Source organism: Pollutimonas subterranea (genome assembly GCF_002849655.1).
Taxonomy (GTDB): domain Bacteria; phylum Pseudomonadota; class Gammaproteobacteria; order Burkholderiales; family Burkholderiaceae_B; genus Pollutimonas; species Pollutimonas subterranea.
The window spans coordinates 2,501-60,171 of sequence record NZ_PDNW01000013.1; the positions used below are offsets into that span (position 1 = coordinate 2,501).

Below are 57,671 nucleotides of genomic sequence, written 5' to 3' on the forward strand. Positions count from 1 at the left end.
GCTTAGCGCTTAATGGTTTTATCTTGTTCTTTAACAATCTGGAAGAAGCACAACAAAGAGTATTTATGGTGTGCGCCATCCCCGCAGCGACTACGGTCGGTGATGGTGTGGTGCACCAACGATAAGTACGGGTTGTGATTGCATTATAAATTTGTTCAACAAGTTCTCAAAAGACGTATCACTACCTTCGGGTACTGATGCGAGCCTATGAAAACTGATGAGCGGCACACAAGCGCGAAAACTCAAGTGTTCTTATAACCTATAACGTTATAGGATCAAGCGACTAAGTGCACATGGTGGATGCCTTGGCGATTACAGGCGATGAAGGACGTGGTAGCCTGCGTAAAGCTGCGGGGAGCTGGCAAACAAGCTTTGATCCGCAGATGTCCGAATGGGGCAACCCACACCAGCAATGGTGTATCCCACACTGAATACATAGGTGTGTGGAAGCGAACCGGGTGAACTGAAACATCTCAGTAACTCGAGGAAAAGAAATCAACCGAGATTCCGAAAGTAGCGGCGAGCGAAATCGGAACAGCCTTGACGTTTTAGCTTTATCGATAGTCGAACGCGATGGAAAGCGCGGCCGTAGCAGGTGATAGCCCTGTAGGCGAAATCGATTTAGTGGAACTAGGCGTCAGACAAGTAGGGCGGGACACGTGAAATCCTGTCTGAAGATGGGGGGACCATCCTCCAAGGCTAAATACTCGTAATCGACCGATAGTGAACCAGTACCGTGAGGGAAAGGCGAAAAGAACCCCGGAAGGGGAGTGAAATAGATCCTGAAACCGTGTGCATACAAACAGTAGGAGCGGGCTTGTCCCGTGACTGCGTACCTTTTGTATAATGGGTCAGCGACTTACATTCAGTGGCAAGCTTAACCGAATAGGGAAGGCGCAGCGAAAGCGAGTCCGAATAGGGCGATTTTAGTCGCTGGGTGTAGACCCGAAACCAAGCGATCTATCCATGGCCAGGTTGAAGGCACGGTAACACGTGCTGGAGGACCGAACCCACTAATGTTGAAAAATTAGGGGATGAGCTGTGGATAGGGGTGAAAGGCTAAACAAGCTTGGAAATAGCTGGTTCTCTCCGAAAACTATTTAGGTAGTGCCTCACGTATTACTGCCGGGGGTAGAGCACTGTTATAGCTAGGGGGTCATGACGACTTACCAACCTATGGCAAACTCCGAATACCGGCAAGTAGCAGCGTGGGAGACAGAGCACCGGGTGCTAACGTCCGGACTCAAGAGGGAAACAACCCAGACCGCCAGCTAAGGTCCCTAACTATGGCTAAGTGGGAAACGAAGTGGGAAGGCATTGACAGTCAGGAGGTTGGCTTAGAAGCAGCCATCCTTTAAAGAAAGCGTAATAGCTCACTGATCGAGTCGTCCTGCGCGGAAGATGTAACGGGGCTAAGCCATAGACCGAAGCTGCGGATAGGCATACTTATTTATAGGTATGCCTGTGGTAGGAGAGCGTTCTGTAAGCCTGCGAAGGCAGATTGTGAAGTCTGCTGGAGGTATCAGAAGTGCGAATGCTGACATGAGTAGCGATAAAGGGGGTGAAAAGCCCCCTCGCCGTAAGTCCAAGGTTTCCTGCGCAACGTTCATCGGCGCAGGGTGAGTCGGCCCCTAAGGCGAGGCAGAGATGCGTAGCTGATGGGAAGCTGGTTAATATTCCAGCACCGTCGTAGAATGCGATGGGGGGACGGATGGCAGAAGGTCATCGGGGTGTTGGATGTCCCCGTTGTTGCACTGTAGAAGGCGCTTAGGCAAATCCGGGCGCGTAATTCAAGGGTGTGACTGAATAGGACTTCGGTCCTAAACTGATTGGAAGCTGTTCCAAGAAAAGCCTCTAAGCTTCAGTTCTACGAGACCGTACCGCAAACCGACACAGGTGGACGGGATGAATATTCCAAGGCGCTTGAGAGAACTCAGGAGAAGGAACTCGGCAAATTAATACCGTAACTTCGGGAGAAGGTATACCCCGGTAGTGTGAAGGGCTTGCGCCCGGAGCATGATGGGGTCGCAGAGAATCGGTGGCTGCGACTGTTTATTAAAAACACAGCACTCTGCCAAGACGAAAGTCGACGTATAGGGTGTGACGCCTGCCCGGTGCCGGAAGGTTAATTGATGGAGTGCAAGCTCTTGATCGAAGCCCCGGTAAACGGCGGCCGTAACTATAACGGTCCTAAGGTAGCGAAATTCCTTGTCGGGTAAGTTCCGACCTGCACGAATGGCGTAACGATGGCCACACTGTCTCCTCCTGAGACTCAGCGAAGTTGAAGTGGTTGTGATGATGCAATCTACCCGCGGCTAGACGGAAAGACCCCATGAACCTTTACTGTAGCTTTGCATTGGACTGTGAACCGGCCTGTGTAGGATAGGTGGGAGGCGTTGAAGCGTGATCGCTAGATTGCGTGGAGCCAACCTTGAAATACCACCCTGGTTTGTTTGCGGTTCTAACCTTGGCCCGTTATCCGGGTTGGGGACAGTGCATGGTGGGCAGTTTGACTGGGGCGGTCTCCTCCTAAAGCGTAACGGAGGAGTTCGAAGGTACGCTAGGTACGGTCGGAAATCGTGCTGATAGTGCAATGGCATAAGCGTGCTTGACTGTGAGACTGACACGTCGAACAGGTGCGAAAGCAGGACATAGTGATCCGGTGGTTCTGAATGGAAGGGCCATCGCTCAACGGATAAAAGGTACTCTGGGGATAACAGGCTGATACCGCCCAAGAGTTCATATCGACGGCGGTGTTTGGCACCTCGATGTCGGCTCATCTCATCCTGGGGCTGTAGCCGGTCCCAAGGGTATGGCTGTTCGCCATTTAAAGAGGTACGTGAGCTGGGTTTAAAACGTCGTGAGACAGTTTGGTCCCTATCTGCCGTGGGCGTTGGATACTTGACGGAGCCTGCTCCTAGTACGAGAGGACCGGAGTGGACGTACCGCTGGTGTATCGGTTGTCATGCCAATGGCATTGCCGAGTAGCTACGTACGGAAGAGATAACCGCTGAAGGCATCTAAGCGGGAAACTCGTCTGAAGATAAGGTATCCCGGGGGCTAGACCCCCCTGAAGGGTCGTTCGAGACCAGGACGTTGATAGGTCAGGTGTGTAAGTGCAGTAATGCACGTAGCTAACTGATACTAATTGCCCGTGCGGCTTGATCCTATAACCTTGTAGGTTACGTGTTCAAGTACCGTTCAAACAAATGAAAGACAAAGTCGTGTTCCAACCCGAACACGCAACACCATCGCGGCCCGTACTGCCCGATGACACCCCTAAATACTTGTACGCAGTCCTTGCCCCGAATAGGGTGGCGAGTGCGGTGCTTCTTCCCAGATTGGTCGTGTGGCCAAGGTGGTGCCCCAATCCGGCACGCCCCACGCCCCCCGACACCCGGTTACGCTTGACGACCATAGCGAGGTGGTCCCACTCCTTCCCATCCCGAACAGGAACGTGAAACGCCTTTGCGCCGATGATAGTGGACGTACGTCTGTGAAAGTAGGTCATCGTCAAGCTCTTATGCAGTAAGAAAACCCCCGCCCGTGTAAACGTGCGGGGGTTTTTGTATTGGGCGCGCCAATGGCATGATCCATGCCAGGCGGTGTACCCGGCTTTGGATCCGGGACGCATGGAATCTGTTACTGCTGGCTGGCCTCCCGAGTGGTGATTCGTACTATGGCGTTTACCTGGGCGCCAATTGCCCTGGGTACGGGAATGTTTCCGGCCATCACTTCCTCTATCCATCTGGCGGTTGTGGATGCGTCGTGGTTTTCAGGTAAAACCGGGGTGTCCCGATGCTCTTTCTCGGTCGCTGGGATTGCAATTTCTTTGCCGCGGCCGTGCAACCATAGGGCTTCGCGCGCGAGTTCGGTATCAGCGACGGCTTCGCCTTCTGTACCCCGGCTTAACAGAACGCCGATAGGCCCGGCCGTACCCGCCTGGCTGAAATAGTCGGCCAGTGTATCGCGGTACGCGGTATGCGTGTAGTTGACGAGCCGAAGTGCGGGCTGGCTGAATGGTTGCAGCATCTTGGCAAGCGTATGGGCCGAGTTCCTTACACCCAGGATAGTGCGCAGCGCCAGTTGCTTGGCCAGGGCAGGGGCCAGCACGTCGATGGAGGCGAAGGCCAGTCGGCTACGGACAAGTGCGTCCTCAATGCTTCGCGTATCCGGTGCCGGCTGAATGCCCAGCTCAGTCAATATTTCGGCTGTGCTGACTCTGCCAGGCTCGCTGGCGATACCATGGATGAGCACCGGTATGCCTTGCTTGCTGAGCAGCAGCGCCAGCAAGGGTACGAGGTTCGCGCGCCGGCGAGCTCCGTTATAGCTTGGGATCACCACTGGTGTGGCAAAGGGACAGTTCAAATAATCGATTGCGCCGTGGACCGCATCCAGCATGCCCGCCAGTTCTTGGGGAGTTTCTCCCTTGATACGATAGGCGAGTAGCAGTGCGCCGAGCTCCAGGTCGCTGACCCGATTTGCGAGAATCGCGTCGTAGACCAGATTGGCGTCCTCATAGCTCAGTCCGCGACCGCCGCGTGCACCGCGGCCCACCTCTCGAATATAGGCGGCGCATGAAAAAGATTCCGGTGGGTTCAGCATAATGAAAGGTGTTCTTAATTTGAATGATGTTCTAAGTTGGAATGGTGTTCTGAACTGGATGACAGGTCATGGGCTCAGGTCGTTCAAGAAACGATCCCGCCAGACAGAAAGGTTGTTTTTTTTAAGTACGCCCATCATATGCTCGTATCGCTGCTTTCTTTCCTCCAGCGGCATGTTCAGGGCCCGATCCAGGCCGTCTGCCATGCCTTGCACATCATAGGGATTGACCATCAGCGCGCCTTGCTGCATTTCGGCTGCGGCACCCGCAAACTCGGACAGTACCAGCACCCCGGGATCGTTTGCCGGTTGCGAAGCCACGTACTCCTTGGCGACAAGATTCATGCCGTCGCGCAGGGGCGTCACCAGCCCCACCTGCGATACCCGGAAAAACGACATCAAGAGTGTTCTTTCGTATGAACGGTTCATGTAGCGGATCGGTGTCCAGGAGAGTTCGGTCCATTTGCCGTTGATGCGCCCCGCGGTGCTTTCAAGCTGACGCCGTATCTGGCGGTAGCCCTGGACGTCCTGCCGGGACGGCGGAGCTATTTGCACAAGCGTTACTTTTCCGCGGTGCTGCGGGGAGCCTTCCAGCAAACACTCGAAAGCGTCAAATCGTTCGACCAGGCCTTTGCTGTAGTCGAGACGGTCGACACTGACGATAAGCTTGCGATGTTGCAAGCCTTCCTTCAAGGCGTCCAGCGGTTTGGAGTATCGGGATTCCTTGGATAGTTCCTTGATCTGGTCGGGCTGGATTCCGATCGGATAGGCGCCCACCTTGATGCTGCGCTCGCCCATTTTGAGCGTGTTGCCGTTCAGCGTGGCGTCGAGATATCGGGTGGCATAGTCGATGAAGGCCTGCACGTCGCCTTGTGTCTGGAAGCCCACGAGATCGTAGGCACACATCGATTCGACGAGTTCACGATGCGAGGGAATAGTACGCAGCACCGAAGGACTGGGAAAGGGAATGTGAAGAAAAAAGCCGATCTTATTCTTGATGCCAAGACCGCGACATGCCTGGCCGAAAGGGATGAGGTGGTAGTCGTGCACCCAGATGATATCGTCACTCTTGACGGATGACGTCAATAGTTGGGCGAATCGCCGATTAACGGCACGGTAACCGGTGTAGTCCCGTCGGATATAGCGGCTCAGATCGATCCGATAGTGGAAAGTCGGCCACAACACGCCGTTGGAGAAACCGCGATAGTACTGATCGTATTCCCGCTGTGTCAGCGCGACGGTTACGAAATCGATATTTTTGTCGCTGTGGGTTATGGGCAACTGCACCGGTTCTGTTTCGATCTCCCCATTCCAGCCCAGCCAGATTCCGCCCATTTCCCGCAGCGCGTCCAGGACTCCGACAACCAGTCCTCCGGCCGAGCTTTTACCCTCGGTGATCGATGCGACGCGATTAGATACCACGATCAGCCTACTCATAGCCATGTCTCCCGTCTAGTGACGCATTGCCGCCATTGGAAACATGAGCAGCAAGAAGTGAGCTCAACCATGCGGTGAGTGCCGGCGGGTCGTCCAGCCGCCAATTGGCTTGCGTATCGCCCGGGCCGATCTTGATGCTGATTCCGTCCAGGGCGTTGACAATTCCGAACGCGGATTCGTCGGTAAGGTCGTCGCCGACGAAGAGCGGGATGCGTCCCTGAAACGGCGCGATGCCCATGAAGTGCTCAATGGCCTTGGCTTTGCTTGCCCCGCGCGGCTTTATTTCCACGACCATTTTTCCTTCCTGGACTTCGAACACAGAATGATGCTTGAGTAAGGCGTCGGCAGCAAGCCGGCGTATTTCGTCTTCAAATTCAGGTGCGTTGCGGTAATGAAGTGCAACGGACAAGGCCTTACGCTCCAGTATCGTTCCTGGCAGGTTGCGTAGTCGGTTCTCCGCCATGGCGCTTATGTCTTGCAGGCTTTCCTGCGGTACATTCAGCGTTTCGATCTTTCCGTCCGGCATTCTTATTCGTGCTCCGTGCAGCGCGGCGTAAGGCAGGATCAGCGGTCCAAGAAGGCGGTCAATGTCGGGTGAATCGCGACCCGACACGATGGCCAGTGAACCGGCACTTGCCCGGTAAAGGTCGTCAAGCAGATGGAGCGTGGCCACGGGAACATGCGCCTCGTCCGGTGTCGCAGCGATGGGTGCCAGCGTGCCATCGAGGTCAAGGAATATGGCAAGGGCGGCCAGCGCGGGCCGTGGCGCCTGTGTGGCGGGCAGCTTCCCGCTGCTGTGCAATGTCGGATTCCCTAGTGGCTTGTTATTCGTGTCTGTTGGCATGATTGGAATATCGCTCAATAGATGCTGTCGGGCGGGAATGCATTCTATAGATACCAGTCATGCGCGTCGGACGCAAGCATTCTTGCGTCCGCATTCGTCCTATTCGATGTTCTGCGCCTGCTCGCGCATCTGTTCGATTAGCAATTTAAGATCGATGGCCGCGCGCGTAACGCTCAAGGCGCTGGCCTTGGAGCCCAAGGTATTGGCTTCGCGGTTCATTTCCTGAAACAGAAAGTCCAGGCGCTTTCCCGCGCTACCGATGTTTTTCTTGTCTTTCCGACCCATGGTTTCGCCGGTGCTTAGCAGGTGCTGGAGTTCGGCGATATGCGAGCGCAAGCGGGATAACTCTTCGGCCACATCAATGCGTAGTGAATAAAGTGACGATTCCTGGGCGATGCGGGCGGACAGTTCCGGACCGCTGATCAGGGCGAATCCATCGGGGCTTACGGCGGCCAACGTATCGCGCAGCTTGTTGCTGAGTTTATCCTGGTGTTCCACAAGCAGGGCCGGCAGCTGGACCTCTACGTCGTCGACAATGGTGCTGACCGCCACCGCGCATTCGCTCATTATGGCGGCGAGGCGTTGGCCTTCACGCTCGCGGGCGGCCTGTAGTTCTGCGAGCGCCTGAGTGGTGGCCTCAGCGCACATGGCGGTCCATATCTCGGGGTCGAAGCTGGCGTTTTCGGCGGAACTGGACGCATTGAGAAGCTCGGAAAGGCGTGGCGCCGGCACATCCGGAATGACCCGGCGTGCTGTCTGCAGTTGCGCGGCCAGCATTGACAGGTAGTCGGGATCGAGGCTGGCCATGGCGCGGGTCTCGGTGCGTGCATAGTTGACCCGGATTTCGACTTTTCCCCGTGTCACCACCGCTCCGAGCTTTTCCCGGATGATATTTTCCGCCATGCGAAGGTCTTCCGGCAGACGGAAGTTGATATCCAGAAACCTGCTGTTGACGGTGCGGAATTCGACGGTGACGCTGCCTTGTGCCGATTCGGCGCGTGCGTTGCCAAAGGCGGTCATGCTACGGATCATGAGGGGGAATTCCTGTTGTGTGCGTAAAACCATATTGTAAGGCCGCGCTGGATCACGACCGCGATGGCGCGAGGATTGCCTTTCACCGCGCGCAGCCCCAACGCTTTCGGCGTGAGAGTATCATTCCCTCCTGATCCTCGACATTATTTTGGAGTCTCTCTTGTCCGAATCAACGCCTAACCCTGCCTATAACACCGTTCGTCCGACGGGCCGCGCAACGACTGAATTGCGGCCGCTTTCCATCGAGACCGGCTATACCCGCCATGCCGAAGGCTCGGTATTGATCAAGGCCGGCGACACGCATGTCTTGTGTAACGCAAGCGTACTGGAGAAAGTGCCGTCTTTCCTTAAGGGTAAAGGACAAGGATGGGTCACTGCGGAATATGGGATGCTTCCACGCTCGACACACACACGCTCCGATCGCGAAGCGGCTCGCGGCAAGCAGAGTGGACGTACCCAGGAGATCCAGCGTCTGATTGGCCGCAGTTTGCGGGCCGTATTCGACCTGAACGCCCTGGGTGAGCGCACGCTGCATCTGGATTGCGACGTATTGCAGGCGGATGGGGGCACACGCTGCGCCAGCATTACCGGCGCGTGGCTGGCCGCCGCAATTGCTACGCGCGGATTGTTGCAGCAAGGCCTGGTCGCGTCCAACCCTTTGATCGACCACGTGGCCGCCGTATCAGTGGGATTGGTCAATGGCCGGCCAGTGCTGGACCTGGATTACATTGAAGACTCGGGCTGCGGCGCCGACATGAACATTGTCATGACGGGCGCTGGTCATTTCGTAGAGGTGCAAGGAACCGCCGAAGGCCAGACCTTTGATCGGGAAGCACTGGACGCCTTGCTGGATCTGGCCCGGGACGGGATTGTCGAGCTGGTGGCAGCCCAGAAGCTGGCTCTGGGCTGAGCGTTTCTGCCGAGAGAACGCTAACCGAGAAAGCGGCCCACCATCTGGAGCTCTGCAAGACTCCAGACTTTTTCGATCAGTGCCTGGCTTTCTTCCTTGCTCGCGGCGTTTCGGTAGGTTGCAAGCCTGAAGGCCTTGTCTTCAATCTCGTTCCTGCTTAGTGTGTTCCCCGGGTCTCCCTTTGGTTCGTCGACGCGAGCCGTCAGCGTGCGACCATCGCGGGTCTGCACGGTGACCTTGCCTATCCACTGGCGGGGATAGGCGGTATCGACTTCGTCGTCGAGTTCCATCGATACCCGTGATCGGAACGCGGCGACCGCGGGATCATCCAGACCCGCGTCGAATTCGGGCAGGCCCGCACGGCGTTGTTGTGCGATCAGCCCCAGCACCGAGCCCATGGAGAATTTGGACTGGTGGACCGAAGTCGGGTTCGTAACCGGACCCAGTACGTCGATAGCGCCTTGGTGTACATGGGCGACGACGCTGGCAATGTCATCGATCGACAGGTCATTTGACTGGACGACGTCCAGCAGCGCATCGGCAGCGGGATGCGTGTGGCGACAGGAAGCATGGAACTTGAACGAGGTCTCAAGGACCGTCCAGCGCGTTCCCAATCGGTCAGTCAGTTTTGCCGGGTCGGCATCCTGGGACATGCCGGCTCCCATGCCTTGCGGGCCTTCCAATATATGCTGTGCACCGGTAAATCCGTCGTGCGCCAGATACGCGGCGGTCATTCCGTTTGCCGCCGCCTTGGCCGTATGCAGTTGCTTGGAGTCGGCGGCGTCGCGCAAAAATTCCCACAAACCGGCGGCCTGTGTGCCGGCTGAGCCCAATGCATGAAGCATTTGCTGCTTGTTCAGGTTCAACAGGCGGCCCACAGCCACGGCGGCCGCCAACGCACCTGCAGTTCCAGTAGTGTGAAAGACCTTGTAGTGTGATCGGCCCAGGAATTCACCCACGCGTATTCCGACTTCGTAGCCGGCCACGCAGGCCACTAGAAGTTCTTTGCCGGAGCGCCCTAACGCCTGGGCGGTGGCGATCGCCGGCGGAAAAACCACCGCGGCGGGATGAAATACCGAACCGTTATGCACATCGTCCTGTTCGACCATATGGGCGGCTGCCGCGTTGACCATGGCAGCGAAAAGCGGACTGGTGCTTCGGCGGGTGACCATGTTCTCGGAGGGACCGCTGGTGGGGCCCATGGTGTCGGCGAACTGGGCAATGGTTTGCACGGCGCGCGCACTGGAACCAGCCAGTGTCGACGCAAGGCAATCGAGCATCAGGTCTTCAGTGCGGCGCAGCACATCGTCCGGGATGTCTTCGTAAACAAGTTGAGCTGCGAATTCGGCGAGTTCGGCACTTGGATGAGTCATTTCAGGATTCCAGCCAGGTTACGGTAAAGGGTGAACATAGGTTCGTAGGCTTAAAACGAGCGGGGCAGGCCCAACACGTGTTCAGCCACGTAGGAAAGTATAAGATTCGTTGAAATGGGCGCTACCTGATACAGGCGGGTCTCGCGGAACTTGCGTTCGATATCGTATTCATTGGCAAAGCCGAACCCGCCGTGGAACTGCAGGCAGGCATTGGCGGCTTCCCACGATGCGTCGGCGGCAAGAAGTTTGGCCATATTGGCCTGGGCGCCGCAGGGCTGATGCGCATCGTACAACCGGCAGGCCTCGTAGCGCATGAGGCTGGCAGCCTCTACATTGATGTGAGCGCGGGCAATGGGAAACTGCACACCCTGGTTTTGGCCGATGGGGCGGTTGAAGACGATGCGTTCTTTGACATAGGCGGACACTTTATCAATGAACCAGTGCCCGTCGCCGATACATTCGGCGGCGATCAAGGTGCGTTCGGCGTTCAATCCGTCGAGAATGTACTTGAAGCCCTTGCCTTCTTCCCCGATCAGGTTCTCGGCGGGAATTTCGAGGTTGTCGAAGAACAGCTCATTGGTTTCATGATTGACCATGTTCAATATGGGGCGCACTTCCATGCCCTTGCCGATGGCTTCGTGCAGATCAACGATGAAAATCGACATGCCTTCGGATTTTTTCTTCACCTGATCCAGCGGGGTCGTGCGTGCAAGCAGTATCATCAAGTCGGAATGCTGTATGCGTGAAATCCATACCTTTTGCCCGTTGATCACATAACGATCGTTGATCTTGACGGCGGTCGTCTTGATCTTCGTGGTGTCGGTGCCCGTCGTGGGTTCGGTTACGCCCATGGATTGCAGGCGCAGTTCGCCCGTGGCGATGCGTGGAAGGTAGCGCTGTTTTTGTTCAGCGGAGCCGTGCCGCAACAGGGTGCCCATGTTATACATCTGGCCGTGGCACACGCCTGAGTTTCCGCCGCTGCGATTGATTTCTTCCATGATGACCGACGCTTCCGTCAGGCTCAGGCCCGAGCCGCCGTATTCTTCGGGTATCAGTGCCGCGAGCCATCCCGCTTCCGTCAGGGTGTTGACGAATTCTTCGGGGTATCCCCGTTCGTGGTCCACCTTGCGAAAATACTCGGGGGGAAACTGGGAACATAGGTCGCGTATGGCGTCGCGAATTTCCTGGAAGGGCTGGATGGATTGTTGCATGGCGTGATGGCGTCCGGTTTCATTACAATGGCTATCACTTTGCCCGAATGCTTCCTGCTTGCCAATTATTGCTTGCTTAAGCCTGGGTTTGCCAATTTTGAAGAGAATACCTATACATGGCGATGCACTTTGATTTGACCGACATGCAGCTCATGGTCAATGTTGCCGGCGCCCAAAGCATGACAAAGGGCGCGGAACGATCATTCTTGTCATTGCCCGCAGCCAGCAATCGGGTCAAGAACCTCGAGAATCACCTGGGGACAGCGCTTTTTTACCGCAATAGCCAGGGTGTTACGCTTACGCCTTCAGGCGAAGCGTTTGTGCGGCATGCGCGTGTGGTGCTGCGCCAACTCGAGCATTTGCGCGGCGATATACAGGAGTACGCCAGCGGTGTTAAAGGGCGGGTCAGGGTGTATGCCAATACGACGGCAATGAATGAATTCATGCCTGCAATTTTGGCCAACTACCTTGCCGCGCATCCCGACGTCAATGTCGAACTGCGCGAACGGCTCAGCTACCTGGTTGTCAAGGCGGTCGCCGACGGGACGGCCGATGTCGGCATTACCGCCCAGGTCGGCGGTGGCGAGAGTATTGAGTTCCTGCCTTATCGGACCGACCGCCTGGCGCTTATCACGCACCAGGATCATCCATTGGCCGCGAATGCAACGGTTGATTTCGATGAGACCTTGGTCTATGACTACGTTGGGCTCTCCGAAGCCAGCGCCATTCACGCATTCCTGCTGCAGGCGGCGGACGACCTGGGCCGCGTACTGCGTTTTCGGGTAGAGGTCAGCAATTTCGAGGCGGCGTGCCGCATGATTGCGGCACAGGTGGGAATAGGCGTAATTCCAGAGTCGGCTGCGCGGCGCTATGTAAAAGATTTACCCCTGAAAATAATCACCTTGAACGATGCATGGGCGTTACGGCGCCTGCATATTTGTGTCAAGCAGTTTGATAAGCTGCCGGTTTTTGCCAAGGAACTTGTTTCCTTGCTGGTCAAGGACGGCGCAACGGAGAAAGGCAGTGAATAAAGTAGTATTGGCGTCGAACAATCGAGGCAAATTAAGGGAATTCTCCGCCATTCTCGAGCGGGCCCACATCACCATGGTTGCGCAAGAGGAACTCGGCGTGTCAGAGGCAGAGGAACCGCACCTGACTTTCGTCGAAAACGCGCTGGCCAAAGCCCGGCATGCCAGCCGGATCACCGGCCTGCCGGCCCTGGCCGACGACTCGGGCCTGAGCGTGGCTGCGCTTGATGGCGCGCCCGGGGTGTATTCCGCCAGGTTCGCGTCGATGGCGGGCGGTGAAAAATCCGATGCGGCTAATAATCGGTATCTGGTGCAGCAATTGGCGGGTGTCGAAGATCGCAGCGCCTGCTATGTGGCGGTGCTGGTGTATTTGCGGTCCGCGGACGACCCCATGCCTGTCATCGCCCAAGGTGTATGGCAAGGGGAGATCGTGGATACGCCCAAAGGCGGTAACGGCTTCGGCTACGATTCCCACTTCTTCCTTCCCGCACTGGGCAAGACGGCAGCCGAGCTCGATCCGGCGGAAAAGAACCGTTGCAGCCACCGCGCCCAGGCCCTGACGTTGTTGTTGCAGGCTTTGAACGACCAAGCCGCCGCGACCAAGACGTCCTAACTTCGAGACCCAGGTGCATCCTATTTCCGCTCAAGTACCCGAAGAAAGAATAAAAAAACCCGGTGTCGTGCCTCGCATCAGCGCCTCGTCGGCGCTTACCAGTCTTCCACCTTTGTCCCTGTATGTACATGTGCCTTGGTGCGTGCGCAAATGCCCTTATTGTGATTTTAATTCCCATGAATTAAAGAATGAGGTGCCCGAGCGCGAGTACCTGGCTGCCTTGCAGGCCGACCTTGAGCAGGCGCTACCCCTGATATGGGGACGGCAGGTCGTGTCTATTTTCATTGGCGGTGGTACACCCAGTTTGTTGTCAGCCAAGGCGCTGGATGAAATGCTGGCCATGTTCCGCGCCTGCCTGAATGTGCTTCCCGATGCCGAAATTACCATGGAAGCCAATCCGGGCACCGTCGAGGCGGGACGCTTTGCCGATTACGCGGCCAGCGGCGTGAATCGCATGTCTTTGGGCATCCAAAGCTTTGATGACAGGGCGCTCAAGGCGCTGGGCCGCATACACGATGCCAGGCAAGCCCGTGAAGCGATCGAAGTCGCACAGCGTTCGGTCGATCGGGTCAACCTGGACCTCATGTACGCCTTACCGGGACAATCCATCGAGGCCTGTGCGAAAGACTTGCAGCAAGCCATGGCGTTTCAAACGGGTCATTTGTCCCTTTATCATTTGACGCTTGAGCCCAATACGGTTTTTGCCAAATACCCGCCTGTTGTGCCCGATGACGATATCAGCGCGGCCATGCAGGATCTCATCACCGAGGCGACCAGTGCCGGCGGCTGGGAACAATATGAAGTGTCGGCTTATGCCAAGCCTGGCCAACGCTGCCTGCACAACCTCAATTATTGGGAGTTCGGCGATTATCTCGGTATCGGCCCAGGGGCGCATGGCAAATTGTCGTTCCATGACAAGATAATACGGCAGGCCAAGCTGAAGAATCCTGCGTCCTGGATCGAGAAATCCGTCCGTCGCGACGGCAGTCATATTGCTGAAGAACGCATCATCGGGCCGGCCGAATTGGGATTCGAATTCATGTTGAATGCCCTGCGTCTTAAAGACGGCGTCGCGTCGAGCAGTTTTAAGGAACACACAGGTTTATCGCTGCTTGCCATCAAGCCCGCCGTCGACCGTGCCCGGGCCAGAGGGTTGCTCGATCCCGAGCTTGGCCGTTTCCGCGCCAGCGCCCTGGGCTGGCGGTTCTTGAACGACTTGCAGGCCGAATTTCTTGAGTAAGCACGCCTGGGTCGCTTCATGCACCGCAATTTGCCCCATAATGGTGCGTAATGTACCGTTATGGGGAATCATGAAGGCGCGTTCTCGCAGCATGCGCCGTTATGGTCTATTTAAACCTGGCATGATCATTGCGTAAGGTTATTTGTCTTTTCCTAATTTTCTCGATTCTATTGGTGCAGGAGCCCCTATATGTCCACCCCGGAAGAAGTTGTTAAGCTAATTGCAGATCGTGAAGTCACTTTTGTCGACTTTCGCTTTACCGATACGCTAGGTAAAGAGCACCACCTCACTGTGCCCGCCCACACGGTGGATGAAGAGAAAATGGAAACAGGTGTGGCGTTCGACGGCTCGTCCATTGCCGGATGGAAAGGGATCGAAGCCTCCGACATGGTGTTGATTCCTGACGCAAGCACGGCGCACCTGGATCCATTCCGGGAAGAAAACACACTGATTCTTACCTGCGATGTGGTGGAACCGTCCGACCTCAAGGGCTACGACCGCGATCCCCGTTCGCTTGCCAAGCGTGCCGAAGCCTATCTCAAATCCAGCGGCCTGGGCGATACCGCTTACTTCGGTCCCGAGCCGGAATTCTTTGTCTTTGACGGAATTACCTGGAATGACGACATGTCAGGTTGTTTCGTCAAGATCAAGTCCGACGAAGCCCCTTGGTCCAGCGCCATCGACATGGATGGCGGCAACCAGGGACATCGGCCGGGCCTGAAAGGCGGATATGTGCCGGTATCCCCGGTAGATGGTTTCCAGGATATGCGCTCCGAAATGTGCCTGCTGCTCGAGCAGCAGGGCGTTCCCGTTGAAGTGCATCACCACGAGGTTGCAGGCCAGGGCCAGCTGGAAATCGGCACCCAGTTCAGCACATTGGTCCAGCGTGCTGACTGGAACCAGATCCTGAAATACACCGTCCGTAATGTGGCCCATGTATACGGTAAAACGGCTACGTTCATGCCCAAGCCCATTGTCGGCGACAATGGTTCCGGCATGCACGTACACCAGTCCATCTGGAAAGACGGCCAGAACTTGTTTGCTGGCAATGGCTATGCTGGCTTGTCCGAATTCGCGCTGTACTACATTGGCGGCATCATCAAGCATGCCAAGGCGCTGAACGCAATCACCAATCCGGGCACCAACTCGTATAAGCGCCTGGTTCCCCATTTCGAAGCGCCGGTCAAGCTGGCTTATTCGGCTCGGAACCGCTCGGCGTCCATACGCATTCCGTATGTCAGCAGCCCCAAGGGCCGCCGCGTCGAGGCCCGTTTCCCCGATCCGCTGGCCAATCCCTACCTGGCATTCTCGGCATTGATGATGGCAGGGCTGGATGGCGTGCAGAACAAGATCCATCCCGGAGATCCGGCCGACAAGAACCTGTACGACCTGCCTCCGGAAGAAGACGCAAAAATCCCGACGGTTTGCGCATCGCTCGAAGAGGCCGTTGCCGCGCTGGACCAGGACCGCGAGTTCCTGACTCGTGGCGGTGTATTCAGCAACGATATGCTTGACGCCTATATCGAACTCAAGATGGCCGAGATCACGCGCCTGCGCATGACTTCTCACCCCGTCGAGTTCGACATGTATTACAGCATCTAAGAAAAACGCCGGCTCCGTACCCGGGCTGGCGCGGCATTGCCTGTCATAGGCAATGTCAATCCGACCTTCGGGTTGTAAAGGCGGATCATGGACGTAGCGAGTTACGATTTATTGTCGACGGCAGTGTTGCTTTTGCGGGCCGGTGGATCAATTCAACACGCCAATACGGCGGCCGAAGAGTTATTCGGCCTGTCGCGTCGCCAGCTTGCCGGCATGCAAGCCCAGCATCTGTTCAGTTCCGACACGTCGCTGCAGAGTCGGTTTCCGGATGCCATTGATGGCAAATTCGGCATTCTGCGGCAAGACCTCGTGGTCGACTGTTCGGGTGTTTCAGTGCCCATAAGCCTGGCGATCGTTCCTTTGCATAAGCAGGAATGGGCGGCGCTCCTGGAGCTGCGGGTTATCGAGCACCATATTCTGATTGATCGGCATCAGCAACTCAGCAAGGAGCTGGCCGCGCAAAGGGAGTCTTTGCGCAACCTGGCGCACGAGGTGAAGAATCCGCTGGGCGGCATACGGGGCGCGGCGCAACTGCTGGAGGCCGAACTGGATTCAGATGCCTTGCATGAATATACCCAGGTCATCATTGCCGAAGCCGACCGGTTGGCCGGCCTTGTTGATCGGCTGATCGCACCTCAGGGCGAAACGCTGCGCAAGGCGGACTTCAATATTCATGAAATCTGCGAGAGGGTCTACACGCTGGCCAAGGCTGAGTTTTCCCAGATCGAAATTGTCCGGGACTACGATGCGTCGGTGCCCGACCTGCATGGCGATTTCGCCCGCCTGCTGCAGGCCTTCCTGAATATGACGCGAAATGCGGCACAGGCGTTGTCGGAGGATCCGGACACTCGCGCACCCAGGCTGACCTTGCGGACCCGCATCGGACGCCAGCTGTTGCTCGCCACCCGCCAGGCCAAGCTTGGCATTGTGGTGTCCGTCATCGATAACGGACCTGGAATACCCGCCGAGCTGCATGACAAGATATTTCATCCCCTGGTCACTGGCAGGGCTAGCGGTACCGGGTTGGGCCTGAGCCTGGCCCAGGAGTTCGTGCAACAACATGGCGGAATCATTGAGTTCGATTCACGCCCAGGTCATACCGAATTCCGGATGATTCTGCCTTTGGAGTAAAGATGAAACCGGTATGGATTATTGACGATGACCAGAGCATCCGCTGGGTGCTCGAGAAAGCGCTGGCCCGGGTGGCCATTCCCGCCCAGACTTTTGCAAGTGCCGCCGAAGTGCTGGAGGCGCTTGAAGCCGGAAGCCCTTCTGTATTGGTGACCGACATCCGTATGCCGGGCCAGGATGGCCTGAGCCTGCTGCATCGCATCAAGCAGGACCATCCTGACTTGCCGGTGATCGTCATGACGGCCTTCACCGACCTGAACAGTACGGTCGCCGCTTTCCAGAAAGGCGCGTTCGACTATCTGCCCAAGCCTTTTGACGTGAATGCCGCCATCGCATTGATACAACGCGCCGCTCAGTCGGCCGGTGCGGATGCCGAAGACGGCGCCGAACGCCACGCCGTGTCGGCCAGCGGCGAAGGCATCATGCTGCAGTCTTCTTCCCCCGCCATGCAAGAGGTTTTTCGTGCGATAGGTCGCCTCGCCGCGTCGAGCGTGACGGTATTGATCACAGGTGAATCGGGCACGGGCAAGGAGCTTATCGCAAAAGCCTTGCATACTCACAGCAATCGCGCCAATGGCCCTTTCGTCGCGTTGAACGCAGCAGCCATACCCAAAGATCTGCTGGAAGCCGAACTGTTCGGCCACGAGCGCGGTGCGTTCACGGGCGCTACGCAACAACGCAGGGGGCGCTTTGAAGAGGCGCGTAACGGTACGCTGTTTCTCGATGAAATCGGCGATATGCCATTTGAGCTGCAAACCCGGTTGTTGCGCGTGCTGGCGGAAGGTAATTTTTATCGCGTCGGCGGATCCCAGGCCATCAACGCCGATGTCCGTATTGTTGCCGCGACCCATCAGCCCCTTGAGCAGCGGGTTGCGGAAGGGCGTTTTCGGGAAGACCTGTTCCATCGGCTCAATGTGATTCGCTTGCGGCTTCCCCCTTTGCGTGAGCGAAAAGAAGACATCCCCGCCCTGGTTCAGCTATTCATGCAAAACAGTGCCCGCGACTTGGGCGTGGCCGTGCGTCGCCTGTCACCGCAAGCCCAGCAGGTGATGACAAGTTTTGATTATCCGGGCAACATTCGCCAGTTGGAAAATTTCTGCCAGTGGCTGACGGTTATGTCGTCCAGCCAGGTCATTGAAGCCAAAGACCTGCCTCCGGAAGTTTTCGGTACGATACAAAGCGACGATAGCCACGCTGCGGCCGGCGAGTACGGCAATGTAGACCCAACCGGTGGCACATCCCATCGAGAAGCCCTCCCTGTCGCGACAAACCAGCCGGACGGGACCGTGAGACCGGAGGCCTCCTGGGCGAGCTTGCTGGGTCGTGAAGTCCACGCCAGGTTGGCGCGCAACGAACCGGCAATCATGTCAAGCTTCACGCGAGACTTTGAGCGCGTATTGATCGAGACGGCATTGCTGTATAGTCGGGGGCGCCGTATGGAAGCGGCTCAACGGCTTGGAATAGGGCGTAATACGCTCACCCGTAAATGCAGCGAACTCGACTTGAATGATGAAGCAGGCAATTAGGGCGCGTTGACGCCCGCGATACGGCCCTCGATCCGAGATCGGGCACACCGATTGCTATTGCACAACATCGTTCATCAAGGAGGGGTCATGCGTTTCATGACAGCTTTATCGCAATCCGTATTTCACTGCGCAGCATCCATTGCAGCATTGGGTTTTCTTGCCGTTGCATTGCCGGCCGGCGCTCAGCCCATCGGCACTTCCCAGCCGACATCATCGGCGAATACCGCATTGAATACGGGGGGGCAGGGCGACGGCCTCGGACTGCGGCTAGGGTATTACGACGACTACCGTAATATCAGCCTTTTTCATGAGACAGCGCCTTGGTGGAGTCACCAGTTGCAGAATGGCTGGGGCAGATTGGATTTGAATGGTGAACTGGGCCTTACCTATTGGGATGCCACGCACGGTCGTCCTGAATCGCTATGGCAGTTGAGTGCTACACCGATGTTGCGCTGGTGGCCCAATGAGTACGTTTACACGGAAATCGGTGTAGGCGCCACGGTACTGAGCCGTACCAGCTTTGCCGACAGGAATCTTGGTTCGGCATTCCAATTCGGTAACCATATTGGCGTTGGGGTGCTTATCAGTCAGGCACATCAATTAGGCCTTAGATTCTCGCACTTTTCCAACGCAGGGATTAAGGAACCCAATGACGGCCTGGATATCGTCCAGCTTACCTATACCTATCGCTACTAGGTAGAAGAGTAATCAGCTGGCTTCGCCCCGCAAATAAGCTTGCGCACGTTGAGCCATCAGCGCTTCGCGCTTGACGAAATCGGCGACGAAAGCATTGACCGGCGTGTGGTGTATGCCATAGGGGGTGTCCCACTGAGCAATCACGCCGTTCTTCATCACGCCGATACGGTCGGCGATGGCAAACGCTTCTGCCTGGTTATGGGTAACCAGTATGGCGGTGTGGCCAGTCTTTTTCAGGATGTCGCGAACTTCGAAAGCCAGCCGCTCGCGAGTATCGACATCCAGATTTGAAAAAGGCTCATCAAGCAACAAGAGTTCCGGCTCCGGCGCCAGGGCGCGCGCAAGTGCCACGCGCTGTTGCTGGCCTCCGGAAAGCTCGTGTGGATAGCGCTGCCCGGAATCCTCCAGGCCCGCCAGGCACAGCAGTTCATCGACGCGCAGCTTGCGTCGCTGCCTGTCCCACCTGCGCAAGCCGAAAGCGATATTCTTCTCAACGCTCAGGTGGGGAAACAGCGCGTAGTCCTGGAACATCATGCCAACATTGCGGTGCTCGGGCTCGACTTGTTCGCTGTCAGAGGAAAGCACCGTGGCACCCAGGGATATGGAACCCTTGCGTAGCGGCTCGAAACCCGCTATTGCACGCAGTACGGTAGTCTTGCCGCACCCTGACGCGCCCAGTAGGCAGCCGATATGGCCTTTCTCCAGGCTGAGCGTAAGGTTGTCCACGACCGGCACGATGCCATTCTGGGTGTCATAAGCCAGCGATATGTTATTGAGTTTGAGCAGTTCTGACATACTAGTGCGCTGATTTGAATTGGGTACGTGCCAGCAGGATTACCGGCAACAAGCCTGCAAGGACGATGGCCAGTGCGGCGACGGATCCTTCTTCATAGGTCCCGCGGGCCGCTTCGGCATAAAGCCAGGTCGCCAGAGTGTCGAAATTGACCGGCCGCAACAGAAGCGTGGCGGGGAGCTCCTTCATGGCGTCGACGAAAATAAGCAGGGCTGCCGCGCCCAGGGCGGGACGCAACAAGGGAAGATGGATGCGACGCAAGGTGCCGCTGGAGGTTTCGCCCAGCAGGCGTGCCGCCTGCTCCATGGACGGTGGAATGCGAGCCAGCCCCGACTCTATCCCGCCTATCGATATGGCAAGAAAGCGTATGACGTAAGCGCATACAAGCGCCGTCGTGGTCCCCATCAGCAAGAGGCCGGGATCTGCATTGCCGAGTAATTCCCAGACCTCGGCGCCCAGGCTGCCAAGGAATACGATGGGACTGAGCAGGCCGATGGCCAATACGGTTCCCGGTATGGCGTAGCCGGAAGTGGCGATCCGGGCGCATAGCCGGGGCAGAGTGAACGGTGCGCCGTGCCGCAAGGCGCGGGCCGCCCATGCAACCACCAGTCCGCAGGCGATGGTGGCAATGGTAGCGATCAGTGCGATCTTGACGGTGTTGTAGCCGCTCATCAATAGCTGGTCAGAGACCGACCCGACATTATTGAAGTGCTTGAAGGTTTCATTCAGCAGGTATAAAGCGGGCGCAACGAAACCGATTATGACGGGAGTCCAGCCCAGCATGAACGCAAAGGCGGCCGCAAGGCCTTTCAATTTACGGGGCTGCATTGCCCTGGCGCGTTGTGTACTGGCATAGCGTTGGCGGCGGCGTCCATGGCGTTCAATGAGTATCAGCAGGACGACAATCGCCAGCATGGCAAGGGCGATCTGGGCCGCTCCGGCCAGGTCGGAACGCGTAACCCACGTCGTATACACCGATACCGTCAGCGTTTGGACACCCAGGAATTCGGAGGCGCCAATATCGTTCAACGTTTCCAGCAAGGCCAGGCTGACCCCCACGGCAATGGCCGGGCGGGCCATGGGCAACGCAACGCGAAAGAAAGTGCTGCGGCTGGATTCGCCCAGCACCCGGGCTGCCTCGAGAAGACTGGCTGCCTGCGTGGCGAACATGATACGGGTACTGAGATACACGTAGGGGTACAGCACGAAGCCCAGCAGGAAAATGGCCCCTGGCAAGGACCGTAGGTCCGGCAGCCGGAATTGGCGCGGGCTGTCGTAGCCCAACACGTCGCGCAACAGGGTCTGCACGGGACCGATGGGGTGAAGAATGTCGAGGTAGGCGAAGGCGACGATGTAGGTGGGAACCGCCAGCGGCAGCAACAGCGCCCAGGATAGAATGCGTTGGGAAGGAAACTGGAATGCGGTGATCAGCCAGGCGCTTCCCACCCCCAGGCAGGCGACCAATACGCCCACGCCCGCCAGCAGTAACGTAGTATTGAGAAAAGCGGTGGGCAGGACATAAGAGAGCAGGTGGGACCAGTGCTCCGTCGTACCTTGCAAGGCGTACCAGCATAGCGTGGCGATGGGGGCGAGCACGCACAGCGCGATCAGTATGGTGCCGACCCGCCAGCCAAGGCCAGCCTCACATGAAAAAAAACGGCGCAGATGCAACAGCGGAAGTTCCTGCAAAAAACGGCAGAACGCGGGCGTTAAAGCCCGCGTTCCAGGAAGCAGCGTCGGCTTCTTAGTTGTTGAATCCAACCTTGTCCACCAATTCGCTGGCTTGCTTGCGATGCTTGGCGATTTCGGTCAGGGATAGTGGATCGACAACCAGAGGACCGAAACTTGCGACAACAGGGTCCAGCTTGACCCCTTCTTTGATCGGGTATTCATAATTGGCGTTAGCGTAAAGGCCTTGAGCTTTATCAGAGACCAGGTATTCAAGCAGCTTGACGGCGTTTTCCTTATTGGGTGCATGCTTGGCTACCGACGCGCCGGAAATATTAACATGAGTGCCGCGGCTCTTTTCATTGGCGAACGTCGGACGTACGACCTTGATGGCGTCGCCCCATTTGCGCGCATCGGTACCGGGTTCAGCGTTCTTCATGCGGCCGACATAATAGGCATTTGCAATGCCGATATCGCAGATGCCGCCCAGGATGTCGCGCGCCACGTCGCGGTCTCCGCCCGAGGCCTTGCGTCCGAGGTTGTTCTTGACGTTGCGCAACCATGCTTCAGTGGATTCCACGCCATTGTGCGCGATCATGGCGGCAATGAGCGCCGTATTGTAGGGATGCTGGCCCGACCGTATGCAGACCTTGCCTTTCCATTTGGGATCGGCAAAGGCTTCATAGGTAAGGGCATTGACGTCGAGATCTTTTGCGACATAGGCCACCCGGTCGCGCAGGGACAGCGTATACCATTGGTTGTCGGCGCCGCGCAGATTGGCGGGAATGGTGTCGTTCAAGACTTTGGATTGGACAGGCTGTGTAATGCCGGCGTCGACCAGATCAAGCAAATTGCCGATGTCCACAGTCATGAGCAGGTCGGCGGGAGACTTTTCCCCTTCGGCCTTCACGCGCTCGATAAGGCCGTCCTTGACGAAGACCGTATTGACCTTGATGCCCGTGTCTTTGGTGAATTCATCCAGCAGCGGCTGGATCAGTTGCGGTTCGCGCGTTGTGTACAAACTGACATCGGCCGCGACGGCTGCGCCGGATGCGGCACAAAGGGCGGCAAAGCCGGCCAGCATTAATGAGCGAAACAAGGGCCGCGGCTCTCGGTTTGAACGCATGGAGCATCTCCTGGACGAATATAGATGGGAAATGTGAACACCGTGTTCACTAATGGACAGTTTAATGCTGAATAGAAATGATTCTCATATGGATGCGGTAAGATACCAGAGTATGGGAAACTATTCAATGAAAAAGCTTGCCGTCGGCCCGCTGTCTGGCCATTTCTGGCGCTTGTTTGATCCATCTTAAATTACCCTTGGTTTTCATTGGACCGCCCCTGTATTCAGCGACGTTCACGCTGTAATATCCCTCGTACACGCCGGGTTTTCGGCATGTCCTTTGTCCGGCACGCTAAAATCGGGCCTTCAAGCATTTACTTTACGCGATCACATGGCAGCCTTTAATACAGAGCAGGTTCTCAACGTACGTCACTGGAACGATACTTTATTTTCCTTTACCACCACGCGCGATCCCGCCCTGCGTTTCCATAATGGTCACTTCGTGATGCTGGGCCTGGAGATCAACGGCAAGCCGCTCATGCGCGCCTACAGCATTGCCAGCGCCAACTACGAAGAAAACCTCGAGTTCCTCAGCATAAAGGTACAAGACGGTCCGCTCACGTCGCGCCTGCAGCACTTGAAGCAGGGCGACACGATACTGGTCAGCAAGAAGCCGGTGGGTACACTGGTCGTCGATGATCTCAAACCGGGCAAGCATCTTTATCTGTTCGCCACCGGCACGGGTCTGGCGCCGTTCATGAGCATCATCAAAGACCCCGATGTCTATGAACGTTTCGATAAAATCGTCTTGCTGCATGGGGTGCGGTTCCAAAGCGAACTCGCGTATTCCGACTATATCCAGAATGAACTGACCCAGAACGAATATTTTGGCGATATCGTCCGCGAAAAGCTTATTTACTATCCATCGGTCACCCGCGAGCCCTTCCGCAACCAGGGGCGGATTACCGATATGGTCGAATCCGGCAAGCTTTTCAACGACATCGGCCTTCCACCGCTTAATCCCCAGACTGATCGCGCCATGCTTTGCGGCAGCCCCCATATGCTTGCCGATATCAGCGCCATGCTCGACAAACGTGGTTTCGTGGTATCCAGTGGAGTCGGACAACCTGGCGATTATGTAATTGAACGGGCTTTTGTCGAAAAGTAGCCGTATGGGCCACCGGGGGGCTTGTTAATTCAAGCTATAGGTGATTACACTCTGATAGTTGTTTTATTGACTTTACAGAGAGCACACTTATGGCCAAGCAAATTATCCATACTGATGCGGCCCCGGCCGCTGTCGGTCCGTACTCGCAGGCTGTCGCCGCGGGTCCCGGAAAAACGGTATTCTTGTCCGGGCAGATAGGTCTCGAACCCGGTACCGGAGAGCTCGTTTCCGAAAACTTCGAAGGGCAGGTGCGTCAGTCTTTCGCGAATATGCAGGCCGTCATCGAGGCAGCCGGCGGTTCACTGGAACATATCGTCAAGCTGACCCTGTTCCTGACCGATCTCAGCAAGTTTGCCAGCGCCAATGCCATCATGGCCGACATTATTCCGCAGCCATTCCCCGCACGCTCCACGATCGGAGTCGCCAGCCTGCCCAAGGGCGCGCAGTTCGAGGTTGAAGCGATTATTGTCATTTGATCCCACGAAGCAGGGTGGTCGCTGTGGCCGTATCTGGCACAAAAGCGCGTGCGCCGGGACAGGCTGCGACGGGTCCCGGCTCGCTGCTCGAGCGCAAGCTGTTGCATCTGGGCTTGCGGGATCCGGTTGATTTCGTGGTGCATCTTCCCCTGCGCTACGAAGACGAAACGCACATAACGCCCATCATGTCGGTGTACCCGGGTGCGCCGGCGCAGGTCGAGGCGGAAGTCATACGCAGTGAAGTGCAGTTTCGTCCGCGCCGCCAACTCGTGGCTGTCGTCGAGGACGACACGGGTTCACTGCTTTTGCGCTGGTTGAATTTCTATCCCAACCAGCAAAAGCAAGTGGCGGTGGGCAAGCGTGTACGCGTGCGTGGCGAGGTGCGCGCCGGTTTTGGGGGCCACGAGATGGTCCACCCCAAAATCACCGTCGCCGGCACGGCACTGCCGCAAGCGCTGACGCCGGTATATCCGACCACTGATGGCCTGTCCCAAGCCAGCCTGCGCAAGGCCATAGACCAGGCTCTGGTCCGTGCCGATCTGTCCGATACCTTGCCGCCTGAAATTCGCGACCGCTACAAGCTTATGCCGTTTGACCAGGCGATCCGTGTGTTGCACCATCCCTCGCCCGACATTTCGTACAGCGATTTGATTGAACGGGGACATCCTGCCTGGACCCGTATCAAGTTCGATGAGTTGCTGGCCCAGCAGATATCACTGGCGGCAGCCCGCGCCGCTCGCCGACGTCAGAGGGCGCGTGCGCTGGAGGGCGATCATGGGCGCTTGCCGGATGCATTGCGGGCCAGTCTGCCGTTTACACTGACCGCCGCGCAGGAGCGCGTCATCGCGGAAATTTCCAGCGACCTGTCGTGCTCTTTTCCAATGCACCGATTGCTGCAGGGAGACGTCGGCAGCGGCAAAACCATTGTGGCGGCGTTTGCAGCGGCCCAGGCAATTTCCAGTCAGAGCCAGGTTGCCATCATGGCGCCTACCGAGATCCTGGCCGAACAACACTTTCAGAAGTTGGTGGCATGGCTCGAGCCTTTGGGCATTACGGTGGCCTGGCTTACCGGAAGCCTGTCCAGCAAGGCGCGCAAGGCGGCCATCGAAGCCATCGAATCGGGGCAGGCGCAGTTGGTGGTGGGCACCCAGGCCCTCATCCAGGATAAAGTCAATTTTTCCAATCTCGGCCTGGTTATCCTGGATGAGCAGCATCGATTCGGAGTGGGCCAGCGACTGGACCTGAGCCGCAAGGGTGAAGAATCGGAAGGCAGCCTGGCCATGATCCCGCACCAGTTGAGCATGAGCGCGACCCCGATTCCACGCACCCTTGCCATGACTTTCTTCGCGGACCTGGACGTTTCGGTGATCGATGAGCTGCCCCCCGGACGGAGTCCGGTGCTGACCAAGCTTGTTTCCGATGCGCGGCGTGACGAGGTGCTGAGCCATGTGGTCGCCGAGGTGCGCCGGGGCAGCCAGGCATACTGGGTATGCCCGCTGGTTGAAGAAAGCGAGGCATTGCAGTTGCAGACCGCGGTGGACACCCATGCCAGGCTGGCCCTTGCCTTGTCGGGAATGCGGGTGGGGCTGGTACATGGCCGCCTGCCTGCAGCGGAAAAGCAGCAGGTCATGCAGGACTTTCGGGCCGGCGCCATTGATCTGCTGGTCGCGACGACGGTCATTGAGGTCGGCGTCGACGTGCCGAATGCTTCTCTTATGATTATCGAGCATGCTGAACGTTTCGGCCTTGCGCAACTGCATCAACTACGTGGTCGGGTAGGGCGGGGCAGTCAACAGTCGGTCTGTGTGCTGATGTACCAGTCCCCCTTGTCGGCCGTGGCGCGACAACGCTTGCGCGCCATGTACGAAACCGCCGATGGTTTTGAAATTGCCCGACGCGATCTTGAACAGCGTGGTCCTGGCGAATTCCTTGGCGTTCGACAGTCCGGCCAGGAGCTCTTGCGTTTTGCGAGCATCGATACCGATGCCATGATCGCCGAGCAGGCCCAGGAAGCGGCGCGCGAGCTGCGCGATCGTTTCCCGGGACATGCACGCTGTCACCTGGAACGGTGGATGCGGGGCAAGCAGGACTTTTTGCGCAGTTAGCGCAGCCTGATCCTTATTTAGAACGAGATAGCTAATGACCTTGACCGAATTGAAGTACATCGTGGCCGTGGCGCGGGAGCGGCACTTTGGCAGGGCTGCCGAAGCGTGTTTCGTCAGCCAGCCGACCTTGTCCGTTGCCATACGCAAGCTCGAAGACGAGCTGGGTGTGGTGCTGTTTGAACGCGGCGGTACCGAGGTGGGCGTAACGCCTATCGGATTGCGCGTCGTCGCACAGGCACAGCGGGTGCTTGAAGAAGGGGCCAATTTGCGCGAGATTGCCCGGCAAGGACATGATCCGCTTGCCGGGCCACTGCGGGTGGGGGTCATCCATACCATAGGCCCCTATCTCTTGCCGCGCTTGGTGCCGACCCAGATCACTGCCACGCCCCAAATGCCGTTACTCTTGCAGGAAAACTTCACGGCCCGCTTGCTGGAACTGTTGCGGCAGGGTGAAATCGACTGTGCCATCGTCGCCTTGCCTTTGCCGGAGTCGGGCTTGATGGTGCATCCTTTATACGATGAACCGTTTGTGGTGGCAGTACCGACGAATCATCCCTGGACGGCACATAAAGAGATCGATGCGCGCACGCTCAAGAACGAAACCATGCTTTTGCTTGGCACCGGACATTGCTTCCGTGATCAGGTACTGGAGGTCTGCCCGGAGCTATCGCGTTTTTCGGCATCCAGCGAAGGTATACAGCGCACCTTCGAAGGATCGTCGCTGGAAACCATACGGCACATGGTCGCAGCCGGCATAGGCGTGACCGTATTGCCAACCAGCGCGCTTTCCATGCCTGGCCTCGAAAACAATCTGCTGGCTTACATTCCTTTCAAGAAACCCGTGCCCGACAGGCGCGTCGTACTTGTATGGCGCAAAAGTTTTCCGCGTCCCACGGCCATAGACGCCCTTATCGCTGCGGTTCGCGCCTGCAACTTGCCCGGTGTGAATTACCTGGATGCCGTAACGGCGCCGGCGTCCGGCGCCGCATGATGATGAATAACACCGCGCGCCGAGGTCCGCGATTTGTCATACCGACATGGTATCCTTGGACGAGCGTTTTCAATCAAAAACCACTTGGGGGTCTGTATGGCTAAAGCGGCAAAGCTGGGCAATAAAACAGAAAAAATGAGCGACAAGGGTCTACCCATCGATATCGGTATCTCGGATAAAGACCGGTCAGTGGTTGCGGCCGAGCTCTCTAAAATGCTGGCCGATTCGTACACGCTATATTTGATGACCCATAACTTCCACTGGAACGTCACCGGGCCCTTGTTCAATACGCTGCACACGATGTTCATGACGCAATACACGGAAGAGTGGCAGGCACTGGATGCCATTGCCGAGCGCATCCGGGCGTTGGGACATTACGCGCCAGGCACCTATGCCCAGTATGCCGAACTCTCGTCCATCAGCGAACCGTCAACCGTTCCTTCCGCCGAAGAGATGATACATCTGCTGGTCAGGGGCAACGAGGCTGTGGCAAAAACGGCCAGGGCGGCCTTCAAGAAAGCCGATGGCGTCGACGATCAGCCGACTGCCGATCTGCTCACCCAGCGCCTGGACATCCATGAAAAGAACGCCTGGATGTTGCGCAGCTTGCTGCAATAACCATAGAGGAAACCCTGTGCCGAATGACGCCACGGGGCTGCCCTTTGGGTGTATGCTTTCCCGCGTACCTTAGGAGGCTATATGAAAATTCGTTTTACTCCAGTTGCTACTGCCCTGGGCTTTGCCGCAGGCATGCTCCTTTCGTCGGGCGCCATGGCCGATACCATCAAGATAGCCATTGCCGGCCCGTTTACCGGACCGGTCACCCAATATGGTGCAATGGTTAAGCAAGGCGTCGATACCGCTATAGAACAAATCAATGCCGCGGGTGGTGTGCTCGGCAAACAGCTTGAAGCCGTTTCCATCGACGACGGTTGCGAACCCAAGCAGGGTCCTGTAGTCGCCAACCGCGTGGTGAACGACGAAATCAACTATGTGGTCGGGCACGTGTGTTCGGGCGCCACCATTGCCGCTACCACCGTCTATAACACCGAAGGCGTCCTGATGGTTACGCCTTCGGCGACCGCGCCGGGCGTCACAGACGGCAAGAACTTCGACATGATCTTTCGCACCATAGGCCGGGACGATCAACAAGGTCCTGCCGCCGCGAAATTCATCATCGAACAAATCAAGCCCAAGAACGTTGCCATTATTCATGACAAGCAATCGTATGGGCAGGGTATTGCCAACTCGGTAAAAGCCGAGCTTGAAAAAGCCGGTATCAAGATTGCGTTTTTTGAAGGCATCAATGCGGGCGATACCGACTATTCGGCCATCATCACCAAGCTTAAAAGCACTGGGGCGGACTTCGTCTACTACGGCGGCTATCACCCTGAAATGGGCTTGCTGTTGCGCCAAGGAGCCGAGCAAGGCCTGAAAGTCAAGTTCATGGGGCCTGAAGGCGTCGGCAACCCGGACATCAATGCCATCGCCGGTGCCGCGGTCGAAGGCATGCTCCTGACCCTGCCTGCCGACTTCACCCAGGATCCCTCCAACGCGGGCATCGTCAAGGCGTTCAAAGACAAGAAGCGCGACCCCAGTGGTGCTTTCCAGCTGACCGCCTATTCGGCAACCAAAGCCATTGCCGATGGCATCAAGGGCGCAGGTGTTGACGATCCCGTCAAGGTGGCCGCCTATCTGCATGCCAACTCCATCGCTACCCCAATCGGAAAAATCTCCTGGAACAAGCAGGGCGATCTTACCGAGTTCAAGTTCGACATCTTCACGTGGCATAAAGACGGCAGCAAATCCGTGTACAAATAGGCCGTTCAACGTCAATAACAATAAGGGCGCCCAGCAGGCGCCCTTATTCCTTACTGCTACTGTGCCATTCTGTTATACAGAATGCTATCGCACCCGATCAATCGATAAGTCGCCGACCCGTCGCCGCATCGAACCAATGCAATGGGTGCACGCCATCCGATCCGACCTGGACGGTCTCGCCCAGTTGCAACGGAAAGTCCTTGGTCAGCCCCACCGGGCAACGCAACACGACCGCGGTATCCGCATGCCGTCCGTGTATCAACTGTTCCGAACCCAGAATTTCCACCATTTCGATGTCTATCGGGATTCCTGGCGCATGCAGCGTCATGTGCTCCGGACGCATACCCATGATCACCTTCTGGTTTGCCAGGGATGCCGGGACCGATGCGGCATCGATCTGCAGCACTGCGCCGCTTTCGTCCTTGACCTGGCGCTGCGCATCGATGTGTACCGGAACCAGGTTCATGGGCGGTGAGCCGATGAAGCTGGCGACGAAGATCGATGCCGGCTTCTCGAATACCTCGATAGGCGTGCCGATCTGCTCGGGTATTCCTTTGTTCATGACCACCATGCGCTGGGCCAGGGTCATGGCTTCGACCTGATCGTGCGTGACATAAAGGCTGGTGGTCTTAAGCTTGAAATGCAGTTTTTGGATCTCCAGGCGCATTTGCACGCGCAGCTTGGCATCCAGGTTCGACAAGGGCTCGTCGAAGAGAAATACTTTTGGATCGCGAACGATTGCGCGTCCCATAGCGACACGCTGACGCTGTCCGCCCGACAGCTGGCGTGGCCGGCGGTCAAGCAAAAGCGACAGTTCCAGTATCTGGGCTGCCCGGTCTACGCGGGATTGGATTTCCTGCTTGCTGAATTTACGTATCTTCAGGCCGTAGGCCATGTTCTCGAAGACCGTCATGTGCGGGTAGAGCGCATAGTTCTGGAACACCATGGCGATATCGCGTTCCGCGGGCTCGAGCTTGTTGACGACCTTGCCGTCGATACTGATGTCCCCGCCCGTGACGCTTTCCAGTCCCGCGACCATGCGCATCAATGTTGATTTGCCGCAGCCAGACGGGCCGACGATAACAATGAACTCGCCATCGGCAACTTCCATGTTGATGCCATGTATGACAGCTATGTCGCCGGGATAAGTCTTGGTTACGTCGCGAAAACTCAGTGTAGCCATGTGTTTGATTCCAAAATCGGTGCGCCGGACAAAGCGGGCAGGTTTAATAGTGCGTACAGTGCTCAGCGCTTATTTCTCGGCGTCGACCAAGCCTTTCACAAACCATTTCTGCATGAAGATCACTACCGCGGCAGGTGGGATCATGGCCAGCAAGGCAGTGGCCATGACCAGGTTCCATTCGGTCACGCTGTCGCCGCCGGCAATCATGCGCTTGATGCCTATGACCACCGGATACATGTCTTCTTGTGTGGTCATGATCAGCGGCCACAGATACTGGTTCCAGCCGTAGATGAACTGGATGACGAACAAGGCGGCGATGCTGGTTCGGGACAAGGGCAGCAACACGTCCTTGAAGAACCTCATTGGCCCGGCTCCGTCAATACGCGCGGCCTCGATCAGCTCGTCAGGTACTGTCAGAAAGAATTGCCGGAACAGGAAGGTAGCCGTGGCGGATGCGATAAGCGGCAGGGTAAGGCCTGCGTAGGTGTTGAGCATGCCCAGGTCGGCCACCACCTTGTAGGTAGGCGCGATACGGACCTCAACAGGCAGCATCAACGTGACAAAGATCATCCAGAAAAAGAACATCCGGAAGCGGAAGCGGAAATACACCACGGCAAACGCAGACAACATGGATATGGTGATCTTGCCGATGGCAATGGCCAGTGCCATCACCGTGCTGACCCACATCATTCTTGCTACAGGTGGTGTGTTCGCACCGTCGCCAAACAATACGGCGCTGTAGTTCTCGATGAAGTGGCTGCCGGGCAGCAGCGACATGGGGGCTTGCGCGACTTCCTGTGCGGTTTGCGTAGACGCCACCACCGTGACATAGAGTGGAAAAGCGATAATCGCCACCCCGATGATCAGGATGATATGGGACAGGATATCCAGGTAGGGACGGCGTTCAATCATGTGTAGCCTTGCCAGCGGTAGAAGGGTGTGTCAGTAATTGACTTTACGGTCAACGTAGCGGAACTGCACGACGGTAAGCAATACGACGATCATCATGAGAATGACCGACTGGGCCGCCGATGAGCCTATGTCCAGCCCTTTGAATCCCGCGTTATATACCTTGTAGACGAGGATCGAGGTACTGTCCCCCGGTCCGCCCTGGGTCATGATGTCGATGATGGCGAATGTATCGAAGAATGCGTAGATCACGTTCACGACGAGCAGGAAAAACGTTGTCGGTGACAGCAATGGAAAAACAATAGTCCAGAATCGGCGCAAGGGACTGGCGCCATCGATGGCCGCGGCCTCGATGAGCGAGCGGGGAATGGACTGCAGCCCGGCCAGGAAAAATAGAAAATTGTAGGAAATCTGTTTCCAGACCGACGCCATTACCACCAGTATCATGGCGTCATTGCCGTTCAGGCGCGGATTCCAGCCGATACCGACTTGCGCCATATAGACGGCCAGTGTGCCGACGGAAGGCGAAAACAGAAAAAGCCATAGCACGCCAGCCACTGCAGCGGCGACGGCGTAGGGCCAGATCAATAGCGTCTTGTAGATGCCGGCTCCGCGCACGACACGGTTGGCGATGACCGCCAGCAACAGCGAAATCGTCAGGCCCAGCACGGCCACCAGGACGGAAAAAACCGAGGTGACCTTGAAGGAGTTCAGGTAGTTGTCATTGGCGAACAATTCGGCAAAATTGCTCAAGCCCACGAATTGGGACGACAGGCCAAAGGGATCTTCGAGTCGGAACGACTGCCACACGGCTTGGCCGGCAGGCAGGAAAAAGAAGACGATGGTGATGACCAATTGCGGCGCCAGCAGCAAATAGGGCAGTGTCTTATGGCTGAAAACGACACGTTTTTCCATAGGGAGGAATCTTATATTGCCATGGTGGTCCGGCTTGGGCCGGGCCAGTGGCTGGGGTGAGAAAAAAGGGCGCCATTGTCGCACAAATGAAAACCGCGAGCGCCGCCGCCTTGGGGCGCCGCTCGCGATGGCGATTTTAGTCCAAACCCTTACTTGACGCTTTTCTCGAAGCGCTCGAGCAGTTCGTTGCCACGCTTGACCATGCTGGCCAGGCCCGCTTCCGGAGTGACCGAACCGGAGAAGATTTTTTCCATCTCGCCGTCTTCGATGTCGCGAATTTGCGGCAAGTAACCCAGGCGTATGCCGCGCGAGTTTTCAGTCGTGGTTGCATCCAGCTGCTTGACCGCTACGTCCGATCCGGGATTCTTGGCGTAGAAGCCCGATTTTTCGGTGAGCTCGAATCCGGCCTTGGTCACGGGTACATAGCCAGTGCCTTGGTGCCATTGGGCTGCCTTTTCAGGGCTGGATAGGAATTTGAAGAACTTAGTGACGCCCTTGTAGACTTCGGGGGATTTCTTGGCGAACACCCACAATGAGGCTCCGCCAATAATCGTATTCTGGGGGGCGCCTTTCACGTCGGCGTAATACGGCAGCGAAGACGTACCGAATTCAAACTGGCCTGTCTTGATGATGTTGGCGCGGTTGCCGCTGGACCCGGTGAACATCGCGCACTTGCCCGAGGTGAACAAGGAGTTGGGCGCATCGCCGCGACCGCCGTAGGTGAAGGTGCCTTCCTTGGACATCTTGGCCAATTCAGTCATGTGACGCACGAACAGCGGGTTTGTCACTTCCAGCCGTGCATTCAGTCCACCGAAGCCATTGTCCTGAGAGGCGTAAGGAGTGTTGTGCCATGCGCCAAAGGTTTCAAGCTGGATCCAGGCGGGCCACGAAGTGGTGTATCCGCATTCCAGGCCGGCTGCACGTACTTTCTTGCCTGCTTCGGCGACTTCCGCCCAGGTTTTAGGTGGCTTTTCGGGGTCGAGGCCGGCCTTCTTGAAGGCGTCTTTGTTGTAGTAAAAGACAGGTGTCGAGCTATTGAACGGCATGGAGACGAGCTTGCCATCGGGTGCTGAGTAGTAGCTGGCGACAGCGCCCAGGAAGTCGGCTGGATTGATGGGGTCACCGGCTTTCTCGGACATTTCCTGGACCGGCTGGATGGCGCCTTTCGCGTACATCATGGTGGCCGTACCGACTTCGAAGACCTGAAGGATGTCGGGAGCGTTGCCAGCACGGAATGCGGCAATGCCGGCGTTCATCGATTCGCCATAGGCGCCTTTGTATACCGCGTGTACGACGTAGTCGGATTGGCTTTTATTGAAATCGGCGACCAGCCCGTTGACGCGCTCGCCCAAGGCGCCTTCCATTGAGTGCCAGAAGTTGATGTCCGTGGCAGCATTGGCGCTGCCCATGGCGGCGATCGCGCCGGCAATCGATAATGCTAATAGCTTTGCTCGCATGAGTCTTTTCTCCTGAGTTTCCCGGCCAATCTGAGTGGTCGTGGCCGAGTAAGGTGGATAGTCTATGACATGTTTATTACTTTGGCGTGACTGTAACGAAGTTGAGCCGGACAGGTCAATGTAAATATATCCAGGAAAATGGTTAAAACCGTACAATATCGAGCCTATGACTAAAGAACTCACTATCGCATTTATTGGCGGTGGCAATATGGCTACCGCTTTAGGGGCCGGACTCATCGGCAAGCGCTGCGGCGCGCACGATGTCCATGTCATCGACACCAATACGGCCGTTCTCGATCGTTGGGCCCAACAGGGTGTTTCGGTGGCTTCGGCGCCGGATGAAACGCTCGCGACACGGCGGGTCTGGATTTTCGCTGTCAAGCCGCAAGGCATGCGCGAGGCGGTGGAAAGCTGCCGGCGCTTCCTGCGGGAAGATACGCTCATCATCAGCATTGCCGCAGGCATTCCCGCCAGCGCTATTGCGCAATGGTTGGCGAACGAGCACGGCCCATGTACGCGGATTATCCGCTGCATGCCCAATACGCCGGCGCTCATCGGTGCCGGTGCCAGTGGCCTGATGGCGATGGATGGCGTTACCCAAGACGACAAGCTGATGGCCCAGCAGCTGCTGCGGGCGGTGGGCGACACGGTCTGGGTCGATGACGACCATGGCATTGATGTGGTCACGTCATTGTCGGGCAGCGGCCCCGCCTATGTATTCCTGTTTCTCGAGGCTTTGATACAAGGAGGCGTCAGCCAGGGGCTGTCCGAAGACAAGGCCCGTACCCTTGCCTTGGCGACGCTCACCGGCGCGACCCAACTGGCCGCTTTATCGCACGAGAGCCTTGCAGTCCTCCGTGAGCGCGTCACATCCAAAGGCGGCACCACAGCGGCAGCCGTAGCGGTGCTGCAAGACCGCCAGTTCCCCGACGTTGTCCAATCGGCAATGCAGGCGGCCACAGCCCGGGCTGCCGAACTGTCAAGTGAGTTTTCCGGATAAGTTGCAGGCTTATAAACGCATGCGGTAAGGGCTTATCCGTAGTGACATAGCCATGGTGAGTCGGCAAAATACGCTAGCCGTTCGAGGCGGAAGGTAATCATCATGGCTGGCCGTAATAAAAATACTTGTCTTCGGAACATGAAGCCAGTTGCGGCGGGCTAAACCCGGAGATCTGTAGGCATGAAGTTCATAAGAAAAGTTACACCCCTTGTGGTGGCCATCAGCGCTATGGCATTTGCCGGTAGCGTTTACGCAGCCGATACGATCAAGATCGGCATCCCGCAACCCATGACCGGGCCGGCAACGCAATACGGCGACCAGATACAGGCCGGCGCACTGACCGCCATCGAAGCCATCAATGCCGCCGGCGGCGTCAAGGGCATGCAGCTCGAGCCGCTACTCATCGACGACGGTTGCGAACCCAAGCAGGCCGTGCCAGCGGCCAATCGGGTCATCAATTCCGGCGCCAAATTCGCAGTCGCCCATGCTTGCTCCGGCACCACCGTTCCGGCCGTGAATGTGTACGAGCAGGAAGGCATTGTGGCCATCACACCCGGAGCCACTTCGCCGCTGGTCACCGACACGATCAAGCCGCATTACTTCTTCCGCACCATAGGCCGCGACGATCAGCAAGGTCCTTTTGCAGCCGGCTATATCGCCAAGCAGCTCAAGCCCAAATCCGTTGCCATCCTGCATGACAAGCAAACCTACGGTTCCGGCGTGGCCAGCCAGGTTCGCGACAGCCTTGCCAAAGATAATGTCAATGTTGCCTTCTTCGAGGGCATCAACGTTGGCGACAGCGACTATTCAGCCGTTATCACCAAGCTCAAGTCGCTTAATCCCGACCTGATCTATTTCGGCGGATACCATGCCGAACTGGGCTTGTTGTTGCGCCAGGCGCGCGAGCAAGGGCTCAAGACGCAGTTCATGGGTCCTGAAGGCGTTGCAAATAAAGACCTCGTGGCCATTGCCGGTCCGGCCATCGATGGCCTTCTGGTCACATTGCCCGCCGACTTCACCAAGCTGCCCGGCAACGAAAAAGTTCTCGAAAACTTCAAGTCCGCCAAGCGCAGTCCCGATGGTGCTTTCACACTCACCTCGTATGCCGCCGTGCAGATCCTGGCCGACAGTATCAATGCCGTGGGCACAGACCCTGCCAAGGTTGCCGATTACATGCACGCCAATCCTTTCAATACCGCTATCGGTAAAGTCGAATACGACGCAAAGGGCGACCTAAAAAAGTTTGAATTCGCCGTCTTCAAGTGGGACAAGGCCGGCAACATGGAGCAGCTGAAGTTCTAATTGCCGTACTCTGTGCTCCAGCCCCGCGGGGCTGGAGCATTTCTTTTCTTCCTCGGCCAGTAGGTTGCAATTTTCCCGCTGCCGCATTGGAATACCCGTTTTATGTCTGAACTCCTACCCCAGCTCACGCAACAGCTATTCAATGGGCTGTCGCTCGGCGCTATTTACGCGCTCATCGCTATTGGCTATACCATGGTCTATGGCATTATCGGCATGATCAATTTCGCGCACGGCGAGATCTACATGATCGGCGCCTACGTCGGCCTGGTCACGCTTTCGGCCATCGGTGTCAACAGCGGCTTGCCTTTGCCGGTCATCATCCTCATCATGCTCGTCATCGCGGTGCTGGTCACCGGCGTGTACGGGTATGCAATAGAAAAAGTCGCCTACGCGCCCTTGCGCGGGGGGCCTCGCCTGGTGCCGCTGATTTCGGCCATCGGCATGTCCATCTTCCTGCAAAACTGGGTCGCCATTGGCCAGGGCGCCCGCGATATGGCGGTGCCCGCGCTAATCACCGGATCGGTGCAGTTCAAAATGGGAAGCGATTTCGTCGTCACGGCACCTTATTCCCGGATCATGATCATCGTGGTCACTGTGGTGCTGATGGTCGCGCTTTCGCTGTTCATCAAGTATTCGCGCATCGGCCGCGCATCGCGTGCGTGCTCGCAAGACCTGCGCATGGCTAATTTGCTGGGCATCGATACCAACCGCATCATTTCCTTCACCTTCATCATCGGCGCCATGCTGGCCGCCGTGGGCGGCGTACTTATTGCGCTCGCCATCGGCAAGCTCAATCCTTTTATCGGCTTTCTTGCCGGCATCAAGGCGTTCACCGCCGCGGTGCTTGGCGGCATAGGCAGCATACCCGGCGCCATGCTCGGCGGGGTATTGCTTGGTCTGGCTGAAACATTCGCGGCGGCTTATATTTCGTCACAGTACAAAGATATCGTTGCCTTCGGCCTGTTGGTGTTCATCTTGCTGTTCCGCCCAACCGGCTTGCTCGGCAAACCCGAAGTGGAAAAAGTGTGATGGGTAACAATATAAAAAATGCGCTGATCGCCGCCTTCATGGCCGGGGTCATTATTGCGCCGGTCTTCGGGTTGCAGATAGCCCGAGTGGGGATGCAAACGCACCTGGAACCCGATTGGGGCATCATCCTGGCCGGCATGGGAATTGTGTTCGTATTCCAGCTTGTGCTGCGGCCGTTCTTTGCACGCGTCTTTGCCAAGAAGGCAGTGAAGCGCGCACTTCCCGTACTTTCCGATCAGGCCAGGCGGGGGCTGATATTCCTGCTGGTGGCCATTGCAATCGTATTTCCGTTTACCACCGGACGTGCCCAGGTGGACATCGCTACGCTGGTCCTTATCTACATCATGTTGGGCCTGGGCCTGAATATTGTGGTGGGTTTCGCAGGCTTGCTCGACCTCGGTTTTGTGGGCTTCTACGCGGTAGGCGCGTACACCTACGCCTTGCTGTACCACTGGGCTGGCTGGGGCTTCTGGCAGGCCTTGCCGCTTGCCGGCGCAATGGCAGCCTTGTTCGGCTTTGTGCTGGGCTTTCCGGTATTGCGACTGCGGGGCGATTACCTTGCCATCGTTACACTGGGTTTTGGCGAGATCATCCGTTTGCTGCTGATCAACCTGTATGGGTTCACCGGCGGGCCAGACGGAATTTCCGGCATCCCCAAGCCAACCGTCTTCGGTTTCCCCATGGCCAGGCGGGCCGCCGAAGGGCAGACCACTTTCCACGACCTGGTCGGATGGGAGTTCGCCACGCAGGATGTCATCGTCTTCCTGTACCTGATGGCTCTTGCCCTTGCCTTGCTTGCACTGTTTGTGTCCAACCGGGTCATACGCATGCCCATAGGCCGGGCTTGGGAAGCCTTGCGCGAAGATGAAATCGCCTGCCGGTCGCTCGGCTTGAATCCCACCCGTGTCAAACTGTCGGCATTTACCATGGGTGCCATGTTCGCCGGCCTGGGCGGTGCATTTTTCGCTGCCCGCCAGGGGCTGGTAAATCCAGAATCGTTCACCTTCATGGAATCCGCGCTTATTCTGGCCATCGTTGTATTGGGCGGCATGGGCTCTCAGGTCGGTGTCATTCTGGCGGCTATTGTGCTTACCGTCGTGCCCGAAATAGCCCGGGAGTTCGCTGAGTACCGGATGTTGATTTTTGGGTTGGTGATGGTGTTAATGATGATGTGGCGCCCGCAAGGACTGTTGCCTGTTAAACGTCCGCATGTGGAGCTGAAGGTATGAGCGATGTACTGCTTGAGGTATCCGAACTGACCATGCGGTTCGGCGGACTGCTTGCCGTGGACCAGGTAGCGTTCCAGGTAAAGCGCGACGAAGTGTTTGCCATCATAGGCCCGAACGGTGCGGGCAAGACCACGGTGTTCAACTGCGTCGGTGGTTTCTATAAACCGTCGTCGGGCAACATCATGATGGACGGCAGGCCCATTTCGGGCTTGCCCAGCCACAAGGTGGCACAGCAAGGGCTGGTGCGCACGTTTCAAAACGTGCGCCTGTTCAAGAACCTGACTGTGCTCGAGAACCTGTTGGTGGCGCAACATACGCGTATCCAGACGGGCCTGCTGCCCGGCTTGCTGAAACTGCCGTCCTATCGTAAGTCCGAGGACGATGCCTTGCAGCGCGCCGGCGAATGGCTGGACTTCATGGGTATCCGGGAATATGCCAATCGCGAAGCCGGCAATCTGGCCTACGGTCACCAGCGTCGGCTCGAAATTGCTCGTTGCATGATCACCAAGCCCCGCCTGCTCATGCTGGACGAGCCTGCCGCCGGCCTTAACCCCCAGGAAAAACGGGAACTCCAGCAGCTTATCGATCAGTTGCGCAGGGAATTCGACGTGGCCGTCTTGTTGATCGAACACGATATGAGCCTCGTTATGGGTGTATCGGATCGCATCATGGTCATGGAGAACGGGCGGCCCATCACCACAGGGTTGCCTGCGGAGGTTCGTGTCGACCCTCGAGTCATCAAAGCTTACCTGGGGGAAGAATAAGTGCTTAAGCTCCAAAACATACATACTTATTATGGTGCCATTCAAGCGCTTAACGATGTCTCGGTCGAGGTCAACAAGGGTGAAATCGTAACCCTCATCGGCGCCAATGGCGCAGGAAAAACCACGTTGCTCATGACGGTCTGCGGTTCGCCGCGCGCGCGTAGCGGCTCGGTATTTTTCGAGGATGAAGACATTACCCAGGCCGAAACGCACACGATCATGCGCAGGGGCATCGCCATTTCACCCGAGGGGCGCCGCGTATTTCCGGAACTCACGGTGGTCGAGAACCTGAAGATGGGGGGCTTTTTCCTGAGCTCCAGGGAAATCGAAGAAGGTGTCGATCATGTCTATACTTTGTTTCCCCGTTTGAAAGAGCGTTCAAATCAACGCGCCGGAACCATGTCGGGGGGAGAGCAGCAAATGCTGGCGATTGGCCGCGCGCTCATGACCAAACCCAAGTTGCTGTTGCTTGACGAGCCCACGCTCGGACTGGCTCCCCTGATCATTGCCCAGATATTCAACATCATCCGCACCATCAGGGACGACGGCGTCACGGTATTCCTGGTCGAACAGAACGCCAATAAGGCCTTGCAGGTTGCGGACAGGGGTTACGTGCTGGAAACCGGCAAGGTTGTGCTTGCCGATACCGGTGCCAATTTGCTGGTCAACGATGAAGTGCGCAAGGCTTACCTGGGCGCCTAGAGCATTTTCGGTTCCCGTGTTTACGGGACTTTGCTTTAGTGACGCTGTCCTGTTTTGATGACGTTGTCCGGGGTGGGTGTGGGCAGTCCGGCACGGCGTGCTTGTTTCCGCGTCTGCCTCGTCCAGCCGGGCGTCTGCCGAACTCCCATTGCTGCGCTCCGGTCAGACAGCGGCCGACGACACCCCCGGCTTCCCTTCGTCAGCCCGCGGCGCACGCCTACACGCCGGATTGCCCACACCCACCCCGGACAACTGCGCGATAGGAAACTTGCCGGCCTTATGGCCTGATTCCAGTTCTAAATCAAATATGCATTTTGTCGCCTTGCTCAAGAACGAAAAGCCGTCCCCAGTGCCCCCGCGCTGCAGCGAGCTTTGTAAACACCTCGACCAAAAATGCTCTAGACATAATACGCTCGTTAGGCAGAAGCGGCCCGGGTTCGCCTGCTTTCGGCTATGACAGGCCCTGCGCACTCAATGCTGTGCGGACTCCGGGGTCTGCGTCCATTCGGGCAGCGAACGCTTGCAAATTCTTCATGTTGCCGATGTCCACGTTTTTAGCATGGGCCCAACGCAACACGGTGTAAAGGTAGGGGTCTACGACGGATCGTTTTCCTGTGACCCACTGCCTGCCTTCCAGTTGCTTGTCCATGACCCCAAACAACTGCACCAGTTTCGCAGCGGTCTTGGCAATGAGCTGATGCTGGAAGTCCGCGTTTTCGGTGTAGTAGCCAACGGCAAATATGGTACTGAATGTACGGTGCAGGTCTGCGTTGCAGAACCCCAGCCAGCGCCGTGTTTCGGCTCTCTCGCGCGGGGTGTCGGGCATCAGGGCGGCTTCGGGGTGAAGCTCGGCCAGGTACTCGAGGATGGCATTGCTTTGCGTCAGGACGAAATCGCCGTCGACCAGCACCGGGACTGCGCCGAGTGGATTCAAGGCAAGAAAGGGGGCTTGCTTGAGTTCATCGCGTCCCACGGACTGCGTTTCATAGGGCTTTCCTATCCATTCCAGAACGATATGCGAGGCCAGGGGGCAGGCGCTGGGGAGGTAATACAGCTTCATAGGGACAAACTCCGTGAAAGTTCCGCGCTACAGGCAAGCGCGAGGATAAAGGTCAAGGGTCAAGGTGCTGGCGTAGGAAGGCTTCCATGGCTTCATAGAACTCGAATTTGTTCTCGTCGTTATGGAAACCATGGCCTTCGTTATCCTTGACCATGTATTCAACGTCCACGCCGCGCGAGCGCAAGGCAGCGACCATCTGGTCGCTTTCGTCTTTATTGACGCGCGGATCATGGGCCCCCTGCGCAATAAACAGGGGGGTCTTGATCTTGTCGGCATTCAGCGCCGGCGACGTTGCCTCGAGGCGCTCGCGATCGGCGACCGGGTCGCCCACCATGCTGTGCATTTTGGTGAGCATGGGCTTCCAGTAGGGCGGTATGGTATTCATGAACGTAAGCAGGTTCGACACACCTACATAGTCGACGGCTGCCGCGTACAGGTCGGGTGTCGAGACAATGCCCGCCAGCGTGGCATAGCCGCCATAACTGCCGCCATAGATGGCGATACGCGCCGGGTCGGCAATGCCTTGATCGATAAGCCACCGAACTCCGTCGGTAATGTCGTCTTGCATGCCCAGGCCCCACTGGCCAAAGCTGGCTTCCCAGAACTTGCGCCCATAACCGGTTGAGCCCCGGAAATTCATTTGCAGCACGCAATAGCCCCGGTTGGCCAGAAATTGCGCTTCCGCATTGAAACCCCAACTGTCCCGCAGCCAGGGTCCGCCATGGGGATTGATGATGCACGGCAATTTTTCCGGCTTGCGGCCCACCGGCAGCGTCAGGTAACCATGAATGGTCAAGCCGTCGCGCGATTGGTACTTTACAGGTTGCACGGCTGCCATATCGTCTTCGGGCAGCGCCGGGTTGATGTCAGCCAACTTGTCCAGCGTGTCGCTATTCGCGTCGTAGATATAGCGGCTGCCCGGCGTGCGGTCGTTATAGGCTGCCACGATGTACTTGGTTTCATCGCGTGTACCGCTTTGCAGCGCGATCTCGTATCCGGGCAGCTTTTCCAATACTCGGGCGTAGCGCTGCGCGCTGATATCGTCGAAGAAGCGATATCTGGGTTTGTCGGTCTGGTACACCGCTACGGTGAGCACCTGCCGCAATCGTGAGTAGCCTGCGCCGTCAAGGTCTACACCGTCCACTTCGAACACCAGCTCTTCGATATCAGGATGCGCCGGGTCAATAATGACTAACGCCAGGCAGTCTCGCCCGCGGTTGCTTAAGGCGTAGAGTTTTTGATTATCGAAGGTGAAAAATTCCGGACTTACGACGGTGCGGAAATCGGTAGAGAGAATAGGACGAAACGGGTCGGCCTCGGTGTTCCGATACAGCAGGGTGCTATCCAACCCGTCACTGGCAATGGCGGCACGCACCAGTCCCTGGTGGTCGGTTTGCCATCCCACGATATTGCCCGGGTTCTCGGCGACGAGCACCAATTGACCGGTAAGAATGTTCGCCCGGTAGACGTCGAATACTTCCGGATTGCGCTGGTTATGGCTGATCAGGACGTGTTCAGGGTCGTCGGGAAGGTCGTCCTCGATGCTGGCGCGTACTCCTGAAAAAGGCGTCAAGTCGGTCAGTTGTCCGCTTTTGGCGTTGACGGTCAATATGTGAAAGTTCTCATCACCCTTGAAGTCCTTTTCGTAGATGACAGTGTCGGCGCCTTTCCAGAAGTACTGGCTGATGTCGCGCTCGCTTTCATGAGTCAGCTGTCTGGGCGTTCCGACAGGGGTGCTGCCATCGAGGTCCTGCACAAAGACGTTCATTCGCGCGGGGCCTTCGCTTACGATGGCCGGTTCCATGAACCCAAGCATCGTCCCATCGTCGGAGAGCCGGAAAAAACCCCTGGCCGGGTTGCGGAAGAAGTCGGTGACGGGATAGATTCTTGGCAGCATAAATGAAAATCCGGTGGTGCGGAATAAAGAGAGAATCCTATTACTATATAGGATAGGCCGCTATGATGTGGCGGCTGTCTTATACTAGAAAGAGGATGTCTTATGGCGCAACGCCCTGTGCAAATTGTTTTCCTGGACCGCGAGACCATATCGCCGCAAACCGTCCTGCGGCCGGTGTCGTTCGAGCACGAGCTTACTATCTATGGCCGTACCACCCGTGACAAGGTGGCCGAGCGCATCGCGCACGCCGATATCGTCATCACCAACAAGGTGCCTCTGCGGCAAGAGGCCATAGAGCAAGCCGGCAATTTGAAAATGATAGCGGTTGCGGCGACGGGCACCGATAACGTTGACCTCGTTGCGTGCGCACGCAAGGGCATCGTGGTGTCCAACATCCGCGGATATGCCATCAACACGGTACCGGAGCATGTATTTGCGCTGATCTTTGCACTGCGACGCAGCATCGTGGCGTACCGCGAATCGGTGAAGGCAGGGCGCTGGTACGATGCCCAGCAGTTTTGTTACTTCGACTACCCCATCAAAGACCTGGCCGGTTCGACGCTTGGGATCGTGGGCAACGGCACACTGGGCAAGGCAGTGGCCAGCATCGCACAGGCTTTGGACATGCGTGTTTTGTTTGCGGCCCGCAAGGGTGACACCAATCAGTCCGCCGGCTATACGCCTTTCGATCAATTCCTGGCCGAAAGCGACATCATTACCCTGCATTGTCCACTGAATGACCACACCCGGGACCTCATCAGTACTCGCGAATTTTCGCTCATGAAGCGCAAGCCTATCTTGATCAACACAGCACGCGGCGGGCTGGTCAACGAACCGGCCCTGGTGACTGCCATGCGCCAGGGGCAAATTACTGCCGCCGGCTTCGACGTGACAACACCGGAACCGCCCGACAATCAAAACGCATTGGTACAGCTTTTGGACATGCCCAATTTCATACTGACGCCGCACGTGGCATGGGCCAGCGAGCAAGCCATCCAGACCCTGGCTGACCAGCTTATCGACAACATCGAGGCTCATTACCAGGGTTCTCCCCGCAACGTTGTCGCAGCGCCCGCGTCGGTCTAAGCCACATCATTCTTCTTCACCCCGTCTTTATTTAAAGGTTGTTTCATTATGCGTGTCGTGATTGCCCCTGACTCCTTCAAAGAAAGCCTCAGCGCGTGGGACGTGGCACAAGCCATTGCCGGCGGGGTGCGTGAAGCCATGCCTGACGCCGACGTGGTATGCGTGCCCATGGCCGACGGGGGCGAAGGGTCGCTGGATGCCGTCCTGGCAGCAACCTCGGGAGAACGGCGCCATGCAAGGGTGCGCAATGCCAACGATCAGGCCTGTGACGCCAGCTGGGCCTGGCTGGGCGATGGCAAAGCCTTCATAGAGATGGCGGCGGCGGCAGGCCTGGAGCAGATTCCGCCGGAGCAGCGTCGTCCACTGCAGGCGACCAGTTATGGCGTCGGCCAGTTGATACGCGAAGCGCTAGACGCGGGCGCCCGTCATATTGTCCTGGGCCTGGGCGGAAGCGCCAGCAACGATGCGGGCGCTGGCCTGATTCAGGCGCTCGGCGCGAATCTGCTTGATGAGAATGGCAAGGAACTTCCTCTGGGCGGTGCGGCGCTGCAGCGCCTGGCCCGTATTTCCCTTGACGGTCTCGATACGCGCCTGAAAGACGTGAGTTTCGAGATCGCGGTCGATGTCGACAACCCGTTGTGCGGGCCGCGGGGTGCTTCCGCGATCTTCGGGCCACAAAAAGGCGCAACCGTGGACGACGTAGCGGTGCTCGACGAGGCGCTGGCGCATTTTGCGCAGATATGTGCGGCGCAGTTGGGCAAAGACGAAAAGAACACCCCGGGCATGGGGGCAGCCGGTGGCCTGGGCTTTGCCGTGAAAACGTGCTTTAACGCCTCTTTTCGGCCGGGCGTCGAGCTTATCGCCGAATTGTCAGGGCTTGCCGAGGCACTCGATGCGACAGACCTGGTGTTTACCGGCGAGGGCCGCATGGATGCCCAGACGCTGCTGGGCAAGACGCCCGCCGGCGTGGCCAAGTACGCCAGTCGGCGTGGCATTCCCGTTATCGCCATTGCAGGGTCGCTGGGAGAAGGGTACGAAGCACTGTATGAAGTCGGTATTACCGCCGCGTTCAGCCTTACCCCTGGACCCATCACGCTGGACCATGCGTGCAGCAACACGTCCGACTTTCTGCGCCAGCGCGCCGGGGACTGCACGCGCTTGTGGTTGGCGGCGGGGCGGGCGGCGCAACCCGCCAAGGCCAGCCGTTCATGAGCACATCTTTCAGACCCGATTTTTCCCTGCAGGGGAAAACCGCCCTGATTACCGGCTCGACCCAGGGCTTGGGGCTTGTCATCGCCAGGGCTTATGCCGCCAGTGGTGCACGCGTCATCATCAATGGACGCGATGCCGAACGCGTCTCGACGATAGTAAAGGCCCTGATTGCGGAAGGCCACGATGCGTATCCCTTTGTGCAGGACATAAGCCGGCTTGCCGATCAGGAACTGGCTTTCTCGCAGTTATGCAGGAGTATTGGTACGCCCGATATCCTGGTCAACAATGTCGGCATCCGGATTCGCAAGGCACTGGGCGAAGCAACGCTCCAGGACATCATCGAACTGATCAATGTGGATCTGATCGCTGCCGTGCAACTGTCCAGGCTGGCCGCCGGGGCCATGGCCGATAATGGTCTTCAGGGCCGGCTTATCACGCTGACTTCGATTGCCGGCGAGCTGGCCCGGTTGGGCGATGCCATTTATCCCATCGCCAAGCAGGGTTTGTGCGGCATGATACGGGCCCTTGCTGTGGAGTACGGACCCAGCGGCATTACCAGCAACGGAATAGCGCCCGGCACGTTCGCCACAGAGTCCAATGCCGAGCTCGCCGCCGATCCGGTAAAAGGGCCGGTTGTGGTGGGCCGCAATCCATTGGGACGATGGGCGCGTCCCGACGAAATCGGCGGCGCTGCCGTATTCCTGGCGGCGCCTTGTTCTTCCTACGTGAATGGACATATCCTCGTTGTCGACGGCGGATTCTCCGTCACGTTCTGATTCCTTTTTCGTAGCCTTTTCTCCGAGCATTTATTCATGAGCCGTCCTGTTCGTCTTGCCATCAACGGCTATGGCCGCATTGGCCGCTGTGTACTGCGTGCGCTGTACGAGTCGCCCCTGAAAGACCGTCTTCAAATCGTTGGCATCAACGAGCCGGCCGATCTGGCGACCATGGCGTATCTATCCCAGTTCGACTCGACGCACGGCGTATTTCCGGGCAAGGTCGAGCAGGGTGCGGACTGCCTTATCATCAATGGCAGCGATATCCACGTTAGCCACGCGCGCACGCCGGAAGAAGTGGATTGGGTAAACCTTGCCCCGGATATCGTGCTGGAATGTTCGGGCCAGTACAGCGCCCGCCATGAAATCCAGCGCTTCATCGACGCGGGATGTCCCCGTGTCCTGGTTTCGCAACCGGGAAACAGCGCCGGCGATGTCGATGCTACCGTCGTCTTCGGCATCAATCACGAAGCCTTGTCCGGCCAGGAGCGCATTGTGTCCAATGCTTCGTGTACCACTAACGCCGTTATTCCCGTATTGTCGGCGCTGGATGATGCATACGGCGTCGACCACGCTTTCCTGACGACGCTGCATTCGGTCATGAACGATCAGCCTCTTATCGATGGTTACCATCACGCCGACCTGCGCCGCACACGATCGGCCATGCAGTCTATCGTCCCCGTGGCAACGGGACTGGCGCAAGGTGTGGAGCGGCTTCTACCCCAATTGGCCGGCAAAGTGCAGGCCAAGGCCATACGGGTGCCGATACTTAACGTGTCCGCTATCGACATGATGGTGAAACTGGACCGTGATGTCACCGCGCAGCAGCTGAACGCGCTATTGATGGAGGCGACGAACCGCTATCCCGGCCTGCTATCGTATTCCAATCATCCGCATGCCTCGATAGACTTCAACCACAACCCCCATTCCGCGATTATCGACGGTAGCCAGACGCGTACCAACGGCAACGGTTTTGCCAACCTGTTTGTCTGGTTCGACAACGAATGGGGATTTGCCAACCGCATGCTCGACGTATCTGCCGTGTGGTCGGAGCGGTTCTAGGCGTCAGCAGCGTTACGGGTGGAAGCGTATAGTTGTGGGGCTACGGCAGCGTTCACCTACTGGCATAAGGAGCACACGATGGCGGCAATGCGTAAAGAAACAGATTCCATGGGCGAGATCGACGTTCCGGCCGAACGATACTGGGGGGCGCAGACCCAGCGTTCAATCCAGAACTTTCCCATAGGGGTTGCCCGGTTTCAATGGCAGCCGCCCATCATTTCGGCGCTGGGCATCCTGAAAAAAGCGGCGGCTCAGGCCAATGCCGATCTTGGCGAGCTTCCCGGCGATATCGCCGAACTCATCGTCAGGGCGGCCGACGAAGTTATCGATGGGACCCTCAACGATGAATTTCCTTTGGTCGTATTCCAGACCGGGTCGGGTACGCAGTCCAACATGAATGCCAACGAAGTGATCGCCAACCGTGCCATTGAACTGGCTGGGGGCGAACGAGGCAGCAAGACGCCTGTGCACCCGAACGATCATGTCAATCGGGGCCAATCATCGAACGATACGTTTCCCACGGCCATGCATATCGCGGTGGCGCAGGAACTGGCCGTCCAGCTCTTTCCATCGGTAGGCAAGCTGCGCAATTCGCTCGCCATGAAGGCGGAACACTTCGATGACGTGGTCAAGACCGGGCGCACCCATTTGCAGGACGCTACGCCCATAACGCTGGGCCAGGAGATCGGCGCTTGGGTAGCCCAGATCGATTTTGCCCTGGACCGGATCCAGTCCGACCTGCCGGGTATCTATGACCTGGCAATAGGTGGCACCGCCGTGGGGACAGGCCTGAATTCGCACCCCCGTTTCGGTGAGGTGGCCGCCGGCCGTATCGAAGCCTTGACCGGCCTGCCTTTCCGGTCTGCCGACAACAAATTCTTTGCCTTGTCGGCACACGATGCACTGGTCAGTTTATCGGCATCGCTGCGCACCTTGGCCGGCGCGCTGATGAAGATGGCCAACGACGTGCGATGGCTGGCCAGCGGGCCACGCTGCGGCATCGGTGAACTGGTCATACCCGATAACGAGCCGGGGTCATCCATCATGCCGGGTAAGGTCAATCCAACGCAGTGCGAGGCCATGACCATGGTATGCGTACAGGTGTTCGGCAACGACGCGGCTACCGCATTTGCCGGCAGCCAGGGCAATTTCCAGCTGAATGTCTATAAGCCGATCATGGTCCACAACGTACTGGAAAGCATAGCGTTGCTAAGCGATGCGTGCCTGGCGTTCAACGATTATTGCGCCGTAGGCATAGAGCCCAATCGTGAACGCATTGCCGATAACCTTGAGAAGAATCTTATGCTGGTAACGGCGCTGAATCGCCATATCGGCTACGACAAGGCGGCCGCCATTGCCAAGAAGGCGCAGAAAGAACAGACTACCTTGCGCGCGGCGGCACTCGAACTCGGGTATGTCAGCGCACAGGAATACGATGCCTGGATCGTGCCCATCAACATGACACAGCCGGGTTAACGCAGGCGCTGCAACAGGAGGTGTAGCCATGACATCGCACGCGGGACGCAAACATCCGGAAGTCCGTATAAGACGGGCTTACGACCCGGCGGACTCTGATGATGGCTACCGCGTTTTTGTCGATCGGCTTTGGCCGCGTGGCGTTTCGCGCGATCAACTCGTGTTCGACGATTGGAACAAAGATCTCGCGCCCAGTCCCGCCCTTCGGACGTGGTTTGGACATAAAGTTGCCAACTGGGAAGAATTCTGCAGACGCTATCGTTTGGAGTTGCAGGCATCGGAACAAAAGCAGCGCATGCAGCAGCTGATTTCGTCGGCCAAAGGTGGGCCGATTACCCTGATATACGCAGCCAAAGACGTGGACCACAACCACGCCCGGGTCTTGGCAACTGAAATAATGGGCCTATACTGAGTGTTCCCTCGTCAAGGAGGCCGACATGATCAGGATCAGGGCGATCATATGCGCCATGCTGCTCGCCGCGCTGGGCTTTTCGTGGCTGGTGCCGGGAGTGGCCATTGCGGCGCCCGACACAACCGTTCCTGCCAATTCAACCCCCACCGTCCTGGTGCTTCAGGTGGATGGCATTATCAGTCCTCCATCCTCCGACTTCATTGTGCGCGGCCTGCAGCAGGCCGCGCAGGAACAGGCGGCGTTGATCGTTATTGAACTTGACACGCCGGGCGGGCTGGATTCGTCCATGAGATCCATCGTCCGCAGCATCCTGGCATCGCCAGTTCCGGTGGCCACGTTCGTCGCCCCGGGCGGAGCACGCGCCGCCAGTGCCGGAACCTTCATTCTTTACGCCAGCCATGTGGCGGCAATGACGCCGGCCAGTAATCTGGGCGCCGCTACGCCCGTTTCCATAGGCGGGGGCGATACGGCTCCCGCGTCCGATGAAGGCGCTGAAAAAAAATCTGACGGCAGCACAATGACGGACAAGGTCACCAATGATGCGGCGGCCTATATCCGCAGCCTCGCACAATTAAGGAATCGCAACGCCGACTTTGCCGAGAGAACGGTGCGCGAAGCCAGCAGCCTGCCGGCGCAGGAAGCCCTGAAAGCCGGTGCCATCGACCTCATTGCTTCCGATACCAGCGATCTGCTTCAGAAAATCGATGGCCGAACGGTCACGTTGGGCTCGGGCCAATCTGTACAGCTGGAAACGGCCGGTGCCGCCATTGTGCGCATCGTCCCGGATTGGCGCAGCCGTGTACTGTCCTTGCTGGCGAATCCGCAAGTTGCACTGATTTTAATGATGGTGGGCATTTACGGCCTGTTCTTTGAATTGACCAGTCCGGGAGTCGCCTTGCCGGGTGTCGCAGGCCTCATTTGTCTTCTGCTGGGCCTCTACGCATTTCAAATGCTGCCCGTGAATTGGGCGGGGGTGGCGCTTGCCGCAGCCGGTGCGGCGATGATGATTGCCGAGGCTTTTCTGCCCAGTTTCGGCATTCTGGGGCTCGGGGGCATCGTCGCGTTCGTCCTTGGTGGCTTATTCCTTACGGATACCGGAATCCCTGAGTTCGATGTGTCCCTCCCGTTTCTTGTGGGCTTTGCGATTTCCTGCGCGGGCCTGATCATGTTGACGGGCATGATGGTATCGCGATCACGTCGAAGCACGATAGTCAGCGGCCGTGAACAGATGCTTGGGACCGAAGGCGTTGTAAGCAGTGTGGTCGACGGCACCGTCTATGCCGAGCTTCGTGGCGAGAGCTGGCGGGTGCGCAGCAAAGAGCCATTGTCGCTGGGCGACCGTGTCCGGGTGGTCGCCATGGATGGCCTGACTCTTCAGGTGACACGTGCGGGGCCGGCACCAATGATTCGACATTAACCTAGGGGGTTAACCATGTTTTACGGCGTAAATATTGCCTTGACCGTTATCATCATCGTCGTACTGCTGGTGATGATCAATGCCATCAAGATCCTGCGCGAATATCAACGCGGCGTCATCTTTACCCTCGGTCGATTCACCAAGGTGAAAGGTCCGGGACTGATCTTCGTGATACCGATATTGCAGCAAATGGTACGAGTGGACTTGCGGGTCGTCACCATGGATGTGCCTGGTCAGGACGTCATCTCGCGGGATAACGTTTCGGTAAAGGTCAATGCCGTCCTGTATTTCAGAGTCGTGGCCCCAGAACGGGCGATTATCCAGGTCGAGCATTATCTCGAAGCCACCAGCCAGCTGGCGCAAACCACCTTGCGCGCGGTACTGGGCAAGCACGAGCTCGATGAAATGCTGTCAGAGCGTGAGAAGCTTAATCTCGATATCCAGCAAATATTGGATGCACAGACCGACTCGTGGGGAATCAAGGTTACTAACGTCGAGATCAAGCACATCGACCTGAACGAAAGCATGGTCCGAGCCATTGCGCGCCAGGCCGAGGCCGAGCGCGAACGCCGTGCCAAGGTCATCCATGCCGAAGGCGAAAAGCAGGCGGCACAGGCCTTGATGGAAGCGGCCGAGATACTCGCCGTTCAACCTTCCGCGATGCAGTTGCGCTACCTGCAGACCCTTACCCAAGTCGCTGGCGACAAAAGTTCTACGCTTGTTTTCCCCATACCCGTCGATTTACTGTCGACCCTGGTGAACAAGAAGATCTGATTGTCAGGTGGCGCCTTCGGTAAGCAATTGGCCTATGGCCGCCCCCACGCGCAGATCGTCCAGTTGTCCAAAATGATGCAGTCTGATATAGCCTTTTTGGTCTATCAGGATCAGGCTGGGGGTTCCCTGCAGCCCATATGCCTGCATGGTCAAAGGAACGGGATTGTCGGGCGAGTGCCGGTCTATGCCCACGGGAAAAGGTATGCGGTACTCATGGATGAAAGCCTTGAGAGACACCGGCCCCATGGCGTCATGGTGTTCGAACACGGTATGCAGACCGACAACGCGCAGTTTGTCCAGCGGAAAAGCGTTGTGTATGGCTTTGGCCTGCGGAATGCCGTGGCTGACGCAGCCCGGGCACAGCATCTGGAAAGCGTGTACGACCACGACCTTGCCCCGGAAGGAGTCCAGCGTCAGGTCGTCAGGGGTATTCATCCACTGGCTGACCTGCCAGGCTGCGGCGTATTCGTAGGATGGAGCGCTCATACGTACCTCATGGATAAGGGTCAAGGAGCAATCGGCGATGTTATAGGTTAAGGTTTTATTTTTCTGGAGAAAAGCAATGCAGATCGGGATGGTGGGTTTAGGCCGAATGGGCAGCAATATGGTGCAGCGCCTGTTGCGTAACGGGCACGACTGCGTGGTATACGATGCTCATCCAGCTGCGGCAAAGCCGTTGGTCGAGCTTGGAGCCACCGCGTGCGCCGAGCTGCAGGACCTCGTCGCCCAGTTGGCCGCCCCGCGAACGATATGGCTTATGGTCCCGGCCGCCGTGGTCGACAAGGTGCTCGCGCAATTGACGCCACTGATGCAGGAATACGATATCATCATTGACGGAGGCAATTCGTCTTATCACGATGACATACGACGTGCGGCCGAGCTGGCTGCGCAGGGCATCCATTACATGGATGTGGGTACCAGCGGCGGCGTGGCCGGCCTCGAGCGAGGCTATTGCCTTATGGTGGGTGGCGAAGCCGCTACGTTTGCCCACCTCGAACCCATATTTGCGGCATTGTCGCCGGGTGCGGGCACAGTGCCAGTCACTCCTGATCGGGTGCAGACCAGCGCCGACCAGGGTTATTTGCACTGCGGCCCACACGGGGCCGGCCATTTCGTAAAGATGGTGCACAACGGCATCGAGTACGGAATGATGGCGGCGTACGCCGAAGGGTTGAATATTCTGCACAAGGCGAATATTGGCAAGCAGGTACGTGAGTCCGATGCCGAAACGACTCCGTTGCGCTACCCCGAACATTTCCAGTATGACCTTGATTTGCCTGAGATCACCGAACTGTGGCGGCGTGGCAGTGTCATTGGGTCGTGGCTGCTCGACCTTACTGCCCGATCGTTGCAAGGCAATGCGGCGCTTGAGGACTACACCGGTCATGTATCCGATTCCGGAGAAGGGCGCTGGGCGCTGGCGACGGCGGTTGACCAGGGCGTGCCCACGCCGGTTCTCAGCGCGGCGTTGTTCTCGCGGTTTGAATCGCGTGGCAATGCCGAATACGCCAACCGCGTCTTGTCAGCCATGCGGAAGCAATTCGGTGGACACATAGAAAAGCCGAAAGGTTCCGGATCATGATTCCGTCCCGAAACGACGGCCATGCTTCCGATTGCCTGGTGCTGTTCGGGATGACGGGCGACCTGGCACAGAAAAAGATCTTCCCCGCCCTTTATGCGATGGTAAAGAAGGGCAGATTGACGGTCCCCGTCGTCGGTGTGGCGTCGTCGTCATTGACCCGTGAACAACTTCGAGCGCGTATCGAAGACAGCGTTCGGCTTGCCGGCGACATCGACGATCGGCCCGCGCTGGAACGTCTGCTGGATCTGGTGCACTACGTAAGTGGCGACTATAAGGACCCGGGCACGTTCGAGCGGCTGAAGAAGGTTCTTGGCCATGCTGCGCGCCCGATTCATTATCTGGCCATTCCGCCGTCGCTGTTCGCCACCGTCATGACCGGCCTGGCGGCGGCGGGACTGGCGGATGGTGCGCGCGTCATTGTGGAAAAGCCATTCGGTCGCGACCTGGAATCGGCACGCCGGCTTAACGAGGTGGCATGCTCGGTGTTCCCGGAGGACGCCATATTCCGGATCGATCATTTCCTGGGCAAGGAAGCGATCATGAATATCCTGTATTTCCGCTTTGCGAATTCTTTTCTTGAACCTATCTGGAACAGGGATCACGTCGAAAGCGTGCAGATAACGCTGGCTGAAACCTTTGGCGTCGAGAATCGCGGTGCCTTCTACGAAACCGCCGGTTGCCTGCGCGACGTTATCCAGAATCACCTCTTCCAGATCGTGGCCTTGCTGGCCATGGAGCCGCCGGTCTATCAGGACTATGCGGCGGTGCATTCTGAAAAGGCGAAGGTATTCCAGGCAATGAGGCCGGTACAGGCGGACGACCTGGTGCGTGGCCAGTATCGCGGTTACCGGGAAGAGCCTCATGTCGACGGGCTATCCGATGTAGAGACGTTCAGCGCACTGCGACTGTTCATCGATTCATGGCGCTGGTCGGGAGTGCCATGGTTCCTGCGTTCCGGCAAGTGTCTTGCCGAGGATGTTGCGGAGGTCCTGGTGCAATTAAAGGCGCCGCCGCAAAAGCTTTTTTCAGACTCGCAGCCCGAGAACGGGCGGGCCAACTATATCCGGTTTCGTATCTCACCGAATTCGGCGGTGGCCCTGGCTGCGCGGGTCAAGCGATCAGGCAAGGAGTTTGTGGGCGACCAGCGCGAGCTGTATTTGCTGGACGTGGATCCGTTCGAGGAAATGCCCTACGAACGTCTGCTGGCCGATGCCATGGCCGGCGAGCGGGCCCTGTTCACCAGCCAGCATGCCATTGAGTCGGCGTGGAAAGTGCTTGCACCCGTGCTGACAGACCATCATGCTTCATGGCCGTATGATCCGGGTAGCTGGGGGCCGGAGCAGGCCGATGCGCTTATCGCCGACTACGGCGGCTGGCACAATGCCGATCCGGCTTGAATGCTTACTTGACGAGTGCTACGGGAATGTCGACCAAGCCGAGCACCTTTGTGGCCACAGAGCCCAGGACAAAACCAGTGACAGCCCCCAGGCCGCGGGTTCCCATGATGATCAGGTCGCATTCCTTTTTCTTGGCGACGTCTGCAATGGTCTGGGCGACCGGGCCGACAGCAATTTCTTCGGTATAGCTTGCGCCGGCCTCATCCAGCAGGGCCTTGGCGGATAGCAAGGCGTTGCGGCCTTCGTCCTGGTAATAATCATTGAGCGCTTCAATGGAAAAGAAGCGCTTGACGTTGCCCGAGACGATAGGCGGATGCACGGTGAGCACGTGCAGGGTGGCACCCCCGAATTCGTTAGCGGCTTTGATGGCGGACTTTACAGCCCGATTGGATGATTCGGAGCCGTCTACCGGAATAAGTATGGTTCTCATGGACACCTCTTGAAGAATTCGCTGCAAATATCGCCTGTTGGCTTCGGGTAGCATAACAGGGGCAGCTGTTTTATATTAGAAGATAGAGTAAACGGCGTCATGATTTATATCAAGAATGCGTAGGCCTTTTTACTCTTCTTAAGGCTATCGTCTGGAACGGCTTGTTCAACATGGCCGTGCGAATTTTTTGTGGAGGTTTATGACCGTCAGGATTGAAGATTATGCTTTGTTGGGCGATTGCCGAACAGCGGCGCTGGTGTCCAATGAGGGCTCTATCGATTGGCTGTGTTTCCCCAGGTTTGACTCCGCAGCGTGTTTTGCCGCATTGCTGGGCACGCGTGACAATGGCCGCTGGAAGATAGCGCCGTCCGATCCGGTTAGGCACACGGAAAGAGCCTACCGCGACGGTACGATGATACTGGAGACGACCTTCACCACCGATGGGGGCGTGGCCACGCTTATCGATTTCATGCCCTCAAGCCTTTCGTCGCAAAGCGTAGTACGCATCGTGGTTGGCGTAAAAGGCACGGTTCATTTTGATATTGATTTGCTTATCCGGTTTGACTACGGTCGTACCGTCCCCTGGGTCGAAAGCCCCGATGCGCAGACACATACCGCGGTAGCCGGCCCTGACCTGCTGGTGTTGCGCTGCCGCGTCCCGCTGGAGGGACATGGCCATGAAACGGTAGGAAGCTTTACCGTTACCGAAGGCGAGCGCGAGGTATTCACGCTGGTGCATCAGCCGTCGCATGAACGGCTATCCGATCCTTTCGACGTCAGGGCCGCTATGGCCCAAACCAAGTATTTCTGGCAGGAATTCTCCAGCCGTTGTCCAGACGTCGGTCCCTATACGGACTTGGTAAAACGGTCTCTGCTGACGCTCAAGGCCCTTACCTATTTGCCGACCGGCGGCATCGTCGCGGCTGCGACGACGTCCTTGCCCGAGAAGTTGGGCGGCCAGCGCAACTGGGATTACCGGTATTGCTGGTTGCGCGATGCAACGATGACGCTGCTTGCGTTCATGAGTCTCGGTTATTTCGACGAAGCCCATGCGTGGCGTGATTGGTTGACACGTTCCGTAGCGGGGAGCCCCGACCAGATGCAGATCATGTATGGGCTTGCCGGCGAGCGGTATCTGCCCGAATACGAGTTGCCCTGGCTAAGCGGCTACGAAAACTCCCAGCCCGTTCGCATCGGCAACGCCGCCGCCACACAGACCCAGCTGGATGTGTACGGCGAGGTAGCGGATGCCATGGCGCAAGCGATAGAAGGTCATTTGCCTCCGCATTCGCGTATCGAAGCCATTGCTGAAGCCATCGTGCCTTTTCTCGAGCAGGCTTGGCGGAATCCCGATGAAGGCATTTGGGAAATTCGAGCGCAGAAGCAACATTTCACGCATTCCAAGGTGATGGCCTGGGTAGCGTTTGACCGCATTTCAATGGTGGCGGGCGCCATGAAGAACGGGAAGGAATTTGCTGCCAACTGCCGGCGCATCGCCGACGAGATCCACGCCGAAGTCTGCAGCAAAGCCTATGACCCTGTGCTTGGCAGCTTCGTACAGCATTACGGCGCCGATTGCCTGGACGCCAGCCTTCTGCATATTGCCCTGACCGGCTTTCTGCCCGCCGACGATCCACGCGTACTCGGCACCGTGGCTGCCATCGAGAAGCGGCTGATGAAGGATGGCTTGTTGCTGCGTTACGATAGCGAAGCCGGCGTAGATGGCCTACCGCCGGGCGAAGGCACTTTCCTGGTTTGTTCTTTCTGGCTTGCCGACGTTTATGTGCTGCTAGGTCGCGACCATGACGCGCGCGCACTGTTTGATCGTCTTGCCGGGCTGTGCAACGACGTTGGTTTGCTGGCAGAGCAATATGATCCGCATGAGCGCCGCATGCTGGGCAATTTTCCACAGGCATTCAGCCACGTGGGCATTATCAATACCGCACTCAACCTGCACCGCGCAAGAGCGCCTGCCGCCAAACGCGCCCATCAGGAAACCGCTGAACAAGCCACGGCGCTGGACAACGATATCGGCAACGTGTCGGTGACATAATAGCGCTGCTTGTAAACGGAACCTTCTGACTATTATGAAAAAGCTACATCGCGACAGTCATGTCGAAACACTGGTAGTTCGCATTACCGGGCGCGTCCAAGGGGTGGGCTTCCGAATTGCGGCCGTGCGGCATGCCCATATGCTGGGAATCACCGGTTGGGTGCGTAACGCCGACGACGGCTCGGTTGAAGCATTGCTGCAAGGGCCACATGACCAGGTCGACCGTATGTTGTCCTGGCTGCACATGGGCCCGCCCGCGGCCCGGGTTCAGGAGGTGGCTAGCCAGGAAGAAATCACCGAGCGTTATTTCGACCGGTTCGAACAGATCTGACCCCATGCCGCAGTTGCAGCCATGTTGATCAGGCGTGTTTTTTGACCCAGGCCGCGTATTGGTCCATCCAGGCTTGCAGGAAATCTTTGCTGGCGGCGCCAATATCGCCGCGCTCGTCGAAGAGCCCTTCTTTTGCATGAATGAAGGCTTCGGGCTGGCCAAGTGTGGGAACATCAAGGTAAGCGAGAATATTGCGCAGGTGTTGTTGGGCCATGGCTGTTCCTATGGCGCCGACTGATGCCCCGATGACCCCTGCCGGTTTTCCAGCCCATGCGCTCTGGCCATACGGACGGGACGCGTTATCGATGGCGTTCTTCAGAACACCCGGTATGGACCGGTTGTATTCAGGGGTGACAAAAAGCAGGCCCTGGGACGCGGCAATTTCGCGTTTGAGCCGCTGAACGGCTGGCGCCTGATTGTTGTCGTCATCCTGATTATAAAGAGGCAAGTCGCCGATCTCGAGCTGCTTGAAGGAGAAATCTTGGGGGGCCAACTTGACCAGTCCATCGGCAAGCTTGCGATTAAAGGATTCCCGACGAAGACTGCCTACGATAACTGCGATCTGGTATTGACTCATGGTGACCTCCGGTTTGTTTTAGCGGCAAGCCTGTGAAACAGACGAGGATGAACATTTGGACTAGCTGCCTTGCGAGAGGCGGGCCTGCAGTGCCTGCAGTTGGGTTTCGAGCCTGTCGATACGGCGCAGCAAGTTGATCGCGACGGCGAGGCCTTCTGCATCGAGTTCGAAATCATCGCGCAAGCGGCGCGCCTTGCGGGCTATGACAATACAATCAACGGAAAAAAAATAATTATCGGGATCTTTATTTGCGGGTTCGAGTATGCCTGCCTCGACCAGACTCAGCAGCGCTTCATTGCTTAAGCC

At 57.5% G+C, this 57,671-nt stretch carries 51 protein-coding genes and 2 rRNA genes (1 of these 53 cut by a window edge); 34 read left to right on the plus strand and 19 right to left on the minus strand.

Annotated elements, in window-relative coordinates:
• Nucleotides 1-273: 273 nt before the first annotated feature.
• Nucleotides 274-3,169 (plus strand): 23S ribosomal RNA (locus CR159_RS14670).
• A 237-nt stretch (nt 3,170-3,406) separates the two neighbouring features.
• Nucleotides 3,407-3,519: ribosomal RNA gene (gene rrf, locus CR159_RS14675) — 5S ribosomal RNA — on the plus strand.
• A gap of 123 nt (nt 3,520-3,642) precedes the next feature.
• Here the strand turns inward: rrf and ybiB are convergent.
• The 4 genes from ybiB to CR159_RS14695 form a co-directional block, all read right to left on the minus strand.
• Nucleotides 3,643-4,605, minus strand: coding sequence for a DNA-binding protein YbiB (gene ybiB / locus CR159_RS14680; RefSeq protein ID WP_102074715.1), 963 nt, complete (start codon nt 4,603-4,605; stop codon nt 3,643-3,645).
• 66 nt (nt 4,606-4,671) lie between these two features.
• Nucleotides 4,672-6,039: an alpha,alpha-trehalose-phosphate synthase (UDP-forming) gene (otsA, locus tag CR159_RS14685; protein WP_102074716.1), complete on the minus strand. Its 1,368-nt coding sequence runs from the start codon at nt 6,037-6,039 to the stop codon at nt 4,672-4,674.
• A complete protein-coding gene (otsB, locus tag CR159_RS14690) occupies nt 6,032-6,883 on the minus strand; it encodes a trehalose-phosphatase (protein WP_102074717.1) in 852 nt (283 codons plus the stop codon). The genes otsA and otsB overlap by 8 nt, the downstream gene beginning before the upstream one ends.
• Before the next feature lie 99 nt (nt 6,884-6,982).
• A complete protein-coding gene (locus tag CR159_RS14695) occupies nt 6,983-7,915 on the minus strand; it encodes a YicC/YloC family endoribonuclease (protein ID WP_102074718.1) in 933 nt (310 codons plus the stop codon).
• A gap of 160 nt (nt 7,916-8,075) precedes the next feature.
• On the opposite strand from CR159_RS14695, the gene rph reads away from it, so the two are divergent.
• On the plus strand, nt 8,076-8,825 hold the full coding sequence (gene rph / locus CR159_RS14700) for a ribonuclease PH (protein WP_102074719.1): 750 nt from the start codon (nt 8,076-8,078) through the stop codon (nt 8,823-8,825).
• A 20-nt stretch (nt 8,826-8,845) separates the two neighbouring features.
• On the opposite strand, the gene CR159_RS14705 is transcribed toward rph, so the two are convergent.
• Nucleotides 8,846-10,198 (minus strand): MmgE/PrpD family protein, encoded by a 1,353-nt coding sequence (locus tag CR159_RS14705; RefSeq protein ID WP_102074720.1) that lies wholly within the window; start codon nt 10,196-10,198, stop codon nt 8,846-8,848.
• Between the two features lie 50 nt (nt 10,199-10,248).
• A complete protein-coding gene (locus tag CR159_RS14710) occupies nt 10,249-11,409 on the minus strand; it encodes an acyl-CoA dehydrogenase family protein (protein WP_102074721.1) in 1,161 nt (386 codons plus the stop codon).
• Between the two features lie 116 nt (nt 11,410-11,525).
• Between CR159_RS14710 and CR159_RS14715 the strand changes: the two genes are divergently transcribed.
• The 7 genes from CR159_RS14715 (at nt 11,526) to CR159_RS14745 (ending at nt 19,245) form a co-directional block, all read left to right on the plus strand.
• Entirely contained in the window at nt 11,526-12,440 is a 915-nt protein-coding gene (locus tag CR159_RS14715) for a LysR family transcriptional regulator (protein ID WP_102074722.1), read from the plus strand.
• Nucleotides 12,433-13,050 (plus strand): RdgB/HAM1 family non-canonical purine NTP pyrophosphatase, encoded by a 618-nt coding sequence (rdgB, locus tag CR159_RS14720; protein WP_102074723.1) that lies wholly within the window; start codon nt 12,433-12,435, stop codon nt 13,048-13,050. Before CR159_RS14715 ends, rdgB begins: the two co-directional genes overlap by 8 nt.
• Before the next feature lie 49 nt (nt 13,051-13,099).
• Nucleotides 13,100-14,290 carry a radical SAM family heme chaperone HemW gene (hemW, locus tag CR159_RS14725; protein ID WP_233208343.1) on the plus strand — a complete coding sequence of 397 codons (1,191 nt, stop codon included), beginning with the start codon at nt 13,100-13,102 and terminating at the stop codon, nt 14,288-14,290.
• Between the two features lie 189 nt (nt 14,291-14,479).
• A complete protein-coding gene (glnA, locus tag CR159_RS14730) occupies nt 14,480-15,892 on the plus strand; it encodes a type I glutamate--ammonia ligase (RefSeq protein WP_102074724.1) in 1,413 nt (470 codons plus the stop codon).
• Between the two features lie 87 nt (nt 15,893-15,979).
• Complete coding sequence (gene glnL, locus CR159_RS14735) at nt 15,980-17,023, plus strand: nitrogen regulation protein NR(II) (RefSeq protein WP_102074725.1); 1,044 nt, start codon at nt 15,980-15,982, stop codon at nt 17,021-17,023.
• Between the two features lie 2 nt (nt 17,024-17,025).
• Entirely contained in the window at nt 17,026-18,549 is a 1,524-nt protein-coding gene (gene ntrC, locus CR159_RS14740) for a nitrogen regulation protein NR(I) (RefSeq protein ID WP_102074726.1), read from the plus strand.
• Between the two features lie 87 nt (nt 18,550-18,636).
• Nucleotides 18,637-19,245, plus strand: a complete 609-nt coding sequence (locus tag CR159_RS14745) for an acyloxyacyl hydrolase (protein ID WP_233208332.1) — start codon at nt 18,637-18,639, stop codon at nt 19,243-19,245.
• Between the two features lie 12 nt (nt 19,246-19,257).
• On the opposite strand, the gene CR159_RS14750 is transcribed toward CR159_RS14745, so the two are convergent.
• The 3 genes from CR159_RS14750 to CR159_RS14760 form a co-directional block, all read right to left on the minus strand.
• Nucleotides 19,258-20,040, minus strand: coding sequence for an ABC transporter ATP-binding protein (locus CR159_RS14750; RefSeq protein WP_102074727.1), 783 nt, complete (start codon nt 20,038-20,040; stop codon nt 19,258-19,260).
• Between the two features lies 1 nt (nt 20,041).
• Nucleotides 20,042-21,709 (minus strand): ABC transporter permease, encoded by a 1,668-nt coding sequence (locus CR159_RS14755; protein WP_233208333.1) that lies wholly within the window; start codon nt 21,707-21,709, stop codon nt 20,042-20,044.
• Nucleotides 21,710-21,782: 73 nt separating this feature from the next.
• On the minus strand, nt 21,783-22,832 hold the full coding sequence (locus CR159_RS14760) for a Fe(3+) ABC transporter substrate-binding protein (RefSeq protein ID WP_102074729.1): 1,050 nt from the start codon (nt 22,830-22,832) through the stop codon (nt 21,783-21,785).
• Nucleotides 22,833-23,163: 331 nt separating this feature from the next.
• On the opposite strand from CR159_RS14760, the gene CR159_RS14765 reads away from it, so the two are divergent.
• The 6 genes from CR159_RS14765 to CR159_RS14790 all read left to right on the plus strand — a co-directional run bounded on the left by CR159_RS14765 (nt 23,164) and on the right by CR159_RS14790 (nt 29,333).
• The gene (locus CR159_RS14765; protein ID WP_102074817.1) at nt 23,164-23,940 is read left to right on the plus strand and encodes a ferredoxin--NADP reductase; all 777 of its coding nucleotides are present in this window, start codon (nt 23,164-23,166) and stop codon (nt 23,938-23,940) included.
• An 89-nt stretch (nt 23,941-24,029) separates the two neighbouring features.
• A complete protein-coding gene (locus tag CR159_RS14770) occupies nt 24,030-24,416 on the plus strand; it encodes a Rid family detoxifying hydrolase (protein ID WP_102074730.1) in 387 nt (128 codons plus the stop codon).
• Between the two features lie 14 nt (nt 24,417-24,430).
• Nucleotides 24,431-26,521: an ATP-dependent DNA helicase RecG gene (recG, locus tag CR159_RS14775; protein ID WP_439650552.1), complete on the plus strand. Its 2,091-nt coding sequence runs from the start codon at nt 24,431-24,433 to the stop codon at nt 26,519-26,521.
• Nucleotides 26,522-26,555: 34 nt separating this feature from the next.
• Nucleotides 26,556-27,512 (plus strand): LysR substrate-binding domain-containing protein, encoded by a 957-nt coding sequence (locus CR159_RS14780; RefSeq protein ID WP_102074731.1) that lies wholly within the window; start codon nt 26,556-26,558, stop codon nt 27,510-27,512.
• Between the two features lie 96 nt (nt 27,513-27,608).
• Nucleotides 27,609-28,130, plus strand: coding sequence for a Dps family protein (locus CR159_RS14785; RefSeq protein ID WP_304528633.1), 522 nt, complete (start codon nt 27,609-27,611; stop codon nt 28,128-28,130).
• Between the two features lie 81 nt (nt 28,131-28,211).
• Nucleotides 28,212-29,333, plus strand: a complete 1,122-nt coding sequence (locus tag CR159_RS14790) for a branched-chain amino acid ABC transporter substrate-binding protein (protein WP_102074732.1) — start codon at nt 28,212-28,214, stop codon at nt 29,331-29,333.
• A gap of 97 nt (nt 29,334-29,430) precedes the next feature.
• Here the strand turns inward: CR159_RS14790 and CR159_RS14795 are convergent, their stop codons facing one another.
• The 4 genes from CR159_RS14795 to ugpB all read right to left on the minus strand — a co-directional run bounded on the left by CR159_RS14795 (nt 29,431) and on the right by ugpB (nt 33,797).
• On the minus strand, nt 29,431-30,516 hold the full coding sequence (locus CR159_RS14795; RefSeq protein ID WP_102074733.1) for a sn-glycerol-3-phosphate import ATP-binding protein UgpC: 1,086 nt from the start codon (nt 30,514-30,516) through the stop codon (nt 29,431-29,433).
• A 69-nt stretch (nt 30,517-30,585) separates the two neighbouring features.
• Nucleotides 30,586-31,428, minus strand: coding sequence for a sn-glycerol-3-phosphate ABC transporter permease UgpE (ugpE, locus tag CR159_RS14800; protein ID WP_102074734.1), 843 nt, complete (start codon nt 31,426-31,428; stop codon nt 30,586-30,588).
• Nucleotides 31,429-31,458: 30 nt separating this feature from the next.
• Complete coding sequence (ugpA, locus tag CR159_RS14805; RefSeq protein ID WP_102074735.1) at nt 31,459-32,340, minus strand: sn-glycerol-3-phosphate ABC transporter permease UgpA; 882 nt, start codon at nt 32,338-32,340, stop codon at nt 31,459-31,461.
• A 149-nt stretch (nt 32,341-32,489) separates the two neighbouring features.
• Entirely contained in the window at nt 32,490-33,797 is a 1,308-nt protein-coding gene (gene ugpB, locus CR159_RS14810; protein WP_102074736.1) for a sn-glycerol-3-phosphate ABC transporter substrate-binding protein UgpB, read from the minus strand.
• A 166-nt stretch (nt 33,798-33,963) separates the two neighbouring features.
• On the opposite strand from ugpB, the gene proC reads away from it, so the two are divergent.
• The 6 genes from proC (at nt 33,964) to CR159_RS14840 (ending at nt 39,823) form a co-directional block, all read left to right on the plus strand.
• Nucleotides 33,964-34,797, plus strand: a complete 834-nt coding sequence (proC, locus tag CR159_RS14815; protein WP_102074737.1) for a pyrroline-5-carboxylate reductase — start codon at nt 33,964-33,966, stop codon at nt 34,795-34,797.
• 180 nt (nt 34,798-34,977) lie between these two features.
• A complete protein-coding gene (locus CR159_RS14820) occupies nt 34,978-36,099 on the plus strand; it encodes a high-affinity branched-chain amino acid ABC transporter substrate-binding protein (protein WP_102074738.1) in 1,122 nt (373 codons plus the stop codon).
• 102 nt (nt 36,100-36,201) lie between these two features.
• The gene (gene livH / locus CR159_RS14825) at nt 36,202-37,128 is read left to right on the plus strand and encodes a high-affinity branched-chain amino acid ABC transporter permease LivH (RefSeq protein ID WP_102074739.1); all 927 of its coding nucleotides are present in this window, start codon (nt 36,202-36,204) and stop codon (nt 37,126-37,128) included.
• Nucleotides 37,128-38,357 carry a high-affinity branched-chain amino acid ABC transporter permease LivM gene (locus tag CR159_RS14830; RefSeq protein WP_102074740.1) on the plus strand — a complete coding sequence of 410 codons (1,230 nt, stop codon included), beginning with the start codon at nt 37,128-37,130 and terminating at the stop codon, nt 38,355-38,357. Before livH ends, CR159_RS14830 begins: the two co-directional genes overlap by 1 nt.
• Nucleotides 38,354-39,121 carry a high-affinity branched-chain amino acid ABC transporter ATP-binding protein LivG gene (gene livG / locus CR159_RS14835; RefSeq protein ID WP_102074741.1) on the plus strand — a complete coding sequence of 256 codons (768 nt, stop codon included), beginning with the start codon at nt 38,354-38,356 and terminating at the stop codon, nt 39,119-39,121. The genes CR159_RS14830 and livG overlap by 4 nt, the downstream gene beginning before the upstream one ends.
• Nucleotides 39,122-39,823 carry an ABC transporter ATP-binding protein gene (locus CR159_RS14840; protein ID WP_102074742.1) on the plus strand — a complete coding sequence of 234 codons (702 nt, stop codon included), beginning with the start codon at nt 39,122-39,124 and terminating at the stop codon, nt 39,821-39,823.
• Between the two features lie 451 nt (nt 39,824-40,274).
• On the opposite strand, the gene CR159_RS14845 is transcribed toward CR159_RS14840, so the two are convergent.
• Entirely contained in the window at nt 40,275-40,883 is a 609-nt protein-coding gene (locus CR159_RS14845) for a glutathione S-transferase family protein (RefSeq protein ID WP_102074743.1), read from the minus strand.
• A 52-nt stretch (nt 40,884-40,935) separates the two neighbouring features.
• Nucleotides 40,936-42,780 carry an alpha/beta hydrolase family protein gene (locus CR159_RS14850; protein ID WP_102074744.1) on the minus strand — a complete coding sequence of 615 codons (1,845 nt, stop codon included), beginning with the start codon at nt 42,778-42,780 and terminating at the stop codon, nt 40,936-40,938.
• Between the two features lie 102 nt (nt 42,781-42,882).
• Between CR159_RS14850 and CR159_RS14855 the strand changes: the two genes are divergently transcribed.
• From CR159_RS14855 to CR159_RS14890, 8 genes are all read left to right on the plus strand, one after another.
• Entirely contained in the window at nt 42,883-43,866 is a 984-nt protein-coding gene (locus CR159_RS14855; protein ID WP_102074745.1) for a D-2-hydroxyacid dehydrogenase, read from the plus strand.
• A gap of 48 nt (nt 43,867-43,914) precedes the next feature.
• Complete coding sequence (locus CR159_RS14860) at nt 43,915-45,078, plus strand: glycerate kinase (RefSeq protein ID WP_102074746.1); 1,164 nt, start codon at nt 43,915-43,917, stop codon at nt 45,076-45,078.
• Nucleotides 45,075-45,854, plus strand: coding sequence for an SDR family oxidoreductase (locus CR159_RS14865; protein WP_102074747.1), 780 nt, complete (start codon nt 45,075-45,077; stop codon nt 45,852-45,854). The genes CR159_RS14860 and CR159_RS14865 overlap by 4 nt, the downstream gene beginning before the upstream one ends.
• Before the next feature lie 36 nt (nt 45,855-45,890).
• Nucleotides 45,891-46,916, plus strand: a complete 1,026-nt coding sequence (locus tag CR159_RS14870) for a type I glyceraldehyde-3-phosphate dehydrogenase (RefSeq protein ID WP_102074748.1) — start codon at nt 45,891-45,893, stop codon at nt 46,914-46,916.
• 78 nt (nt 46,917-46,994) lie between these two features.
• Nucleotides 46,995-48,392, plus strand: coding sequence for a class II fumarate hydratase (gene fumC, locus CR159_RS14875; RefSeq protein WP_102074749.1), 1,398 nt, complete (start codon nt 46,995-46,997; stop codon nt 48,390-48,392).
• 28 nt (nt 48,393-48,420) lie between these two features.
• The gene (locus tag CR159_RS14880) at nt 48,421-48,804 is read left to right on the plus strand and encodes a DUF488 domain-containing protein (protein WP_102074750.1); all 384 of its coding nucleotides are present in this window, start codon (nt 48,421-48,423) and stop codon (nt 48,802-48,804) included.
• A gap of 25 nt (nt 48,805-48,829) precedes the next feature.
• Nucleotides 48,830-50,221 carry an NfeD family protein gene (locus CR159_RS14885; protein WP_102074751.1) on the plus strand — a complete coding sequence of 464 codons (1,392 nt, stop codon included), beginning with the start codon at nt 48,830-48,832 and terminating at the stop codon, nt 50,219-50,221.
• A gap of 15 nt (nt 50,222-50,236) precedes the next feature.
• On the plus strand, nt 50,237-50,995 hold the full coding sequence (locus tag CR159_RS14890; protein WP_102074752.1) for a slipin family protein: 759 nt from the start codon (nt 50,237-50,239) through the stop codon (nt 50,993-50,995).
• Between the two features lie 3 nt (nt 50,996-50,998).
• Here the strand turns inward: CR159_RS14890 and CR159_RS14895 are convergent, their stop codons facing one another.
• Nucleotides 50,999-51,481: a peroxiredoxin family protein gene (locus tag CR159_RS14895; protein WP_102074753.1), complete on the minus strand. Its 483-nt coding sequence runs from the start codon at nt 51,479-51,481 to the stop codon at nt 50,999-51,001.
• Nucleotides 51,482-51,557: 76 nt separating this feature from the next.
• Between CR159_RS14895 and gnd the strand changes: the two genes are divergently transcribed.
• Together gnd and zwf are read left to right on the plus strand one after the other, a co-directional pair.
• Nucleotides 51,558-52,577, plus strand: coding sequence for a phosphogluconate dehydrogenase (NAD(+)-dependent, decarboxylating) (gene gnd, locus CR159_RS14900; protein WP_102074754.1), 1,020 nt, complete (start codon nt 51,558-51,560; stop codon nt 52,575-52,577).
• Nucleotides 52,574-53,974 (plus strand): glucose-6-phosphate dehydrogenase, encoded by a 1,401-nt coding sequence (zwf, locus tag CR159_RS14905; protein WP_102074755.1) that lies wholly within the window; start codon nt 52,574-52,576, stop codon nt 53,972-53,974. Before gnd ends, zwf begins: the two co-directional genes overlap by 4 nt.
• Nucleotides 53,975-53,978: 4 nt before the next feature.
• Here the strand turns inward: zwf and CR159_RS14910 are convergent, their stop codons facing one another.
• Nucleotides 53,979-54,404, minus strand: coding sequence for a universal stress protein (locus CR159_RS14910; RefSeq protein ID WP_102074756.1), 426 nt, complete (start codon nt 54,402-54,404; stop codon nt 53,979-53,981).
• Nucleotides 54,405-54,591: 187 nt separating this feature from the next.
• On the opposite strand from CR159_RS14910, the gene CR159_RS14915 reads away from it, so the two are divergent.
• Nucleotides 54,592-56,457, plus strand: coding sequence for a glycoside hydrolase family 15 protein (locus CR159_RS14915; RefSeq protein WP_255398890.1), 1,866 nt, complete (start codon nt 54,592-54,594; stop codon nt 56,455-56,457).
• Nucleotides 56,458-56,491: 34 nt separating this feature from the next.
• Nucleotides 56,492-56,788 carry an acylphosphatase gene (locus CR159_RS14920; protein ID WP_102074758.1) on the plus strand — a complete coding sequence of 99 codons (297 nt, stop codon included), beginning with the start codon at nt 56,492-56,494 and terminating at the stop codon, nt 56,786-56,788.
• Nucleotides 56,789-56,816: 28 nt separating this feature from the next.
• Here the strand turns inward: CR159_RS14920 and CR159_RS14925 are convergent, their stop codons facing one another.
• Together CR159_RS14925 and CR159_RS14930 are read right to left on the minus strand one after the other, a co-directional pair.
• Nucleotides 56,817-57,365 (minus strand): NADPH-dependent FMN reductase, encoded by a 549-nt coding sequence (locus CR159_RS14925; protein ID WP_102074759.1) that lies wholly within the window; start codon nt 57,363-57,365, stop codon nt 56,817-56,819.
• A gap of 60 nt (nt 57,366-57,425) precedes the next feature.
• Nucleotides 57,426-57,671, minus strand: partial view of a chaperone modulator CbpM gene (locus CR159_RS14930; protein WP_102074760.1) — the 3' portion only. The gene runs 78 nt beyond the window's last position; the window shows 246 of its 324 coding nt (coding positions 79-324); its start codon lies off the right edge, out of view; its stop codon occupies nt 57,426-57,428.

What these genes read in the sequence shown, in the direction of transcription:
- CR159_RS14695 (WP_102074718.1), bottom strand. Translation starts at nt 7,915, where the DNA reads ATGATCCGTAGCATGACCGCCTTTGGCAACGCACGCGCCGAATCGGCA.
- CR159_RS14715 (WP_102074722.1), top strand. Translation starts at nt 11,526, where the DNA reads ATGGCGATGCACTTTGATTTGACCGACATGCAGCTCATGGTCAATGTT.
- CR159_RS14865 (WP_102074747.1), top strand. Translation starts at nt 45,075, where the DNA reads ATGAGCACATCTTTCAGACCCGATTTTTCCCTGCAGGGGAAAACCGCC.
- CR159_RS14895 (WP_102074753.1), bottom strand. Translation starts at nt 51,481, where the DNA reads ATGAGCGCTCCATCCTACGAATACGCCGCAGCCTGGCAGGTCAGCCAG.
- CR159_RS14770 (WP_102074730.1), top strand. Translation starts at nt 24,030, where the DNA reads ATGGCCAAGCAAATTATCCATACTGATGCGGCCCCGGCCGCTGTCGGT.
- CR159_RS14760 (WP_102074729.1), bottom strand. Translation starts at nt 22,832, where the DNA reads ATGCGTTCAAACCGAGAGCCGCGGCCCTTGTTTCGCTCATTAATGCTG.
- CR159_RS14820 (WP_102074738.1), top strand. Translation starts at nt 34,978, where the DNA reads ATGAAGTTCATAAGAAAAGTTACACCCCTTGTGGTGGCCATCAGCGCT.
- CR159_RS14885 (WP_102074751.1), top strand. Translation starts at nt 48,830, where the DNA reads ATGATCAGGATCAGGGCGATCATATGCGCCATGCTGCTCGCCGCGCTG.
- CR159_RS14845 (WP_102074743.1), bottom strand. Translation starts at nt 40,883, where the DNA reads ATGAAGCTGTATTACCTCCCCAGCGCCTGCCCCCTGGCCTCGCATATC.
- CR159_RS14920 (WP_102074758.1), top strand. Translation starts at nt 56,492, where the DNA reads ATGAAAAAGCTACATCGCGACAGTCATGTCGAAACACTGGTAGTTCGC.
- CR159_RS14790 (WP_102074732.1), top strand. Translation starts at nt 28,212, where the DNA reads ATGAAAATTCGTTTTACTCCAGTTGCTACTGCCCTGGGCTTTGCCGCA.
- CR159_RS14870 (WP_102074748.1), top strand. Translation starts at nt 45,891, where the DNA reads ATGAGCCGTCCTGTTCGTCTTGCCATCAACGGCTATGGCCGCATTGGC.
- CR159_RS14830 (WP_102074740.1), top strand. Translation starts at nt 37,128, where the DNA reads ATGGGTAACAATATAAAAAATGCGCTGATCGCCGCCTTCATGGCCGGG.
- CR159_RS14910 (WP_102074756.1), bottom strand. Translation starts at nt 54,404, where the DNA reads ATGAGAACCATACTTATTCCGGTAGACGGCTCCGAATCATCCAATCGG.
- CR159_RS14855 (WP_102074745.1), top strand. Translation starts at nt 42,883, where the DNA reads ATGGCGCAACGCCCTGTGCAAATTGTTTTCCTGGACCGCGAGACCATA.
- CR159_RS14850 (WP_102074744.1), bottom strand. Translation starts at nt 42,780, where the DNA reads ATGCTGCCAAGAATCTATCCCGTCACCGACTTCTTCCGCAACCCGGCC.
- CR159_RS14745 (WP_233208332.1), top strand. Translation starts at nt 18,637, where the DNA reads ATGCGTTTCATGACAGCTTTATCGCAATCCGTATTTCACTGCGCAGCA.
- glnA (WP_102074724.1), top strand. Translation starts at nt 14,480, where the DNA reads ATGTCCACCCCGGAAGAAGTTGTTAAGCTAATTGCAGATCGTGAAGTC.
- CR159_RS14890 (WP_102074752.1), top strand. Translation starts at nt 50,237, where the DNA reads ATGTTTTACGGCGTAAATATTGCCTTGACCGTTATCATCATCGTCGTA.
- otsA (WP_102074716.1), bottom strand. Translation starts at nt 6,039, where the DNA reads ATGAGTAGGCTGATCGTGGTATCTAATCGCGTCGCATCGATCACCGAG.
- glnL (WP_102074725.1), top strand. Translation starts at nt 15,980, where the DNA reads ATGGACGTAGCGAGTTACGATTTATTGTCGACGGCAGTGTTGCTTTTG.
- otsB (WP_102074717.1), bottom strand. Translation starts at nt 6,883, where the DNA reads ATGCCAACAGACACGAATAACAAGCCACTAGGGAATCCGACATTGCAC.
- CR159_RS14795 (WP_102074733.1), bottom strand. Translation starts at nt 30,516, where the DNA reads ATGGCTACACTGAGTTTTCGCGACGTAACCAAGACTTATCCCGGCGAC.
- CR159_RS14880 (WP_102074750.1), top strand. Translation starts at nt 48,421, where the DNA reads ATGACATCGCACGCGGGACGCAAACATCCGGAAGTCCGTATAAGACGG.
- livG (WP_102074741.1), top strand. Translation starts at nt 38,354, where the DNA reads ATGAGCGATGTACTGCTTGAGGTATCCGAACTGACCATGCGGTTCGGC.
- CR159_RS14780 (WP_102074731.1), top strand. Translation starts at nt 26,556, where the DNA reads ATGACCTTGACCGAATTGAAGTACATCGTGGCCGTGGCGCGGGAGCGG.
- CR159_RS14860 (WP_102074746.1), top strand. Translation starts at nt 43,915, where the DNA reads ATGCGTGTCGTGATTGCCCCTGACTCCTTCAAAGAAAGCCTCAGCGCG.
- ntrC (WP_102074726.1), top strand. Translation starts at nt 17,026, where the DNA reads ATGAAACCGGTATGGATTATTGACGATGACCAGAGCATCCGCTGGGTG.
- ugpA (WP_102074735.1), bottom strand. Translation starts at nt 32,340, where the DNA reads ATGGAAAAACGTGTCGTTTTCAGCCATAAGACACTGCCCTATTTGCTG.
- ugpB (WP_102074736.1), bottom strand. Translation starts at nt 33,797, where the DNA reads ATGCGAGCAAAGCTATTAGCATTATCGATTGCCGGCGCGATCGCCGCC.
- ybiB (WP_102074715.1), bottom strand. Translation starts at nt 4,605, where the DNA reads ATGCTGAACCCACCGGAATCTTTTTCATGCGCCGCCTATATTCGAGAG.
- CR159_RS14705 (WP_102074720.1), bottom strand. Translation starts at nt 10,198, where the DNA reads ATGACTCATCCAAGTGCCGAACTCGCCGAATTCGCAGCTCAACTTGTT.
- CR159_RS14750 (WP_102074727.1), bottom strand. Translation starts at nt 20,040, where the DNA reads ATGTCAGAACTGCTCAAACTCAATAACATATCGCTGGCTTATGACACC.
- CR159_RS14765 (WP_102074817.1), top strand. Translation starts at nt 23,164, where the DNA reads ATGGCAGCCTTTAATACAGAGCAGGTTCTCAACGTACGTCACTGGAAC.
- livH (WP_102074739.1), top strand. Translation starts at nt 36,202, where the DNA reads ATGTCTGAACTCCTACCCCAGCTCACGCAACAGCTATTCAATGGGCTG.
- proC (WP_102074737.1), top strand. Translation starts at nt 33,964, where the DNA reads ATGACTAAAGAACTCACTATCGCATTTATTGGCGGTGGCAATATGGCT.
- zwf (WP_102074755.1), top strand. Translation starts at nt 52,574, where the DNA reads ATGATTCCGTCCCGAAACGACGGCCATGCTTCCGATTGCCTGGTGCTG.
- ugpE (WP_102074734.1), bottom strand. Translation starts at nt 31,428, where the DNA reads ATGATTGAACGCCGTCCCTACCTGGATATCCTGTCCCATATCATCCTG.
- CR159_RS14925 (WP_102074759.1), bottom strand. Translation starts at nt 57,365, where the DNA reads ATGAGTCAATACCAGATCGCAGTTATCGTAGGCAGTCTTCGTCGGGAA.
- gnd (WP_102074754.1), top strand. Translation starts at nt 51,558, where the DNA reads ATGCAGATCGGGATGGTGGGTTTAGGCCGAATGGGCAGCAATATGGTG.
- fumC (WP_102074749.1), top strand. Translation starts at nt 46,995, where the DNA reads ATGGCGGCAATGCGTAAAGAAACAGATTCCATGGGCGAGATCGACGTT.
- CR159_RS14785 (WP_304528633.1), top strand. Translation starts at nt 27,609, where the DNA reads ATGGCTAAAGCGGCAAAGCTGGGCAATAAAACAGAAAAAATGAGCGAC.
- CR159_RS14710 (WP_102074721.1), bottom strand. Translation starts at nt 11,409, where the DNA reads ATGCAACAATCCATCCAGCCCTTCCAGGAAATTCGCGACGCCATACGC.